The organism is Stenotrophomonas sp. I18B00994 (genome assembly GCF_014145825.1).
Lineage (GTDB): Bacteria > Pseudomonadota > Gammaproteobacteria > Xanthomonadales > Xanthomonadaceae > Stenotrophomonas > Stenotrophomonas maltophilia.
On the sequence record NZ_JACIUW010000020.1, the window covers coordinates 1 to 57,054 of the forward strand.

Sequence of the window (57,054 nt, forward strand, 5' to 3'; positions counted from 1 at the left end):
GAGCGCCCTCGGTGGTAGTGCCGGCCGCTGGCCGGCAACCCCATGACCCACGCGGAGATGCATAGCTGCCGGCCAGCGGCCGGCACTACCAGTCGATGTTCAGCACGGCCATTCGCTGTTCAGCGCCGCTTGCGCGCGCCTCGGCGATGGTCGGTCTGGTTGTGATGCCGGCCACCGGCCGGCACTACCACAGCAAAGCCGAAGCGCAGCGCAGATCGCGTTCCGGCGCGCAGAGCACCCTCGGTGGTAGTGCCGGCCGCTGGCCGGCAACCTCATGACCTGCGCGGAGTTGCATGGCTGCCGGCCAGCGGCCGGCACTACCAATTGGTGTTCAGCGCGGCTTGCGTGTCCGCTTCGGCTTCGCGGTATCTGCACCGCTGGCGGCGCCGTCCTGCAGCGCCTGCAGCCACGACAACGTATCCACATAGTCGATGAAGTGCCGCAGGTAGCCGGGACTGGTGGCCTGCATCGTGTCCAGCATGCGCTGCACCAGCACCGCCGAGTTCAGCGGGCCGCCGTCGGCCGGGGCCTCGGTGCGCAGTGAGCGGCGCACCTGCAGTTCGCTGCGCAGCTCCGACCACTCGCGCTGCACCTGCTGCAGCATCGGCACCTGCGGGTAATGCGGCAGCGAGCGCGACCCCGCATCGAGGTCGCGCACCAGTGCGCGCAGGCCTTCGAGCGCTGAAAGCTTACTTGGCATCCCGGGCCTTGGGCTTGGGAATCGGCGCGATCTCGACGCGGCGGTTGCGTGCGCGGCCTTCCTCATTGGCATTGGAACTGACCGGCTGCTCGCTGCCGAATGCGGCGGCGAACACGGCGTCGGCCGGTACGCCATCGGCGATGAGCGTACGCGTCACGGTCAGCGAGCGCTGCGCGGACAGCTCCCAGTTGTCGGCGAAACGCCGGTTGCCTTCGCGTACCGGCGCGTCATCGGTGAAGCCGCTGACCATGAGGATCTCTTCGCGGCTGCCCAGGTAGGCGGCCAGCGGTGCGGCCAGGCTGCGCAGCAGCTCCTGGCCTTCCGGCTGCAGCTGGTCGGAGTTCAGCGCGAACAGCACGCTGCCGCTGATGCCGATGCGTCCATCGACCAGGGTCACGCGACCGGCGGCCAGCGGGCCAGCCAGTGCCTGCTCGAGTGTCTGCAGGCGCTTTGCTTCGGCCTGGCGCTGCTTCACTTCCTGGTCCAGCCGCTGCGACAGCTCCAGCTGCACCGCGACCACACCGACCAGTATCAGCACGAACGCGCCCAGCAGCACCGACATCAGGTCGCCGAAGGCGGCCCAGATCGGGGCATGCGAGCCGCCATCGACCTCCAGCTCGTCGCTCATGCGCTGCCGGCCTTGCCGCGGCGCGCGGCCAGCTGCTGCAGTTCTTCCATCACCTGCTTCTGCGACAGCAGGCTGAGGTCGACCACCTCGCGCGCCTGCGCCACGTAGTAGGCCAGCTGCTCGTCGCTGCGGGCCAGCGAGGCGTCCAGTGCGCCGCCAATCTGTTCCAGGCGGCCGGACAGCTCGGTGGAGGCGCTGCCGAACTGCGCGACCGCTTCGCCGAAGCTGCTGGCCAGCTGTCCGACGTCGCCCGCGCTGCCGTGGAGCGCTGCGGCAATGCCATCCAGCTTGCCGGTCTCGGCGGCGATATGGTCGGTGAAGCGGTTGCCGACGCGTTCCAGTAGCTCGGCCGAGCCACCGACCAGTGCGTCCACAGCGGTGCGCTGTTCGTGCGAGGCGTGGTTGATCGCATCCAGCAGGGTCTGCACGGTGGCCAGCAGGCGTCCGCGTTCCTCCAGCATCGCGTTGTCACGCACCAGGCTCTCGGACAGCGTACTGCGCAGCTCGTTGATGACGTCGGCAGCGGCCTTGGGCGCGGCGGCGGCGGTCTGCAGCAGGGTGGACACTTCGGCCAGCGTGGCGCTGGCCTGTGCGCGACCGTTCTCGCCGATCTGCTGTGCGGTCTCCGCCAGCGTGTCGCAGACGCGCTGCTGCTGCGCGGCCAGGCGTTCGCCATTGGCCTGCAGGCGCTCGGCCAGCTCGGTGGAAACGTGCTGCAGAGCATCGCTCCAGCGCTGCAGGCGCTGTTCGTCGCCGGCCTGCAACTGCGCCTGCAGGGCGGCGTGGGCCTGCTGCAACTCGGCGCTGACCGCGTCCCAGCGCGCCTGGCGCTGCTGCTCGCGGCTGTCCAGGCTGGCCTGCAGTTCGGCGTGCGCGGTCGCGGCGGTGGCCTGCGCTGCCTGCCACTGCTGCGAACGCTGCAGTTCGTGGTCCTGCAGCAGCGACTGGCTGGCGCTGTGCTGCTGCTCCAGTGCCTGCAGCAGCGCCTGCGCACGCGCGTCCAGATGCTCGCTGGCGGCGATCAACGCCTGCTGCTGGCGCTCGACCAGCGCGCTGTTCAGGGCCTGCTGCTGTTCGGCGGCAGCACGCAAGGCCTCCGCATTGTCCTGTGCATCGGCCTGCAGGCGCTCGCCGATACGTGTGACCAGCGCTTCGGCATGCGTGGCCTGGCCATCGCTGAAGGCCTGCAGGTGCTGGCGCAGGTCGCTCACCAGTGCCTGCTGTGCCTGGGTCTGTTCACTCACCACCTTGGCCCAGCTGGCCTCGGTTGCGACGCGGCTGCGCTCGAAACCGTCGCTCAGGCCGGCCAGCTGCTGCTGCACGGCCTGCTCGACGCGGGCATGCAGTGCTTCGCCGTGATGGGCCAGGCCAGCCAGGGTGGTCTCGGCCATCGGCTGCAGCGCGCCACCGATGGCGGCGGCGCTGGCTTCAGCCCCTTCGCGCAGCGACTGCTGCAGCGAGACCGCCAGGCGTTCCTGCAGTGCCTGGCTCTGGGTCAGGAACTCGGCCTGGCCGGCCAGCAGGCGCTCATTGGCGGCCGCACTGTGCTGTTCAAAGGTGCTGGTCATCGCCTGCAGGCGGTCGACCAGCGCCGGCAGCGCCGCGGACTGTGCCTGCAGCAGGCGCAGCGACTCGGCGCGCTGCCAGGCCTGCGAGTACGGATGCAGGTCGCCGGAAATGGCGCGATCCAGCTGCTGCACGGCCTGCAGGCGGTCACGACGCAGCAGCGCCGCCAGCAGGCCGAGCATGGCCGAGCTGGCCACACCGGCGATCGAGGTGCCGAATGCCACCGCCAGGCCCTGCACCGGCGAAGCCAGCGAGCCGCGGATCGCGGCCATGTCGGTCGCGCTCTGCAGGGCCAGTCCGGTGCCACGCAGCGTGTCCATCATGCCCAGCAGGGTGCCGAGCATGCCCAGCAGCACCAGCAGGCCGACCAGGTAAGGGGTCAGCACCGGAGCGGGCAGGGCAGTGCGCTCGCCCTCCACGCGCAGGCGCACGGCATTGCGCAGGCCTGCGGGCACGCGCTCCAGCCAGGGAGTGAGGCTCTCCTTCGCGCTGGACAGGTCGTTCAGTGCACTGCGCAGGCCGTTGCTGGCCTGGCGGTAGCGGTACAGCTCCACGCCACCGGCGATGTAGCAGGCCGCGATGATCGCCGCCACCGCTGCACCCAGCGGATGCACCGAAACATAGCCAATGCCGATCCAGCACACGGCCAGCAGGCCGACAAGGAAAACAACGACATGGAAAGCAGTTCTGGACATGGTGTTCCGGTCAGTGGGAGCGCAGGGCGTCTTGCAGCCCTTCGATCGGGTGGAAGCGCAGCTGCAGCTCGGCGAGCAGCAGGGTGCGCATGTCATGGCGGAAGGCCGCGCGCCAGCCGGGCTGGCCGTGCACGCGTTCAAAACGGGCGCCGAGCACGGCCGGCGCAGTGGCCAGCAGGCTGTGCTCGCGCGGGGTGAGGGTCTGTTCCATCACCGCATCGACCTCGGCCAGCCGCGCCAGCTCGGGCGAAACCTGCACCAGCTGGTCGCGCAGGCGGCCGCGCAGGCGCCCGGTGGCGGTCTGGATGGCCTGCTGCAGTACCCGGTAGCGCTGGCGCAGCGAGGCGAAGTTGGATGCAGCGGCAGCTTCGGCCAGATCCAGCAGGCGCTCGGTCTCGGCGTCCTCACTGATCGAGGCCAGCAGGCTGGTGTGCGCCTGGACGCAGTCGGCCAGCACATCCTCGACGGCTTCGGCGGCTTCACCGGGCTCGGGCAGGCGTCCGCCGAGCGCCCCGGACAGGGCCACGGCACGGCTCCAGTCCACCCACTGGCCGAGGCGATCGGTCAGGGCGGGACTGCTGGCCGGCATCGCGCCGTCGCTGAGACGGGCGAGCAGGCGGAGGAATTCCGGTCCACCCAGGACCGGCTGCGCTGCTTTCGCCATCAAGGGGTGAGGGGCCAAAAACCGTTGATTTTACAACCAGATGACCCGGCCTGGATGAAGGCGGGGCCGGGCGGGGGCGCCCGCAGGCGCGACAAGGCTTAGAATGTCCGGCTGCACCCATCCGTTCGACCCCTGGAGTTCCCCAATGACCGTTGCGCAGTTCTACCCGATCGGCACCCCCGGACAGCCCTGGGGCGACGCGGAACGCGCACAGTGGCGGGCTCGCCAGCAGCGCCAGCGCAGCTACCACGATGACGTGGTGGCCGCGCTCGAGCGCCTGGACGACAGCTTCGATGTGATCCAGTACGGCCAGCTGGACTATGCGCCGGACCATTACCCGCTGTTCGCCGTGGTCAACCACGACTGGAACCCGGCGCTGCCGACCGCACTGATCACCGGTGGCGTGCATGGCTACGAAACCAGCGGCGTGCATGGCGCCCTGCAGTTCCTGGAACAGCAGGCTGAGCGTTACCTGGGCCGGCTGAACCTGATCGTGGCACCGTGCGTCAGCCCGTGGGGCTACGAGCGCATCCAGCGCTGGAACCCGGATGCCATCGACCCCAACCGCAGCTTCCGTGACGGCGGCCAGATCGAGGAAGCGGCCGCGCTGATGGCCTGGGTGGCCGAGCGCAAACCGAACCTGCTGGTGCACCTGGACCTGCACGAGACCACCGACAGCGACCTGCACGAGTTCGATCCGGCGCGCTGCGCCCGCGACGGCAAGCCGTTCGAGCGCGACACCATTCCGGATGGCTTCTACGTGATCGGCAACAGCGAAGACCCGCAGGCCGAGTTCCAGAAGGCCCTGATCGCTGCGGTCGCGCCAGTCACCCATATCGCCCCGGCCGACGCCGAGGGCAATCTGGTCGGCCTGCCGCTGCAGTCACCGGGCGTGGTGTGGGGTGAGTCGCGGTCGATCGGCGCCTGCGCCGGCTTCACCGACGCGCGCTTTGCCACCACCACCGAGGTCTACCCGGACAGCCCGCGCACCAACCCGCAGGAGTGCAACGACGCCCAGGTGGCGGCGGTGTGTGCGGGCCTGGATTTCGCCCTGGCGGCGCAGTAACGCGCCACGTTGCGGGCAGCGACCGGCATCAACCGGCGCCGTTCTTTGGCTGGCGAGGTGGCCACAGCCGGCGAAGCCGACGCGCGGCATCCGGCGAAGACATCCAGATCGGGCTGGTACACCGTGGTGTTGACCCCGAACAGGCCCAGCAGTGAGTGGAAGACATTGTCGTGGCTGTGCGCCCGGTGCAGGGCATTCCCGCGCAGGCAGGCCAGGTCCACGCCCGCGTTGCGGCTGAATTCCGGTGGGAACCACATCACCATCGGCACCTGGGTCTGCTCGCGCGGCGCGATGAAGTAAGGCGTGCCGTGAAGGTACATGCCACGTTCGCCGAGCGACTCGCCATGGTCGGACACATAGATCAGCGCGACATCACGCTGGTCCGAATAGCCCTGCAGCAGGTCGATGGTCCTGCCAAGCATGCGGTCGGTGTGGACCAGGGTGTTGTCATAGGTGTTGACCAGCGCCTCGTTGCTGCACTGCTGGATCTGGTTGCTGTCGCAGGTCGGACTGAATGCCCGCGACTGTGCCGGGTAGCGTTCGAAGTAGGTCGGGCCGTGGCTGCCAAGCTGGTGCAGCACGACCAGGGCGTCACCGTTCATGGCGTCAATGCGTGTACCGAGCTGATGCAGCAGCACCTCGTCATAGCAGGTGCCGTCGGCATTGACACATTGGCCGGCCACCTTCAGCGCGGGCATGTCCTCGGTCGGCACGCGTTCGCACACGCCTTTGCAGCCACCGTTGTTGTTGTTGCGCCAGAGCACGCTGATGCCGGTGCGCTGCAGGATGTCGAGCACGTTCTCCTCGGTCGCTGCGCGTACATCGTCATACTGGCGGCGGGTCATCTGCGAGAACATGCACGGCACCGAGATCGCCGTTGCGGTTCCGCATGAGGAAACATCACTGAAGCTGATGACGCCTTCCTTGCGCGAGAGCCGGGGATTGGTCGCGCGTGGGTAGCCGTTGAGCTGGAAGTTCTGTGATCGCGCGGTCTCGCCGACGACCATGACCACCAGCTTCGGACGCGGGCCCGGTACGCGCCGTGCGTCCATGCCGATCGGGCGCAAGGGTTGCTGGCGGGCGCTGTAGAGGCCTTTCAGATAACCGTGGGTATGGCGCACGACATTCAACGGCAGCACCTGGTCACGGAGATAGCGGTTGTTGCGCAGCAGCGAGGAGTAGTCCTTGTAGAACGCGAAGCCGATTGCCAGCAGTACCAGCAATGACGCCAGAGCGCTGGCCGGCCACACCAGCAGCGAACGTATCGAACCGGCCCCGCTGGTGGTGCGCACCAGGGCGAGCCCGGCAGCAGGTAGCACGCCCAGCGCCAGCAGGGTCAACAGTAGTGGCAGCGACAGATAGGCGTTCAGTTCGGCCTGGTTGGTCTCGAACACGTTCTGCACCATGCTGCGATCGATCAGCACGTTGTAGTGCAGCATGAAGTAGCTGCAGGCGGCGCTGACGACAACGAGCAGCACCAGCAGCGGCCTGCGCAGGAATGGCAGTGCCAGCAGTGGCGTCAGCAACAGGTTGAACAGGCAGAACAGCACCACCGGCAGGCTGGCCAGGAACAGCACGCTGCGCACGCTGTTGAGGTCGACCAGCCCCCACAGCGTCTTCCAGAGGGCGATGTTTCCAATCGTGGTGAAGAACAGTGCGACGGCCCAGACCAGAACGATCGGATGGGGCCGTGGAAAACGGCGGCATTGACGCACGAGCAGGTTCCGTGGAGCGGGAGTGCGCGCAGTATCGAAACCGCTTTATCAGGAAGTTGTCAGGTTGGGCGGACTAGCCCAGCAGGATGAGGCCCCACACAGCACCCACCATCAACAGTGCGGTGGTCTGCGCGGCGCTGCCCATATCCTTGGCGTTCTTTGACAGCGGATGCTGTTCAAGGGAGATGCGATCAACCACCGCTTCGATCGCCGAGTTGAGCAGTTCCACCAGCAGGCTGATGAAGCAGACCGCCAGCACTATCGCGCGCTCGACCGCGCTGATGTCCAGTACGAACGCTGCAATGATCAACAGCGCGTGCAGAAGCAGCAGCTGGCGAAAGGCAGCCTCGCCGCGGAAGGTGGCGACGAAGCCATCACGCGAATGGATGAGGGTGTGGAAGATGCGGCTCAGGCCGGTCTTCCCGTGCGGGTACTTGCCGCTGTCCTTGGGGTGCTGCATGCGGTTTCCGCCGTGAAGTGAGCAATCCCCAGCATGTGCACGCGTGCGTCAGGAAATCGTCAGAGGGGCCACTCCAGGCTGAACCGGCATCCCTGCTGCGATGAATGCACCGTCATCCTCCAACCCAGGTGCTCGACGATGCGCTGCACGATCGACAACCCCAGCCCCTCGCCGCTGTGCACGCTAGCGGGTACGAAGCGCTGGAACAGCTGTGGATCGATACTGGAGGGCAGGCCGGGCCCCGTGTCGGCGACGATGAGTGCGGCGTCGTGGAGGGAGATCCGGACTTCGCCGCTTTCGGTGTACTGGCAGGCGTTGCGCAGAAGGTTCCAGATCACGCTGCGCGCAAGATCCGCGTTGGTGTGCAGCACGGTGTCATGCAGGGCATCAAACGCAACGATCACCGGCTTGCCGGAAAGCCAGGGCTGGCAGCGATCCATGCAGCATTCAATCAGCGCACGCAGGGCCACCTCGTTGCGTGGCACGGTGCTGGGGGCGCGAGAGAGCAGCAGCAGGCAGGTCAGCTGGCGCTGCATCTCCTGGGTGGTGCGCAGGATGCGCTCGGCACTGGGAACCAGGTGGCTGTCGGCCGGAAGCTGGCAGGCCAGCGTCTCGGCAGCACCACCGATGATGGCCAAGGGCGTGCGCAGCTCGTGGCTGGCATCGCCGCTGAAGCACTGTTCGCGATGCAGGAACCGTTCGAGCTCGTCACTATGGCGGGCAAAGGCGCGCGCGAGCACGCCGATCTCATCGCGTGCGTCCTGGTAGGGAAAGGGCTTGTGGCCGTCCTGCACCGCATCGGCCAATCGTGTGATGGGCGCGATGACGTGGGTCGCTACCTTGCGACCGATCAGGAAGGCGCCAAGCACGCAGATCGAAATGACCAGTGCCGCAAAGGCATTGATCAGGTATTCCAGATAGCCATAGGGCGCTGCGTCCTGCAGCAGGTAGTAACGTTGGCCGGCACTGTCGAAGACGCGCAGGTGCCACTCGTTGGGTGCTGCTTCGCCGTGATATCCCGGGCCATATTGGCGCAGCACGACAGGCACGTCCTGGGCATCGAACAGTGCGCTGCCGGAGGGCAGGTCGGGACGCCGACCACGGGCGAGTTCGTCCTGCAGGCGGCGTACTTCATTGTCCTGGGTCCGCGCGACGACAGCGGCCCGGACCTGGTCGTAGTCCACCTGTTCGGCCAGTACGATGAAGCCCATGGCACCGGCCATCAACAGCACGAACGAGATCGTGATGCGGGTGCGCAGGCTCAGGCGGCGGTAGAGGGAGGCACGGGTCACGCCTGCATGCGCCAGCCGACGCTGTGCACCGTGGTGATCAGCGCGGTGTCGAAGCTGCGGTCCACCTGCAGGCGCAGCTCATGGATGTGGGTTCGCAGCGCGCCGCTGTCCGGTGGCTCGTCGCCCCAGACCAGGTATTCCATCTCCTGCTTGCGCACCACGGCCGGCGCCGCACGCACCAGGCACATCAGCAGCTTGTGCGACGTGGGCGTCAGCGCAATGCAGCGGCCTTGCCGCCAGGCTTGTGGCGAGCGCGTGTCTACCTGCAGGTCCTTCCACGCCAGCACGCTCTGGACCTGGCGACCCTGCGCCCGTCGTACCAGGGCCTTGATCCGCGCATCCAGTTCCGTCAGCGAGAACGGTTTGACCAGGTAGTCATCCGCGCCCAGGGCCAGGCCCTGCACGCGGTCTTCGACCGGATCGCGCGCGGTCAGCATCAGGATCGGCACCGGGTTCTGGAACTCCTGGCGCAGCTTCTGGCACAGCGTCATGCCGTCCAGCCGCGGCAGCATCAGGTCCAGCAGGATGGCGTCGTAGTCGTCTTGCGTGGCCCGGCGCAGTCCGCTGGCGCCGTCGCGGGCGTCGTCCAGGACGTAGCCCAGCGGTTCAAAGAAGGCATACAGGTTGGCAACCAGCTCGGGGTTGTCTTCGATGATCAGCAGGCGGGTCATGGCATGCGTCCTTGCGCGTGGCCGAACTCTGCCCGATCGCTCGCCGAATGCCAATGCCCTTGCTGAATGGATCGCGGGTGAGGGCGCCCGCATCAAGCCCTGCTCAATCGGCCGGGCTGCGTGAATCGCGGACCGAGTAGATCACCGAGAAGATCTTCCAGCCCTGTTCGGTGCGGATCAGCTGCCACATTTCCTTGCCCCAGTTGGTCTTCACCCCATCGTCGTGGAAGCTGTAGTCAAACGAGACCGAAGCCACATCACCATCCGTCTCGATCTTCGTGTTGGAGAACTTCTCCTCCTTCGGCTTCGGCGAGGCCACCGCCCCGTCGATCAGCGCGATGAAGTTGTTTGCAGGAATCTGCCGTGCCTTGATTGCATCGGGCTTGGCCTTGCGGATGTCCTGCAGGCGCACGTCCTCGGAAACGAACTGCCAGCCGATGTCTTCTGGTTTGTCCGAGAAGAACAGGCCCATGTAGGTCGGCTTGTCCTTGTTGATCAGCGAGGTGCGGAACGCTTCGACCACCTGTTCGATCGCTTTTACATCCGCCGCTGATGGCTGCTGGCTAGCGTGGGCCGGCTGGCCTGCGATGAGGCCAACAATGAGAAACGCGCTCTGGAATCCGGTGGTTCGCATCATTCATGTCGGCCGCAGTGTGGTGGGAGCGCGCCAGGGCCACGGCTACAGGGCCCCGGCGCGCTCCGCATTCAACGATGCAGCGCGTCAACAATCAAGCCGGTGGCGATCTCCACCAACAGGTACTCGTTATCGGACTGGCGCACCCAACGCCGGTCGCGGCCCGGCTCGCGCAGGTCATAGCGCGCGTAATCGTTCACCCAGTAGCGGCGGTCCACTTCAGCCCAAGGCAGGCGATCGCCACGACGCCAAGCCTTCTTCTGCCAGCCCGGCGGCGGCGCTTCGCGGTTGTGCGGGCCGCCTGCGTGCGGCGGCGGCCCGTTGCCGCGGGCGTGGTGCGGCGGATCGGCGAACGCGGGGGCCGCAGCGAAAGCGGTGGCGGTGGTCAAGGCGATGGCAAGCAAACGTGTGGTCTTCATGGGGATGCCTCCGTCATGGCCGCAGCATGCGGCGCTGTGGCGGGAATATAGGGCAATCCATGTGAATGAATGCGGGTGTAGGCGGTAATTTCCTGAACAGACGGCGCGGCCTGCAGTCGTTGCCAGACAACGGGTCATTGGAGCCCGCCCGGGGCCGAATCCGTTGCGGCCCAGCCTCCGCCCAACGACACGAAAAGATCCATCTGCCGGTCAATGCGCTCCGCGCGCGAGGCGGCCAATGCGGACTCCGCATCTGCCAGCTCGGCCTGGGCCGAAAGCACGTCGAGAAAATCGATCCTGCCGAAGCGGTAGAGGTGCTGTGCCTGTTCGGTGGCACGGGATGCGTCCCGACGCGCGTGCGCCAGGCTGCGCTCGCGTTCAAGCTCCTGCGTGCAGGCAGAAAGCGCGGTCTCGGTCTGGCGCAGTGCCTGCAGCACGACTCCGTCAAAGGAAGCGAGAGCGGTGTCCGCATTGGCACCGGCCGCCGCGATGCGGGCCTTGGCTACGCGGCGGTCGGGCCAGTGCCATGACAGCACGGGACCGATGCTCGCACCGAAGCCGTCGGCCGACAGCAGATGCGCCGGTGTGCCGGCCACGCCCGAAGAGGCGCCCAGGGTGATCTGCGGATAGAGACTCGCCGTCTCGACACCGATCATTGCAGTCGCGGCGGCCAGGCTGCGTTCGGCTGCGCGTACGTCAGGGCGCCGCTGGAGCAGCTGCCAGCCGTCACCGATCGGCAATGCTTGCTGCAGCTCAGGGGGCTGTGGGCACCCTTCTGCTTCCCTGGGATAGTCTGCCGGGACTTTGCCCATCAGTGCGGCCAGTTCGAACAGTGAGGCCTGCCGTTCCGCCAGCAGGTGCGGTATCGCCGCCGCGCTGCGATTGACGGCGGCACCGGCACGGCTGACATCGAAGTCCGTTCCGCGCCCGCCTGCAGCCAGCCGTCGGGTTGCCTCCAGCGTGGCGCGCTGTATCGCCAGCACCTGCCGGGTTGCAGCGAGCGTGTGATTGCTTGTGCACACCTGGAGATAGGCACGGGTGACGGCCGCAGCGACGACCACGCGAACCTGGTCGCGTGCCGCAGCAATCGCCTCCGTGTCCGCGTTGGCGGCTTCGATGCCGCGGCGGATGCCACCTGCGAGATCCAGCGGATAGGAGAGGTGGAGGCCCAGCGCGTACGACTGCGGCGCGGCCGACGCCTGGGTGTAGCCACCGGCATGGACGAGCGTGCCCGATGCATCCACGTCCCCTTGCACGGCACCGCGCGCGCGGTACTCCATCACGGTCGCGCTGGCGCGCCGGAGGTTGGCATCGGCGGCGCGCAGGTCGGTATTGGCCGCCAGAGCATCGCGTACGTAGGCGTCAAGCTGGGGGTCGCCATACAGTTGCCACCATCGATCCGGTGGCGCGTCGTGGCTGAACGATGCCTCCTGGCCCGAGACGAACGCCCGCGCCGCCCGTGGGGAGGCTGCGACAGCGCTCGCCGGCAAGTGATAGTCGGGGCCGGACACGCAGGCCGTCATCGGCAGCAGCAGGGCAAGCAGCCCGCCACGTACTGTCCGCACGCTCACTTGCAGGCTCTCTGCGCCGAGGGGGTGATGGTCACACTCGCAGTGCGACCTACGATCAGCCGGGTATCCGGCGGCGCATCATCGATACGGATGCGTACCGGGATGCGCTGTGCCAGCCTCACCCAGGTATAGGTCGGCGCCACGGCGGGCAGCAGGTTGTGGGTGCTTGAGCGCTGATCGTCGGCGATGCCGGCGGCGATGGTATCCACGTGTCCGCGGACGTCGTGGTCGTCGCCCATCAGCCGCGCCACGGCGGCATCGCCCTCGGTGATGCAGCCCAGTTTGGTTTCCTCGAAGTAGCCCTCGATACGCAGGCTGCGGGTGTCGATCAGCGCCAGTGCCTGCGCACCGGGTTGCAGGTAGTCGCCCGCGTGCAGGTCCAGGTTGGTGACGATGCCGTCGGTGGTTGCGCGCACCTCGGTGCGTTGCACGTTGAGCTGGGCGACGCGCTGTTCGGCCTGTGCCTGCGCCAGCGCTGCCAACTCGGTATCGACCTTGGCGGCATTGCGTTCGCGTGTCTCCGAGGCGACCAGGTTGCCAAGTGCGTTGTCCCGTGTCGATTCGCGGCGGGCCAGCGCCAGCGTGGCGCGAGCGCTGCTGACCGCTGCATCGGCCTTCTCAAGCGCGGCAGCGAAGCGCGGTTGATCCAGTACCAGCAGCAGCTGTCCGGCGCTGACCCGCTGGTTGTCGTGCACCAGCACCTGGGTGACCAGCCCCCCCATGTCCGATGCAACGCGCACCACATCGGCGCGCACCCGCCCATCCCGCGTCCACGGGCGCATTTCGTAACGCTTCCAGATGGACAGTGCGGCGACGACAGCAATCGCGAATACAACCAGCGTAGCGCTCCAGCGCCCGATGACAGCAAGCAGGTGTTTCATTTCATTTCTCGAGCAGGGGCGAGAGCCGGATCATCAGCTCCGCCAGGATCACGAACAGGGACAGGCCCACCAAGGGCCGCGCGGCGAACAACCGGTACAGGCCGAGGCTGGCGAGCAGGCGTGAGCTCAGCATCGACAGCACCAGCGCGGCGGCGGCCACGGCGAGCAGGCCGGGGATCAGCACGCCATCAATGGAATGGTCAGAAAACATGAGGTCAGTGCCGATGGGTAAGCGGGGATGCCAGCAGGTCACGGCGCAACCCGCAGAGCAGGTGCGACAGATACCTCTGATCAGCCTCGCTGCTGGCCGCCGCTGCCTCGCGCATGCGGTCCAGCAGCTCCAGAAGATGGGTGTCGACACTGCGTGGCGAGTGGGCGCGAACCCTGAAATGTGCAGCGATGCGTTCGACCAGCGCCGCATGAAGCGCCCGAACCTTCGGGTTGTGCAGCCGCCTTTCCAGCGCGCGGAGTTGGCTGGATGCACGTGCCGCACGAACGTCCGCAAACAATTCCCGCAGATCGTGTGCGGCACTGGAACGGCCCTGCAACCTGGGAGCGAGCAGCCCGATTCGATCCAGCATGCGGCTGAGCCAGGCGCGGGTCGCACCGCCTTGTCCGGCGGCGTGTCGCGCAATGTCCCGACGGATCGAACGCTCCAGCCGTGCGCGGTTGCGGCCCGCATCGGCGGTCTGGAACAGCTGCATGCTGCACAGTGCCACCGTCGTACCGATGAACAACGCAACGCCGTTGTTGAGTGCGCCGACGATGTTGGTCGAATTGGTCGCGCCCAGGCCGGCGATGAGCGGAAACGTCAGCACCACGCCCAGCGCAGCCATGATGAAGGGCGGCCGGGCCAGGAACGATCCGCACAGCAGCAGCGCAGGCGCCAGCGCTGCCATCAGGCCGACGAAATCGGAGAGCGCGGGGAAGATCAGCAGACCGTAGAGCAGGCCGACGGCAACGCCGATGCACGATCCCACCAGGTAGCGCATGACATGCGGTGCCGGCGCTTCGATCGTGCCGAACAGCACGCACGCTGTGCCGATGATGGACACCGCCGTAGCGCCGTCCGACCAGCCCGTGATGATCCACAGCACGCAGCTCAGCAGGATGCCGACGAACGCGCCCAGCGCGCTGCGCGCGGCGTTCCTGTGATCCCGGTGAATCACTGCGCCCTGCACATTCCGCGCAAGACGGTCAGGCACATGCAGGCGCCAGTCGGGGCGGGCAGTGTGCAGTTGTGCCTGCAGCACGCGGCAGTGGGAGTGGGCAAGGTCGAGCTCGGCCTGTTGCGCGGCGAGGCTGGCCTGCAGCAGATCGCGCCAGCCGCTTGCATCCATTGTGCCGGCCTGCGGTGAACGCAGCCGAGCGATGGAATCTTCCACCGCGCTGGACAGCATCAGCACGTCCAGCATCCGGTCATGCAGGGCACGCAGGATCTGCACTTGGGCCACGCCGTGGGCGCTGTCGAAGGGCAGGTGGATCGACAGCACATGCAGCTCGAGCAGGTCGGCCGCCACTTTCGAGCGGTCCGTCGCCAGTACCGTGTCCGATGCACTGGCGCGCATGTCGCGTGTCCATCGTTCCGCATCCTCCAGCACGGCAGCAACCCGTGCGTGCACGCGCATCGAGACCCGGCGCGGCAGCACCAACCCATGTACCAGCGTGGCGGCCAGGATGCCGATGGCGATTTCCTGCACCCGCGTGATGGCAATGGTGAACACCTCTCCCGGCACCATCACCGCAGGAAACCCGATCAGGCTGGTGGTATAGCCGGCCAGCAGGAACGCGTACGCACGTGGCGTGCGGTCGAGCATCGCCAGGTACAGGCACAGCGCCATCCAGGTGGCGAGTGTGGCGCTCAGCACCAAGGGTGCATTGGCGAAACGTGGCACCAGCGCGACGGTGGCGACGGCCCCGCCCACGGTACCCAGCAGGCGGAACAGGCCGCGGCTGAGTGTCGCCCCGGAAAGGGGCTGCGACACCAGATAGACCGTGCCGACCACCCAGAACGGGCGGTTCAGGCCGATCCGCAGAGAGACATACAGCCCCAACGACGCGGCGAGCAGGCATTTGAGCGAGAACAGCACCGCCTCCTGGTCGGTCCTGAGGGCAGGGCTTTTAAACCGGGCAAATGCCTGGAGCAGGTGGGGGCGGAGCGGGGTGGGGGAGTGCATGCAGCTCATGCTAGTGACCGGCCGCACTGGCGAATTTCGCTACAATGACAATCAATCGCTAAAACCGGTCAATGTGAGAATGGCTCGCATTTCGCTCCCCGGCTTTGACCTGGACCCGGACGAGACCGATCGCCCGGCGGTTGCCAGCCGCCTGCAGGTGGCCGAGCACGACGCGGAAATTCCGGTGCATGAGCATCGAAAGGGTCAGCTCATTCTTGCGCTGCATGGGGCGGTGACCTGCGAAGTGGCCAATGCGCTGTGGATCGTGCCGCCCCAGTGTGGCGTCTGGATTCCGGGCGGCATGCCGCACAGCAACCGCGCCACCGCCAACGCGCGCCTGTGCTACCTGTTCGTCGAGCCCGGCATCGTCGACCTGCCGGCGCAGTGCGTGACGCTGGCCATCTCGCCGATGCTGCGCGAGATGATCCTGCACCTGGCCGACGCGCCGCTGGACTATCCGCATGGCAGCCACACCGACCGGCTGGCGCGGGTGCTGCTGGACGAACTGGTGCAGACGCCGGCTGAGCATCTGTCGCTGCCGGTCAGCCATCACCCGAAGGTGCGCGCGCTGGCTGCGGCGCTGTCGGCGGATCCGGCAGACCGCAGCACCATCGGCCAGTGGGCCGTGCGCCTGGCCCTGGGCGAGCGCACGTTGACCCGCCTCATCGAACGGGAAACGGGACTGTCCTTCGGGCGCTGGCGGCAGCAACTGCACCTGCTCATCGCCATTCGGGAACTCGCCGCCGGTGCACCCGTACAACGCGTTTCCGAGACGCTGGGCTATGAGTCGGTGACGGCCTTCATCACGATGTTCAAGAAAGCGCTTGGCCTTTCCCCGGCGCGGTACTTTGCGGTGCGCCTGCGTGGGCAGTAGCCGGGGACAGCCCGGGAAGCCCCTGCCTGGAACAGCTACTTCGAGGTGCCGGAGACCGATTGAATCGCTGCCACCACCGCAGCGGGTTCCTCGCGCTGGAGGGTGTGGCCGGTTGCCAGGTAGCGGTGCGAGCCGCGCGTGAATCCCGAGAAGAGCAGGGCGTGCTGTGCTTTCCAGAGCGCCTTGCCCGCTGCGGTTTCCTCGAAGAACAGCGGTTCGGCAGCCAGCTGGGTTGCAGTCAGCAGCGCTACCGGCACGTCCGGCATCGTGCGCGGGGTTTCCGCACCGGGTGCATCCAGCTGTTCGGTCAGCACGGCGTAGTCGGCGGCCATGGCTGGCGGCAGCATCGCCCGCAGCTGGGCATCATCTGCCTGCACGCGGGCACTGTCGGCCTGCTTGAACGCATGGCGCTGCCCCATTGTGGCCGGGTCCACCAGCACCAGGCCCTGCAGGCGCTCCGGATGGCGGCGTGCAAACTCCGTGGCCAGCAGGCCGCCATAGGAGTGACCCACCAGCACAACGCGGCGACCGGGAGCGAGCGTATCGATCACGGCCGTGAGGTCGGCCAGATGCGCATCGATGCGCTTGGGATGACCGTCGCTGCCGGACTTGCCGAGTCCCGCACGGGCGTAGGTGATGCTGTGGTAGTCGCGCCCCAGACCGGCAACCACCTCCTTCCAGGCCCCCGCGCCCTGCCCGAAACCGGATTCAAAGACCACGGTGATCGGGCCGGCCCCCATCTCTTCGGCCTGCAGTGTGTAAGCGCCTCGATCCACCTGGATTTCCCCTGCGTGCGCGGTGCCCACTGCGGCCATCATGGCGGCCAGCGCCCACAACGTCACTCGGCTGATCTTCATTGCCATTCTCCTGGGCCGTGACGCGTGCCAGCCCTTCCGATGGGTCAGGTCTGCAGCGGAGTGCCACAGCCTGCCGACCTCGCGACAGGTCGTGTTGGTAATGTAGTGAGGTATAACACCGACTCCCTGTGCAGAAAGTCATGGGGACGGGGCGTAGACCGCTGAATGGCGTTGGATGCTTGAATCTGTGATCGGTTACGCGGCTCCACACTTGAACGTGCAAGCGTCCTCAACGATAAAGGCGGCATGTGGCACTGCCGCATTCCGGACCAGGGACGATCCGAAGCATGACGCGGGGCACAGCTCCGCGTTCTCGTTCCCGCCGGCGCTGTGTTCGTCCAGGAAGGAGAACAGGGATGTTGGAACGACTGAAGACCATTTTGTGTGCCGTGCTGGCGATCGTTGCCGTTGGCTGCATTGCGCCGGCTGTTGTACAGGCGCAGGAAAGCAAGATCACCTGGCGTATTTCGCAGCCCGGCGGCAATTCGACGCAGTACAAGACCCAGCAGCAGGCGGTGCAGGCGATCAAGAGCCTGCCCGCACCGAGTCCGTTCCCGCCGGAGTTCCAGTTCGGTTGGCAGTCTGTCGACAAGATCAAGTCGAAAGTCGTGGACTTGAACGGAAATACGTCGATCACCTACTGGATGGGGAAGGCACAACCCTCCGATCCAGACTGGACCTATCTGAGTACAGCGGAGTTTTCGACCGAAGAGGCGATGGTCGCGAGTTATCTCGCTGAAGTCCAGGCAAGTAACCCTGTGTGTCCGGGTGCTGCTGTTACACCACAGGGTGACTGGTTCTCCGGCGTGCCCGAAATGGAAGGCGTAGTCGAGTCCAGGTTCTATCAAATCACCGATATGATCGGGGAGAACACGGCCGAATCGCCCTGCGCTCCCTACGTGAGCCAGATGGCCTTCGGCCGCAAACGCCGGCTTGATTGCCCTGTTCCACTTACGCAGTGGTCCAACAAGCACAACGCCTGCGTCAACGAGGAATTCGTTGCGACCATCACCTCGAAGTCGCAGAAGTGCGACAAGGACGGCGGCAACGGTAGCTGCCCCATGCCCCGCAACGATACAGCGGCGAACATGAGTCCGATTCCCGACAAGGACCCGGCCTCCAACGGCGGTACCTGCGACGGCAATGTCGGCAACCCATGTGATGTTAAAACGGGCGAGAAGTATGAGATCGCGCAGGACTTTGATCTGGGCTGGATCGCGCTGACGCGCTTCTATCACTCCGGCATCTCCACCTCATCCGGTGGCTTCGGCTATGGCTGGACCCATTCGCTGGGCGCCCACCTGGCACTGGATGGCGTTGACAGTGTGGGCATCATTGAAAGCACCGGTTTCCAGCGTGCATTCAAGAAGATCGGCCAAGCCTATGAGGCGGACGACGACAGTGGTGACCGTCTGGTCCAGAACGGCAACTGGACACTGTACTCGGCGGATTCCATCTCTACCTTCGGCGCGGACGGGCGTCTTGCCGCCAAGCGCTTCCCGGATGGCACGTCGCTGGCCTACATCTACGACGACAGCGACCGCCTTGCGGCGGTCACCCACAGCAGTGGCCGCACACTGGAGTTCGTTTACCAGTCCAACGACTATGAGGCGTTGATCAGTTCGGTGCTGGTCGAAGGCGTTGCGCTCGCCACCTATACCTACACGCCGCAGAACCAGGTCGCCACGGTGACCTATGCGGGTGGTGGTGTGCGGACATATCACTACGAGAACCAGGACTTCCCCCAGCACCTGACCGGCATCACCGCTGAGGACGGTCGCCGCTACAGCACCTTTACCTACGATTCCATCGGTCGTGTGATCTCCAGTCAACATGCCGGCGGTGCCGATGGCGTGACACTGGCCTACAGCCCCAATGGTGGTGCGTTGGTGACCGACGCGCTGGGGCGGCAGACCGACTACACCCTGACACCCGGGGGCGACACCGCTCCGTCGCGCAAGGTGACCGGCCTGAGTGATTCGCAGGGAACCGTCAGCCGGACCTACTACGACCAGAGTGTCGACTTCCGTCGGCGCCTGGATACCTACACTGATCGTCGCGGTATCCAGACCAAGCACACCTATGCGCAGGGTACTGATGCGGTGAGCGGCCGTGCCGTCAGCATCCATACCGTGACCGAAGCGGTCGGCTTGCCCGAGCAGCGTGTGGTGACCACGGCGCGCGACGTTGAAACCAATGCGGTACTGACCACCCGGATCGGCAATCGTGAAACCCGAACGTCCTTCAATGGCCGGCGCCAGCCGACAACCAACACGGTGACCGACATCGCGTCCGGTCAGACGCGCATCACCAGCTATACGTACTGCGAAGCCGCTGATGTGGCAGTGGCAGGCAGCTGCCCGGTGGAGGGGCTGCTGAAGAGTGTGGATGGCCCGCGCACGGATGTGGCCGATGCCGTTACCTATGCCTATTACTCGGCGGATGATGCAGGGTGCGCGACCGGAGGTGCCTGCAGCTATCGCAAGGGCGACCTGCGCAGCGTGACCAATGCGCTGGGCCAGACGGCCGAGACTCTGGCTTACGACGCGTTCGGGCGGCCGTTGTCGGTCAAGGACGCCAACGGCGTGGTGACTGATTACACCTACCATCCCCGCGGCTGGCCGACCTCCATCACCGTGCGCGGCGCGACCACGGCCGAGGATCGGGTCACCCAGCTGAGCTACTGGCCAACCGGCCAGGTGCAGAAAATCACCGAGCCGAATGGCAGCAGCGTGTCCTACTTCTACGATGCTGCGCTGCGCTTGACCGACATCGAGGACAACGCGGGCAACACGATTCACTACATGCTGGACAACGCCGGCAATCGCCTCAAGGAAGACACGCTCGATGCAGGCGGCACGCTACGTCGCACCTTGGCGCGGACGTTCAACACGCTCGGCCAGCTGACCGCACTGAAGGACGCAGGCAATCACGCTACCGGCTTTGCCTACGATGCCAACGGCAACCCGCAGACCGTGACCGACGCCCTGCAGCGCGTGACCAGCCAGCAGTACGATCCGCTCAACCGACTGGCGCAGACCCTGCAGGATGTCGGCGGCGTGGCGGCGGAGATCCGCAGCCAGTACAACGCGCTGGACCAGGTCACCCAGGTCACCGACCCGAAGGGCCTGCATACCACCTACGCCTACAACGGTTTCGGTGATATGACCGGGCAAGTCAGCCCGGACAGTGGCGCCAGCAGCTTCGCCGTGGACGCCGCCGGCAATCGCAAGACGGCTACCGATGCGCGTGGCGTCACCGCCACCTATCACTACGATGCACTCAACCGCCTGATCGGTATCGCCTACCCGGACCCCAATCTGGACGTGGGCTACAGCTATGACGTGGCGCCTGCTGCGTGTACCGCCGACGAGCGTTTTGCCAAGGGGCGCCTGGGGCAGGTGCTGCACGCCAATGGAAGCGCCCAGTATTGCCATGACCGCTTCGGCCAGGTCACCCGTAAAGTGCAGACGATCAATGGTGTCGCCAGCACGCTGCGCTACGCCTATAGCAAGTCGGGCCGTCTGACTGCGTTGACCTACCCCGACGGCAGCGTGGCCGACTATGTACGCGATAGCCAGGGGCGCATCAGCCAGATCGGCCTGACCCGGCCCGGCCAGGCACGCCAGATCGTGGTGAACAACGTGACCTACGCGGCCTTCGGCCCGGCCACCGGCTGGGCCTATGGCAATGGGCGGCAGCTGCAGCGTCCGCTGGACTTGGACTATCGCCCGCAGGCGGTGCACGACCCGGCTGCGGGCGGTCTGTCGCTGGGCTACGGCTACGACCCGGTCGGTTCGATCACCGAGCTGAAGAACGGCGCAGGTTCGACGGTGCTGGCCAAGTACGCCTACGACACGCTGGGCCGCCTGACCCAGACCCAGGACGGCGCGACCGGCACGCCGATTGAAACCTATGCCTACGACGCCACCGGCAATCGCACCGCGCTGACCACCTCGGCAGGCACCGCCAGCTACACCTACCCCGCAACCAGCCACCGGCTGACCGCCGTGGACGGCGAAGCGCGCAACCATGACGCGGTGGGCAACACCACCAGCATCGGCGGCAAGACGTTCATCTACAACGATGCCAACCGCATGAACGCGGTGAAGCAGGGCAATGCCGTACTGGAAAGCTACGGTTACAACCACCGCGGTGAACGCGTTCTGCGTACCCCGGCTGGTGGCGCAGCGCAGATCACCTTGTACGACGAAGCAGGGCAGTGGCTGGGCAACTACTCGGCCACGGGGCTGGCGCAGCAGCAGGCCATCTGGCTGGACAACTACCCGGTGGCGCTGATTAATGTGCCGGCTACCGGCGTGCCGGAGCTGGCCTACGTCCAACCAGATCATCTGGGTACGCCGCGCGTGGTGATCGATCCGGTGCGGAATGTTGCAATCTGGGAGTGGAGCAACAAGAGCGAGGTGTTCGGCAACCAGATGCCGAGTGCCGACCCGGATGGGGATGGTGTGGCGTTCGAGCTGGCGCTGCGATTCCCAGGCCAGCAGGCCACGGATGCGAGTGGGCTGTTCTACAACTACCAGCGGGAGTATGACCCTGCGGTGGGGCGGTATTCGCAGAGTGATCGCATTGGACTCAGGGGCGGGATCAGCACATACGGATACGCAGGTGGCGTCCCGTCGTCTTTGATAGATCCACTTGGTTTGTGTCCCTGCGAGTGCGTCGACTACTTAGGCATGACGTTCGGTGTGGCAGACCTCACCTTTGGAGGCTTGGAAGCTGTGAATGGCGCAGGAGCCACCATTGCCGGTGTTTTGTCTCTGCAGCCCGAAGTTGCAATCCCCGGATTCCTGGTAATGGTGAATGGTGGAGCAACGGCGTACGATGGAGTGTCAGCGATACAAACCGCTCAAGATGGAAAGGAAAGAGAATCCATCTACGCCGAGGTGGGCGGGGAGTTGCTGGGGCCAGTTGGCGCGAAGACGGGAGAGCTGTTGTCGTTTGGCTTGACGTTCAGCGGTCACCTTAAGGCCACACGGAAACTGTTGCAACGCGTAGCCACTGACAAGGATGCACTGGATGCCATGAAGGCGGTGAGGGATGTTTCGGGTGGGTCCGGGTGCAATTGCAAATAATGGAGATGATATGCATATGCGCAAGAAAATATTTAATTGGCTTGGTTTGTTGTTCTTTGCGCTAATCTTCTTGAGGTCCTCGTCCTATCTTGTATTGAAGGCGTATGCGATTGGCCGCCTTGAGAGGGGCGATTATTTTGTAATGTTGCCTATGGCGCTGGGGTCGCTCCTGATCTGCGGCATGTTTATGGCAATTATTATTAAAGGAGTGAAAGCCAATCGGTAAGCTCCGCCTGGAGACTCGCGCGCGACGTATGGTTGCGGCAGATTGTATGGGTATCACTTCACGATTTGCAGCTAGCTGGAATTCGTCTTGATCCGGTGTCGGGTGTGAATGGTTCTCTGTTCGATTGCAGGATCTTGCGAGAGCGCTCAGCGAGAACCTGCTGGTCGACTCTCCGGTGATCCGCCGGATTATTAATGTGTGAGATATGAAACATGAAAACATGGAGCTCCTCAGCCCTCCAGGAAGGTCCGTGGCATAGCATGAGAGCGTTTGATCTGCGGTGTTTGAAAAAGGACGCCGAAGCGAAACCATAAGGCGTTATTGGAAAAGAGGGTGCCTAATGCCCTGCGTGGGTAGGCCTAAAGGTGCAAGCGCATTCCCATAGGACTGGGAATATGGTGGGATCGGGCATCGGCAGCTGGCCAATGAGCTTGAGTGTCGCGCATATCAAGAGCGGATGATCTGCGCAACTCGGCTGCGCGATGGAGGACTCGGAGGCGCCGCAGTAGACAAGGCCTACAGCAGGGCAGTAAAGGAAGGAGCAACACGCAATGCGATGCATTCGGATACTGGCCATCTTCTCGCTCGTTCTGGGCCAGCTGGGGTGCCGGGATGATGCTGAGAGTTCAACGTACCCCATGGGTCAGACTGGAAAGACTTGCACTGCCTTCAAAGGCTTTGATCGCCAGCCTCCCGAAGTGGTTGTTACCGAACTGGCTAGACGGGGGTTGGACAGTCGCAGGTTGATCCATAAAACAGTTTGCGGCTCGATCACCAGCTGGGAGATCCTTCCTGCAGGGGCGTCGATCAATCGGATACCTCCCCCAGATACCTACGTGAACGTCTGGCTGAGGGAAAACGGCTCTGTTTCCGTCAGTACGGACCTCCCTTGATGTCGGCGCTCTGATGCTCACGCATCGGGCCAGCGCGCCTGCGCAATAGGTCAGCTAAGGCGAAGTCGCGCTCACTTGATGTCATCCGGGTGGACCGCGCGTGGCAATCGCTCGGTCGCCCGATGTCCCGGCTTGGGCGCGGAGCAGAAAGAGCGAAGTGTTTGGCAACCAGATTCCGAGTGCCGACCCGGACGGGGATGGTGTGGCAGTCGAGCTGGCGCTGCGCTTCCCGGGGCAGCAGGCCACGGATGCGAGTGGGTTGTTCTACAACTATCAGCGCGAGTACGACCCGGCGGCGGGGCGGTACTCGCAGAGTGATGCTATTGGATTGAAGGGGGGGCATCAGCGCTTACGCTTATGTGGATTCGAATCCAATCATTGCTACCGATCCGAAGGGGCTGGCAAAGAAGAGAGCGTGTGTCGCGGCCTACACCGCTGGAGGTGCGGTTTGCGGCGGTGCGGCGGGCTACTACGGAGGAGGCACTGTGGGAGGCATCAGCGGCGCGGCGGCTTGCAGTCCATCAGGCCCAGGGGCAGCAGTCTGCGCCATCGGCGGCGCGGCTGGCGGGAGTGCTCTCGGCGGTGCCGCAGGTTCGGTGGTCGGCGGGTTTCTGGGCAATATCGCCGGTCAGGCGATGTGTTCGGACGAGGAGGGAGAAGATTGTGAGGCCCTGCTACGGACTGACACGGATACCTGCAATGGAATCACCAGGGTGCGTGGCGCAAGAGCTGGTGCGGTCTGTCATGCGTCGGCGACGCAGAGATATGCTGCGTGTCTTAGCGGAAGCCCTATTCCGCCATTGAATACATGGAACAATTGACAATGAATACGTATGACCATCTCGTCTGTGTTGATGAAGATGCAAAGGAATTGGTTGTTTTTCGGGTGGGGGCAGATGGGAAGAGGACCTTGTTCACCAGGGTGGCGCTTCCGCAGGTTGAGGGATGGTCTGCCGAGTTGCAGGATCTTGCGAAAGCGCTCGGCGAGAACCTGCTGATCGACTCTCCGGTGATCCGGCGGATTCTCAATGTGTGAGACATGAAACAGGGAGCTCCTCAGCCCTCCAGGAAGGTCCGTGGCATAGCATGAGAGCGTTTGATCTGCGGTGTTTGAAAAAGGACGCCGAGAAAAGCGGAATGCGGGCCGTTGGAAATTTCTTGATTGCCTTGTATGCGCGAGATGTGATCTCTGGGTATGCGATAGCGCCTGCACCGTCTGCTATCTACTTATGGACCTTCGTGATTCCCACATATGATGATTTTCCCTACCTGCACATATCTCTAGGTCAGAGGATTGCAGGTGCGGAAGTGGATAGAGTTTTTTCCGTGGAATGCGTGAGAGGATTTTGAAGTTGCCAATGTCCAATGCTATTCAAAATAGACTAGATGCGATTCATTCTGTACTGAAGAATGGTGGTGAACCGGGAGCGCAGCATCTTCTGGAGACGTGGTCTGTTCAGACGGCTCGATTGGTCGGCGGCAGCTCCTGGGGCAGCGGACGGTAGCGAATTGTCTCGCTGGGCGCAGCCCCAACGCAGCAGGGAATACCACGCTCTGGCAGCAGATCGTTTACCTGCAGCGACCCGGTGCGTGATGTCGCGATCTGGGATTGGAGCAACAAGAGCGAAGTGTTCGGCAACCAGATTCCGAGTGCCGATCCTGATGGGGATGGTGTGGCGTTCGAGCTTGCGTTGCGCTTCCCGGGCCAGCAGGCGACGGATGCGAGTGGGTTGTTCTACAACTATCAGCGGAATACGTCTCTGCAGTGGGGCGGTATTCGCAGAGTGATCGCATTGGACTACTTTGGGGGATTGCAAGCTTTGCGTATGTTGGTGGGAATCCTATTTCACAGTCCGATTCTCTGGGATTGTGCGAAGACGATAATGGTTCTGATGCGTCCATTCATCAAAAGACATATGGCAAGTACTTCAAGTCATGCATGTCTTACGTTCAGCCTCCGACATGGTTGACTTTGCCGGTGTCTAGTGCATCCGTTCTGATATTGTTTGTTGAAGTGCCCTTTGTTGCCGGTGTTGCAACAGTGGGAGGAGGAGCGCTGGCGAGCTATGAGGTTGGAGCAGCTATAGTCTGCGCTATGGCTGGAATTCAAACTCTGCAGTGAGCCCTATGAAACTGACACGCGGGTGGCTTCTTACATTTTCTGGGATTTGGCTAGCACTTTCGGCCTTGATGCTGTGGCTTGACCGAGTCTGGGATGCGTGTGGCGCGTTCCTGGCTGCGGCAGCCTTCTTTCTGGTTGCCTTGAGGAGAAAGCAGCATTTGGCTGGTAGATCACAAGAGTAGCGCGCCTTCTCGGCCCTCTCTTCGAGGAGGGGGCTTGAGAATTGTGACTCCACCGGTAATCGCACCCCGCTGACCACTTCGGCAGGCACCGCCAGCTACACCTTTCCCCCAACCAGCCATCGCTTGGCTGCGGTGGATGGCGAGGTACGCAGCCATGACGCAGCGGGCAACACCACCAGCGTCCAGGTGGAGAACGTGGAAGTCGTCGGATTCGGGGGCGTGGTGTTCCTGTCCAGCACGACCCAGGTTTTCGGAAGCGACATTGCCACGGCCATGCTTGCCGATGCCGACGGCGTACCGGTGAGGGTCACCTTGTGCCTGGACAATCACGATCAGCTCTTCGAGCTGGAGCTGTGCAAGGTGGACTTCTCGCCGATCATCGGCGTCGATCTGAGGAGCGCTTTCAGCGAGTACTGACGCCTGCTGAAAGCGATCCAAGCTGAAGGGCGTTGCGCATCGCCTTCACCCTTCGGGCTGCAAGCGCCCCACCGCCTGCGCGCACAACGACTGGCAGGCCATGACCAACCCCTCCATCACCCGGTCGCCCACGTACTCTTCGGGTTCGCCATTCTGCCGGGTGCGTTCGGCCGCCAGCAGCATTTCCAGCACCACCCGCAACCCGCTCAACGCGCAATCGGCATCGGCCAGGGCCAGGCAGCGCCCGGGCAGCTGATGCCGCTCCGGCCACGGCTGCCCATCAGCCGCCGCACCGGAGCCGATGCGGTGGAGATTGGCAATGAAGGTGTTCCTGTCCACTGTTGGCGCAGCCTGTGGCGAACCGTCGTCGCCGGCGGTGCTGCGGTAGGCGTGCAGATGCGGGAAGTCCGATTCGTTCATGGCAAGGCTCCGTGCAGGGCAATCGGTAGCCGCCACCCATAAAAGTGGCGGGCGGTACGTGGTTCGAATCCGGGTTGGTCCCAAGCCGGTGGGCGCGAACGCCCCCACGCACCGCCCGCCATAGCCGGCAGACGGATTGCCAGCCGGCGCCACGGAATGTGGACGCCGACTGGCAAGCGCAATCACTCAGGACCAACTCGGGATTCGAAACCCGGCCACCCTTTTCCGGTGGCACGCCATCTGAGCCCGTGGCGCTGTGCAATGCCAATCAGAAGAGTTGCAAACATCACTCGATTGGAGACGCTTTCGGCATTCTCCCACGCTGTTAAGCACCGCCAGCGCTAGCTGGCGCGGCGGTCCGCCCGCACCGTGCAATCTGCGACAGGTGTCGAGGTTGGGGGGCGTTAGGGAACAAGGGGGGAGGGGCGATGACGACAGGCTCTGAAGGGAAGGGCCTGAGTCGAGCATGGCCCGCCTCTACAAGCGTCAAAGCGTGACGTGCGACTCGGGTTGACGTTCCCAGCCACCAAGCGCAGGCTTGTTCAGCACGTTTCCTAAACAGAAGGAGACTTATGACCGCGACCGCTTCGCTGCACCCCACCCCCGACACCCAGGGCCGTTCCCGCCTGTGGAGTGTGTTCTGGCTGCAGGGCGTCATTCCCAGCAACATTCTGTGGGCGGTGGCCCTCTGGGCCCTGGCCAACCAGCGCACCACGCTGCTGCTGGGGGTATTTGCCGTGCTGCTGCTCTATACCGGCTGGATCATCCCGGCGGTCTGGCGGGCGGCGCCCACCGCGCACAACCCCAACCTGGGTGTGGCGGCGCGCGGGTTGACCGTCGCCTGGGGGCTGAACACCGTGCTGGTGATCTTCTTCCTGACCCTGCAGCTGGTGGCTCAATAGAACTGAACGGGCTCGCCGCCACGGTCGAAGGCGGCGAAGCGGCCGATCTGACCGTCATGGATGGCGTTGACCATCAGCTTCAGCGGGCGCGCGGCTTCGTCGCTGTTGGGTGCGAAACCGCCTCTGCCATCCAGCGCCGCCACGAACACCAGGTCCCAGTCGATGCCGGTGGTGGTCGATTCGGTCGCCAGCGCCTGGAAGCTGGGCACCTCGGCTGGCAGCTTGTCCACGCACAGCACCGGCGACAGGGTGCCGCCCTCGCGGCGGTCATGCCGGTCGCGCTGGTCACCGGTGGGCGATTCGGGCAGCTCGGCGCGCACGAATACGAACAGCAGGCGTTGCGGTTCAGCCTGCTCGCCGGCGGCATGCAGCAGTTGCTGGAAATCGTTCATCATCATGAGGGTTGTCACACGCCCGCTGCACGGAAAGCCGCATGCTGCCACAACGCCTGCCGCGCGGGGCCGAACGCGATTGATTTAAGTCATGCCCATGGAACTGAAGGCCGCGTACTCTGGCAATCGTTCCAGCAGGCGAGGGTATCCGGGCCGTTCCGGGCACAGGCAAGACGGTGGAGCAACAAGGTGGACCAGCCATGAGCCAACTCACCGACGGTTTCGGACGCAGCTTTCCGTACCTGCGCCTGTCGTTGACCGAAGCCTGCAACTTCCGTTGCAGCTACTGCCTGCCCGACGGTTACCAGGCCGATGGCCGCCCGCGCTTCCTGCAGGTGGATGAAATCGCGAGGCTGGTGCGTGCGTTTGCCGCGCTGGGTATGAGCAAGATCCGCCTGACCGGCGGCGAGCCCAGCCTGCGCAAGGATCTGGACGAGATCATCGCCACCGTGGCGGCGGTGCCGGGCATCCGCAAGGTGGCCATCACCACCAATGGCACGTTGCTGCCGCGGCGCCTGCCGGGGTGGCACCGGGCCGGCCTGACTGCGCTGAACGTGAGCATGGACAGCCTGCAGCGCGAACGCTTCAAGACCATCACCGGGCACGACCGCCTGCCGGAGATCGAACAGGGCCTGGCCCTGGCGCAGGCGTTGGGCCTGCCGGCGATCAAGCTCAACGCGGTGCTGCTGCGTGGCCTGAACGATGACGAGTTGCCGCAGTGGATGGACTACCTGCGTGGCCGCCCCTTCAGCGTGCGCTTCATCGAACTGATGCGCACCGGCGACAACGAAGCCTATTTCCAGCGCCACCACCTGCGCGCCGACGTGGTGATCGAGCAGCTGCTGGCCGCTGGCTGGCACGAGCGTCCGCGCGCCGCCGACGCCGGCCCGGCGCGCGAGTTCGGCCACCCCGACCATCGCGGCAGCATCGGCATCATTGCCCCGTATTCGCGTGACTTCTGCAAGGGCTGCAACCGCCTGCGGGTGACCGCCAAGGGCGACTTGCGGCTGTGCCTGTTCGGCGAGTTCGGCGTACCGCTGCGCCCGCTGCTGCAGCGCGATGAGGACCACGACGCGCTGCTGGCACGCATCACCACACAGCTTGGCCTGAAAGCGGCCGGGCATGGACTGCACCAGGGCCAGACCGGGCTGACCCCGCACCTGGCCTCCATCGGAGGATGAGCAACACGATGAGTGGGGAATTGAATGCGGCCTTCCACATGGCCGATGTCCGTAACAAGCGCATCAGCCGCCGCCGTGCGGTGGCGGTGGGCGAGCTGCATGCCGGTCCAGTGGCCTATCCGCTGATCGTCGAGCGCCGCCTGCCCAAAGGCGATGCGCTGGTGATGGCCGAGATTGCCGGCCTGCAGGGCGCCAAGATGGCGTCGATGCTGATGCCGCTGTGCCATCCGCTGCCGCTGGAACTGGTGCAGGTGTTCTGCGCACCGGTGCCGGAGCGGCAGGCGATCCGCGTGTGGTGCGAGTGCGCCAGCGAGGCACGCACCGGCGTCGAGATGGAGGCGCTGGCTGGTGTCAACGCGGCGTTGCTGACCCTGTACGACCTGAGCAAGCCAGTGGAACCGGCACTGCGCATCGAAGGCATCCGCCTGCTGTTCAAGGAAGGCGGCAAGCGCGGGGTCTGGCTGCACCCGGATGGCATGGACGAGGCCGAGCGCGTGCGTTTCAACCCACGTGCACCTAAGGGGTTGGAGGGTGCGGCCTGCGCGGTGATTACGCTGAGCGATCGCGCCAGCGAAGGCACTTATGAGGATGTGTCCGGCCCGACCCTGGTGACCGGCCTGAGAAAGCTGGGTGGCGACGTAGTGGCCGCCGAAGTGCTGCCCGATGGCATCGAGCCGTTGGCGGGCCGCCTGCAGGCCTTGGCTGCCGAGGGCGTGCGCCTGTGCCTGTGTACCGGTGGTACCGGGCTGGGCCCGCGTGACCTGACCCCGGAGGCGCTGCGTTCCTTGAACGCGCGGCCCGTGCATGGCCTGGCGCAGATGGTGCGGGCCCTGAGTGCGCAGCACACGCCGATGGCCTGGCTGAGCCGCGCCGAGGTGGTACAGCTGGGCAACATGCTGGTGTTCGCATTGCCCGGCAGCCCGAAGGCGGCGGCGCAGTGCCTGGATATCCTGGCGCCGGTACTGGGCCATGCCCTGGCGATGGTCGAGGGGGATGGCCACTGATGATTGCCTACAGCGATGCCTTGCAGCACCTGCTGGACGCGGCCAAGCCGCTGCCGGCCGAGCATCTGCCGCTGCATGAGGCCGCGGGCCGCACGCTGGCCCGTGACATCCACAGCGCGCAGTCGCTGCCGCCGTTCGACAATTCGGCGATGGACGGCTTCGCGCTGCGCGCCAACGGCACGGCGTTCGAGGCCGGTACCGAATTTGCCGTGCAGGGTTGGCAGGCGGCCGGCGATGCTGGCGCCGAAGGCGGCGAGGGTGCCTGGGAAATCATGACCGGTGCGCGCATGCCGGTTGGGCTGGATACGGTGGTGCCGGTCGAGAATGTGGAGATCCTCGCCAGCGAGGACGGCCGCCCGGCCCGCATCGCCCTGAAGACATCGGTGAAGCCGGGCCAGAACGTGCGCCTGCGCGGCGAGGATGTGAGCGACGGCGAGCGCGTGCTGCGGGCCGGGCAGTTGCTGGACATCAACGCGCGCACCCTGCTGCATGCCATCGGCGTGGGCGAGGTGGCGGTGGTGGCACGGCCGAAGGCGGCGGTGATCGCCACCGGCAAGGAACTGGTGACCGAGGCGGCGCAGACGCTGGAATCCGGTCAGATCCGTGACAGCAACCGGCCGTACCTGGTCGGCCGCCTGCAGGCCGCCGGTGCCGAGGTGGTCTGGCAGGGCACGGTGGGCGATGAGGTGGCCGCGTTCAACGCGGTACTGGATGCAGCGCTGGACGCGGGTGCGCAGCTGTTGATCAGCACCGGCGCGGTGTCGACCGGCCGCTACGATTTCATTCCCGACGCGCTGCGCGGCCGGGGTGCGCGCATCGTGTTCCACAAGGTGGCGATCCGCCCCGGCAAGCCGCTGCTGTTTGCGGTGCTGCCCAATGGCGCGCTGTATTTCGGCCTGCCCGGCAACCCGGTGTCGGCTGCGGTGGGCCAGCGCTTCTTCGTTGAGCCGGTACTGCGCCGCCTGCTGGGGCTGGCGCCGGAGCTCATGTTGCAGCTGCCGCTGCAGGCCGACGTGCGCACGCCGCCGGGCCTGCGCTTCCACGCGCGGGCCCGGGTGGAAGTGGACGCGCAGGGTCGGCTGAGTGCGCGCGTGCTGGCCGGGCAGGAGTCGTTCCGTTTGATGTCCATGCTGCAGGCCAATGCCTGGGTGGTGCTGGAAGGCGAGGGCGGCGTGGCCACTGCCGGCACGCCGGTGCGTGTGCAGGGCTGGGGTCACCACGAACCGGTGCAGCTGGTGAGCCAGGAGTCATGATGAAACAGGTGAATCTGCAGTTGTTCGGTGCGTTTTCCGATCTGGATGCCAGCCGCGAGATTGCCGTGGACGTGGCCGGTGGCACCGTGGCCGATCTGCGCCAGGCGCTGCGCGAGCTGCTGCCGCTGCGTTGGCCGGGTTTCCGTGCCGGCCTGCTGGACTACTCGGCGTTCGCCGACCAGCAACGCGTGCTGCGCGACCACGAGGCGCTGCCCGACGATGGCCGCGTGGCGATCCTGCCACCAGTGAGCGGGGGCTGAGCGATGAGCGAGAAGATCATCGCGAAGGTGGTGGACCGCGCGCAGGCGGCGATCGATCCAGCCGAGGGCATTGCTGCGGTCTCTGATCCGGGCTTCGGCGGCATCGACGTGTTCATCGGCAAGGTGCGCGACGTCAACATCGGCCGGCTGGTGACCGGGATCACCTACGACCTGTTCGAGCCGCTGGTGCTGAACGAGTTCAAGCGCCTGGCCGCCGAGGTCGAGGCGGCGTTCGGTCCGAAGCTGAAGCTGTATGTGGCCCACGCCAAGGGCCGGTTGGGCATCGGCGATGTGGCGGTGGTGGTGGCCGCGGGCAGCCCGCACCGCGACGAAGCGTTCCGCGCGTGCCGGCAGTTGATCGAGGTGGTCAAGCACCAGTGCCCGATCTGGAAGCAGGAGCACTACGAGGACGGCGACAGCGAGTGGAGCGAGGGTTGCAGCCTGTGCCATGCGGACAGCGAACCCGCCCATGCCCATGATCATGCGCACGACCACGGGCATTGACCCCACCCTTCAGGGCGGCGCGGGGTTCAGTAGATCCACGCCATGCGTGGATGAGGCCTTTCCCGAGCACCCGGCCGGCGCAGCCACGCATGGCGTGGCTCTACGGCGATGAGCGTCAACGGCATCGTGCTGGCCGGCGGCCTGTCCACCCGGATGGGCCGCGACAAGGCGCTGCTGCCGTGGCAGGGGCGGACCTTGCTGGAACACATGCGGGGCCTGTTGATGCAGGCTGGCGCACGCGAGGTCTGGGTCAGCGGAAATTACCCGGCGTTCGGCGGCGTGCCGGACCGCGTGGCACGTTGCGGGCCGCTGGGCGGGCTCTACAGCGTGGCGATGCGCATGCCCGATGGCCCGGCCTGGGTGGTGCCGGTGGATACGCCGCTGCTGCCGCCGCGATTGCTGCAGCAATTGCGTGACGGCCATCGCGGTCCATGCACGATCTTTGCCGGCCATCCCCTGCCCATGCTGGTGGATATAGACGATGCTTGTCGCAACGTACTTGAATCGATGCTGGGCGACCCGGACGGTCCGCGCTCGCTGCAGGCCCTGCAGCGTCGTCTTGGCGTGAATTCCGTGGCGCTGGCGCCGGTTGACGAGGCCGGGCTGGTCAACTGCAATACCCCCGAACAATGGGAGGATGTTGCGTCATGAAAGTGCAGTTGCAGGACCAATCGGTACGGCTTCGCCTGGACGAGGCCGAGCTGGCGCGCCTGCTGGCCGGTGAAACGGTCGAGAACATGACCCGCTTCGGCGGTATCGAAGGCTGGGGCATGGCGGTGTCGCTGCATGGCGGCGATCAACCGGTACTGCTCGACGGAGGCACCTTCTGCCGCCTGGTACTGCCGCGCTCGGCCGTCGAGGCCTTGGCGGCGCGGCTGCCGTGCCGCGATGGCCTGCCATTCGACATTGCCCTGGAAGATGGAAGCCAGCTTCAGCTGCAGTTCGATGTGGACGTGCGCGACAGCGTGCGCCAGCGCGGGGTGACCCGCCGCAGCACCGCTTCATCGGTTTGACATTTGTCAGGGGCAGGGTGGAAACCGGCCCTTGATTGATCCAGATCAACCCCGTCGTCCGTGCTGCACGGCCTAATGGCTGCATGACGACGGGTTACAACTTGAAACGCAGTACCCACGTCATTCCACAGCCTTGGAGCCATGTATGACCGTCGGTAGCGATCCTGTTGTCCGCAGCACTGCCAGTCCCGGTCGCGTCATCAGCGACTGGACGCCGGAGGATCCCGGCTATTGGGAGCGCACCGGCAAGCGGGTCGCCACCCGCAACCTGGTCATCTCGATCCCTTCGCTGCTGCTGGCCTTCTCGGTCTGGGTGCTGTTCTCGGCGGTGTCGATCAGCCTGCCGAAGATCGGCTTCAACTTCAGCACCGACCAGCTGTTCTGGCTGGTGGCACTGCCCAGCCTGTCCGGCGCGACCCTGCGCATCTTCTATTCGTTCGTGATCCCGATCTTCGGCGGCCGCCGCTGGACCGCGCTGTCCACCGCGTCGCTGCTGGCGCCGACGCTCTGGCTCGGCTTTGCGGTGCAGAACCCGGCCACGCCGTACTGGGTGTTCGTGGCCATCGCGATCCTGTGTGGTTTCGGCGGCGCGAACTTCTCGTCGTCGATGTCCAACATCTCCTTCTTCTACCCCAAGCAGAAGCAGGGCCTGGCGCTGGGCCTGAACGCCGGCCTGGGCAATGTGGGCGTGTCGGTGGCGCAGGCGGTGATTCCGCTGGTCATCACCGTGGGCGTATTCGGTGCGCTGGGTGGTGCACCGCAGCCCGCGGTGGAGGGTGGGGCACCGCTGTTCCTGCAGAACGCCGGTTTCATCTGGGTGCCGGCCATCGCGCTGTGCGCCATCGCGGCCTGGTTCGGCATGAACGACCTGACCAGCGCCCGCTCGTCGTTCTCCGAGCAGGCGGTGATCTTCCGCCGCAAGCACAACTGGCTGATGTGCTGGCTGTACATCGGCACCTTCGGTTCCTACATCGGTTTCTCGGCCGGCTTCCCGATGCTGGTGAAGAGCCAGTTCCCGGACGTGAACCCGCTGGCCTACGCCTTCATCGGCCCGCTGCTGGGCGCGCTGATGCGCTCGGTGGGTGGCAGCATGGCCGACCGCTGGGGTGGTGCACGCCTGACCTTCTGGGTGTTCGCGCTGATGATCGCGGCAGTGTTCGGCGTGCTGCACTTCCTGCCCAGCGATGGCCAGGGCGGCAACTTCTACGGCTTCCTGCTCAGCTTCATGGCGCTGTTCGTGCTCAGTGGCATCGGCAACGGCACCACCTTCCGCATGATCCCGGTGATTTTCCGCACCCTGCATGAGCGCTGGTCGGCCAACGACAACGCCGAGGGCAAGGCCACGGCCGCACACCAGGCCAGCATCGAGTCGGCCGCAGTGGTCGGTTTCTCCGGTGCGATCGGTGCCTACGGCGGTTTCTTCATTCCCAAGAGCTACGGCTCGTCCATTACGTTGACCGGCAGCCCCGACATGGCGCTGTACGGATTCGTTGTTTTCTATGTCACCTGCCTGGCCGTGACCTGGTGGTGGTACTACCGGCGCGGTGCCGAGACACCCTGCTGACGACATGAAAACGCACCGCAGCCAGATGACACACACAGCCACGATGCCGATGTCCGCAAAGGGAGATCCCCGATGAGTTATTTCCTCGATCGCTTGCAGTTCTTCAAGCGTGACCCCCAGACCTTTGCCGATGGCCATGGTTTTGCCAAGAGCGAGGGCCGCGACTGGGAAAACAGTTACCGCGCCCGCTGGCAGTACGACAAGATCGTACGATCCACCCACGGCGTGAACTGCACCGGCTCCTGCAGCTGGAAGATCTACGTCAAGAACGGCCTGGTCACCTGGGAAACCCAGCAGACCGACTACCCGCGCACACGCCCGGACCTGCCCAACCATGAACCGCGTGGCTGCCCGCGTGGCGCCAGCTATTCCTGGTACCTGTACAGCGCCAACCGGCTGAAGTACCCGCTGATCCGCGGCACGCTGCTGCGCCTGTGGCGCGAAGCACGCAAGAGCAAGGCCCCGGTCGATGCCTGGGCCAGCATCGTGGAGGACAAGGAGAAGGCGCGTTCGTACAAGACCCGCCGCGGCATGGGTGGCTTCGTGCGCCTGCAGTGGGAAGAGGCCAACGAGATCATCGCCGCCTCCAACCTGTATACGGTGAAGCAGTACGGCCCGGACCGCGTGGTCGGGTTCTCGCCGATTCCGGCGATGTCGATGGTGTCCTACGCCGCCGGTGCGCGATATTTGTCGCTGCTGGGTGGCGCCTGCCTGTCCTTCTACGACTGGTACTGCGACCTGCCGCCGGCCTCGCCGCAGATCTGGGGCGAGCAGACCGACGTGCCCGAATCGGCCGACTGGTACAACAGTCGCTACATCATCGCCTGGGGCTCGAACGTGCCGCAGACGCGTACGCCCGATGCACATTTCTTCACCGAGGCGCGCTACAACGGCACCAAGACGGTGGCGATCTGCCCGGACTATTCCGAGCTGGCCAAGCTGACCGACCACTGGCTGCACCCCAAGCAGGGCACCGACGCGGCGCTGGCCTTTGCCTTCGGCCATGTGATCCTGCGCGAGTTCCATGTTGATTGGCCCTCGCAGTATTTCCAGGACTACTGCCGCCAGTACTCGGACATGCCGATGCTGGTGCGTCTGGAGCGTCGCGACGATGGCCGCCTGGTGGCGGGCCGCTTCCTGCGTGCCAGTGAGCTGGGCGGGCTGGGTGAAGCCAACAACCCGGACTGGAAGACCCTGGCCTACGACGAGAACAGCGGCCAGATCGTGGTGCCCAACGGCTCGATCGGTTTCCGCTGGGGCGAGAAGGGTCGTTGGAACATCGAAGAGAAGGCCAGCAATGGCGCCGATACGCGCCTGCGCCTGAGCTTGTCCGAGGCCAACGACGGCATCGAGGCAGTGAGCTTCCCGTACTTCGGTGGCATTGAAAGCGATGGCTGGACCGCTGCACCGGCCGAAGAAGTACTGGACCGCAACATTCCGGTGCGCCGACTGGCCACGGCCGATGGCGGCGAGACGCTGGTGGCCACGGTCTACGACCTGCTGCTGGCCCAGTACGGCGTGGACCGTGGCTTTGGCGGCGGCAACGTGGCATCGAGCTTCGATGACATGGTGCCGGGCACGCCGGCGTGGCAGGAACGCATCACCGGCGTGTCGCGCGCCGAGGTGATCGAGATCGCCCGCGAGTTCGCGCGTACCGCCGACAAGACCCACGGCCGATCGATGATCATCGTCGGCGCGGGCATGAACCACTGGTTCCACAACGACATGAACTACCGCGGCCTGATCAACATGCTGATCATGTGCGGCTGCGTGGGCCAGACCGGTGGCGGCTGGGCGCATTACGTGGGCCAGGAAAAGCTGCGCCCGCAGACCGGCTGGCAGCCGCTCGCATTCGGCCTGGACTGGAGCAAGCCGCCGCGCCACATGAACGGCACTTCGTTCTTCTACTTCAACACCGGGCAGTGGCGCTACGAGAAGCTGCAGGTGGACGAGCTGCTGTCGCCGCTGGCCGATGCGAGCAAGTACGGCGGCAGCCTGGCCGACCTGAACCTGCGCGCGGTGCGCATGGGCTGGCTGCCGAGCACCCCGCAGCTGGACCGCAACCCGCTGCAGCTGGTACGCGAGGCCGAAGCGGCCGGCGTGGCCCCGGCGGACTATGCGCTGGGCAAGTTCAAGGACGGCTCGCTGGACTTCGCCTTCGCCGACCCGGACGCCAGCCAGAACCACCCGCGCATGATGTTCATCTGGCGCTCGAACCTGCTGGGTTCCTCGGGCAAGGGCCACGAGTACATGCTGCGGCACCTGCTGGGTACGCGCCACGGGCTGCAGGGCAAGGACCTGGGCGAAATGGGCGCAGTGAAGCCGCAGGAGGTGAAGTGGCGCGACGAGGCGCCGGAAGGCAAGCTGGACCTGCTGGTCACGCTCGACTTCCGCATGTGCACCACCGCGCTGTACTCGGACATCGTGCTGCCGACGGCAACCTGGTACGAGAAGGACGACCTCAACACCTCGGACATGCACCCGTTCATCCACCCGCTGTCGAAGGCGGTGGACCCGGCCTGGGAATCGCGCAGTGACTGGGACATCTTCAAGGAGGTGGCCCGCACCGTGAGCGAGATGGCGCCGGGCGTGCTGGGTGTGGAGAAGGACCTGGTGCTGGTGCCGACCCTGCACGACACCCCCAACGAGCTGGGCATGCCGTTCGGCGTAGCCGACTGGAAGAAGGGCGAGTGCGAGGCCATTCCGGGCCAGACCATGCCGTCGATGACGGTGGTTGAGCGTGACTACCCGAACCTGTACCGCAAGTTCACCTCGCTCGGCCCACTGCTGGACAAGCAGGGCAATGGCGGCAAGGGCATGAGCTGGGACACGAAGCACGAGGTCGAGTTCCTCGGCAAGTTGAACCACACCGTGCACGAAGAAGGCGTAAGCCAGGGGCGCCCGGCCATCTCGACCGCGATCGACGCGGCCGAAGTGATCCTGCACCTGGCGCCGGAAACCAACGGCCACGTGGCGGTGAAGGCCTGGGAATCGCTGGGCACCTTCACCGGCCGCGAGCACACCCACCTGGCCGTGGGCAAGGAGCACGAGGCGATCCGCTTCCGTGACATCCAGGCACAGCCGCGCAAGATCATTTCCTCGCCGATCTGGTCGGGCCTGGAAGACGACAACGTCAGCTACAACGCCGGCTATACCAACGTGCACGAGCTGATTCCGTGGCGCACGGTGACCGGTCGCCAGCAGTTCTACCAGGACCACGAGTGGATGATCGACTTTGGCGAGGCCTTCATGAGCTACCGGCCGCCGGTCAACACGCGCACGGTGGAGCCGCTGCTGAACCAGCGCCCGAACGGCAACAAGGAGATCGTGCTGAACTGGATCACCCCGCACCAGAAGTGGGGCATCCACAGCACCTACAGCGACAACCTGATCATGCAGACACTGTCGCGCGGTGGCCCGATCGTGTGGATCAGCGAGGACGACGCGCGCAGCGCCGGCATCGTCGACAACGACTGGATCGAGCTGTTCAACGTCAACGGTGCGATTGCTGCGCGCGCGGTGGTCAGCCAGCGCGTGATGCCGGGCATGGCGATGATGTACCACGCCCAGGAACGCATCATCAACGTGCCGGGCTCGGAGATTTCCGGCACCCGCGGCGGCATCCACAACTCGGTGACCCGCATCGTGCTCAAGCCGACCCACATGATCGGCGGCTACGCGCAGCTGGCCTATGGCTTCAACTACTACGGCACCTGCGGTACCAACCGCGACGAGTTCGTGATCGTACGCAAGATGGACAAGATTGATTGGTTGGACGATGAACAAGGAAGTTCGAGTGTCGCGGGCGCAGGACGCGCAGGAGCGACCGATGAGCAGCCCGCTGGTGCTTCGGCATCGGCCAGCAAGGAGGTGGTGTGATGAAGGTCCGTGCACAGATCGCGATGGTGCTGAACCTGGACAAGTGCATCGGCTGCCATACCTGCTCGATCACCTGCAAGAACGTCTGGACTTCGCGCGAGGGCGTCGAGTACGCCTGGTTCAACAACGTGGAAACCAAGCCGGGCATCGGCTACCCGAAGGAATGGGAAAACCAGGAGAAGTGGAACGGTGGCTGGGTGCGCACCGGCAGCGGCAAGCTGGTGCCACGCGCGGGTGGCCGCTGGCGCATGCTGGCCAAGATCTTCGCCAACCCGGACCTGCCGCAGATCGACGACTACTACGAGCCGTTCGATTTCGACTACCAGAACCTGCACACCGCCAAGGATAGCCAGCACCAGCCCACCGCGCGGCCGCGTTCGCTGATCAGTGGCGAGCGCATGCAGAAGATCGAGTGGGGCCCGAACTGGGAGGAGATCCTCGGTTCGGAGTTCAGCAAGCGATCGCGCGACTACAACTTCGACCAGGTGCAGAAGGAGATCTACGGCGCCTTCGAGAAGACTTTCATGATGTACCTGCCGCGCCTGTGCGAGCACTGCCTGAACCCGGCGTGCGTGTCGGCGTGCCCCTCGGGCGCGATCTACAAGCGCGAGGAAGATGGCATCGTGCTGATCGACCAGGACAAGTGCCGCGGCTGGCGCATGTGCGTGTCGGCCTGCCCGTACAAGAAGATCTACTACAACTGGAAGAGCGGCAAGTCGGAGAAGTGCATCTTCTGCTACCCGCGCATCGAGATGGGTGAGCCGACCGTGTGCTCGGAAACCTGCGTGGGCCGCATCCGCTACCTGGGCGTGATGCTGTACGACGCCGACCGCATCGCCGAGGCCGCTTCGGTGGCCGCCGAGAAGGACCTGTACCAGGCCCACCTGGATATCTTCCTGGACCCGAACGATCCGGCGGTGATCGCCGCCGCGCGCAAGGAGGGCATCCCGGACAGCTGGCTGGAGTCTGCCAAGCAGTCGCCGGTGTACAAGCTGGCGATCGACTGGAAGCTGGCGCTGCCGCTGCACCCGGAATACCGCACGCTGCCGATGGTCTGGTACGTGCCGCCGCTGTCGCCGATCCAGTCTGCCGCCGAGCGTGGCCGCGTGGGCATGAGCGGGGAACTGCCGGACGTGGCGTCGCTGCGCATTCCGATGCGCTACCTGGCCAACCTGCTGACGGCCGGTGACGAGGCGCCGGTGGTACGCGCGCTGGAGCGGCTGATGGCGATGCGTGCCTGGCGCCGGGCCAGGAACGTGGACGGCGTGGAAGACACCTCGGTGCTGGAACAGACCGGGCTGAGCATCGCCCAGGTGGAGGAGATGTACCGCTACCTGGCCATCGCCAACTACGAGGACCGTTTCGTGATTCCGACCGGCCACCGCGAGTATGCCAACGACGCCTTCGGCGAGCGCGGCGGCTGCGGCTTCACCTTCGGCAACGGCTGCAATGGTGACAGCCCGGCCGACCTGTTCGGCCAGCGCAAGACCACCACCTTCGTGGTGGACAAGGGCCCGAACCACCGCCGCAAGGAGGTGGTGTGATGAGCGTGCTCAAGCTGGTCGGGGTGTTGCTGGACTACCCCCGCGAAGAACTGTGGGAGCACGGCGAGGAACTGCTCGCCGCCTGTGACGACCCGGCGCTGAACGCCACCCGCCGCCAGCAGCTGCGCAGCTTCGTGCAGCAGCTGCTGGCCACCGATGCGCTGGATGCGCAGGCGGCGTGGCTGGCCAGTTTCGACCGCGGCCGCTCGATGAGCCTGCTGCTGTTCGAGCACATCCATGGCGAGTCGCGCGACCGCGGCCAGGCCATGGTCGATCTGGTCGAAACCTACCGCCGCAACGGCTTCGAACTGGATGCACGCGAGCTGCCGGATTACCTGCCGCTGCTGCTGGAGTTCCTGGCCCATCGCCCAGGCAGCGAGGCCCGCGAGTGGCTGCACCACATCGGCCATATCGCCGGGATGCTGGCGGCGCGTGCCGCCGAGCGGGAGCTGCCGCACCGGGTGCTGTTCGAGATCCTGGTCGAAGCCGGTGACGGCAAGGCCGATCTGCAGGCGCTGCGCCAGCGTGCCAGCGAGGAAGTCCGCGACGATACCGCCGAGGCCATGGACCGTTTGTGGGAGGAGGAGGCGGTGCGCTTCGGCGCCGAAGCTCCTGCCGAAGACTGCAAGCCGCCCGTGCGTTCGCCGGCCCGTCCTTCGCATCGAGAGGTCCAGCCATGAGTTACTCCCTGCATCAATTCGCCTTCCAGTACTACCCGTACATCGCCGTGGCGGTGCTGCTGATCGGCAGCTGGGCCCGCTATGACAGGGCCATGTATACCTGGCGCACCGGCTCCAGCCAGATGCTGTCGGACAAGGGCATGCGGATCGGCAGCAACTGCTTCCACATCGGCATCCTGGCCATCCTCGGTGGCCACCTGGTCGGCCTGCTGACCCCGCACGCGGTGTACGAGCACTTCATCACCTCCTCGCAGAAGCAGATGCTGGCGATGGTGGTCGGTGGTGTGTTCGGCGCACTGTGCTTCATCGGCATCAGCATCCTGCTGGTGCGCCGCCTGTTCAACGCGCGCGTGCGGGCCACCGGCAGCTTCGGTGACACCCTGGTGCTGGTGTTGCTGTTCGCCCAGCTGTGCCTGGGCCTGTACAGCATCCGCATCTCGTCCGGCCACCTGGACGGCGGGGTGATGGTGCAGCTGGCCGAGTGGGCACAGCACATCGTGACCTTCCGTGCCGGTGCCGCCGACTACATCGAGGGCGTCAGCTGGGTCTACAAGATGCATATCTTCCTGGGCCTGACCCTGTTCCTGATCGCGCCGTTCACGCGCCTGGTGCACGTGTGGAGCATTCCGATCAGCTACCTGTGGAGGCCGTACCAGGTGGTGCGCCGCCGCCAGGCCACGCTGCGCTACGGTCCGCGGGAGTAAGTCATGGGCAGCCTGCCGAAATTCCTGCCGATCACCGTGATCGACTCCGCTGCGCCGGTTCCCGCCGAGGCGCATTCGCACCACCATGACGCGGCAGCGCAGGGGCCGCGCTCGCTCGGGCAGCCGGCACCGTGCCGGCTGTTCGTGGACGAGACCGCGATCAGCGAGGCCGACATCGCCCGCGAGATGCAGCACCACCGGGCGATGCGCCCGGAGCAGTCTCGTGCCGAAGCGGCACGTGCACTGGTGGTGCGCGAGCTGCTGCGCCTGGAAGCGCAGCGGCTTGGGCTGCAGGCGCCGGAGGGCAACCGAGTAAGCGACGAGGAAGTGCTGATCCAACAGCTGCTGGAAGATGCGATCAAAGACCGCGTACCGAGTGATGAAGACTGCCGCCGGTACTTCGAGCAGAACCCGGAGCGCTTCCGCTCCCCCGACCGCGTGCGTCTGCGCCATATCCTGCTGGCCGCGCCGGCCGACGACGTGGCTGGGCGCTTCGCCGCACGTACCGAGGGCGAGCGGCTGGTCGGGCTGCTGAAAGAGTCGCCGCACCTGTTCGCCGATTTCGCCCTGCGCCATTCGCGTTGCCCATCCAGCAGCGAGGGCGGCGACCTGGGCTGGCTGCAGCGTGGGCAGACCACGCCGGAGTTCGACCGCCAGGTGTTCCGCCTGCGCGAGGGCCTGGCCGGTTTCCCGGTGGAATCGCGCTGGGGCTACCACGTGGTCTGCGTCGATGCACGCGAGGAAGGCCAGCCGCAGCCGTTCGAGGCGGTGCTGCCGCAGCTGCGTGACTACCTGGAGCTGCAGGTACGCCAGCGTGAAGTGCAGGCCTACCTGCTGCAGCTGCAGGAACGCTACCCGGTGCGCGGGCTGGATGAGATCGAAGCCGAAGCGGATATCGGCTGAACCCCCTTGAACGAGGAGAATTCATGAACCAGGCCCTTGCCCCCGCCAGTGCCGGGCAGCAGCAACGTGCGCTGTGGCTGAGCACGTTCGCCTTCACCGTGTGCTTTGCGGTGTGGATGATCTTTTCGATCATCGGCATCCAGATCAGTCAACAGCTCGGCTTGAATGACACCCAGTTCGGCCTGTTGATCGCCACGCCGGTGCTGACCGGTTCGGTCAGCCGGGTCTTCCTCGGCATATGGTCCGACCAGTTCGGTGGCCGCAAGGTGATGGTGCTGGTGATGCTGTGTGGCGCAGTGGCCACCTGGATGCTGACCTATGCCCAGACCTACACCCAGTTCCTGATTGCCGCGCTGTGCGTGGGTATCGCCGGCGGCAACTTCTCGGTGGGCGTGGCCTACGTCTCGAAGTGGTTCCCGGCCAGCAAGCAGGGCACCGCACTGGGCATCTTCGGTGCTGGCAACATCGGCTCGGCGGTGACCAAGCTGCTGGCGCCGCTGGTGATGGTGGCGGCCGGCTGGACCATGGTCGCCAAGGTCTGGGCCGTCGCGCTGGCCGTCACGGCGGTGCTGTTCTTCCTCTTCAGCAAGGAAGATCCGTCGCTGGAGCAGCGCCGTCGCGAAGGCGTGAAGCCGGTGCCGTTCGCCGAGCAGATGGCGCCACTGAAGAACCTGCAGGTGTGGCGGTTCTCGCTGTACTACTTCTTCGTGTTCGGTGGCTTCGTGGCGCTGGCGCTGTGGCTGCCGCACTACCTGGTGGGCGCCTATGGCATGGACGTGGGCCACGCCGGCATGCTGGCGGCGTGCTATTCGATCCCGGCCAGCCTGTTCCGCGTGGTCGGTGGCTGGATGTCGGACCGGATGGGGGCGCGCCGGGTGATGTACTGGACCTTCGGCGTGTCGGCCATCTGCACCTTCCTGCTGGCCTACCCGGATACCGAGTATGTGGTGAAGGGCATCCATGGCCCGATCCACTTCCATCTGGCCATCGGCGTGGTGATGTTCACCGTGCTGGTGTTCGTGCTGGGCTTCTTCATGTCGCTGGGCAAGGCCGCGGTCTACAAGCACATCCCGGTGTACTACCCCAAGCACGTGGGTGCCGTGGGCGGCGTGGTCGGCATGATCGGTGGCCTGGGTGGCTTCATCCTGCCGATCGTGTTCGGTGCATTGAACGATGCGGTGGGCATCTGGAGCAGCTGCTTCATGCTGCTGTTCGTGCTGGTGGCCGCTGCACTGGCCTGGATGCACTTCGCGATCCGCCGTATGGAACGCCGCCACTTCCCGCAGATCGACCGCGAAACCGACCTGCCCGAAGCCATCGATGCGGCCGCCGCCGAGCGGGTGCGCGGTGGGTGAAGGTGTTTGCCGGCCAGCGGCCGGCACTACCAGAACGGTGCGCGATGGGTGGAGGGTGCTGCCGGCCAGCGGCCGGCACTACCAAATGGTGGGTGAAGGGGTAGTGCCGGACGCTGGCCGGCAGCAACCGCCAGATGCGCCACGCTTGATTTCAATCAGGGCCACGCGAAGAGGAACGCCCGAAGATGTCTGCCATGAGCTTCCACGTTGACGAGAGCGAGGACACTGCGCTGCAGGCTGCATTGCTGCGGCAACCGCGGCACGTGCTGTTTCCGCCGGCTGACCAGTTCAGTACTGGTTTTGGCGAAAGCGGCTGGCGCGCTGCCATGCGCGCCAGCAATGAGCACCTGATCCCACGCGGCTTGACGCTCGGCTTCCAGGTCGGTCGTGGCGGGCGCGGTGTGCCGCCGCAGGCCTATCTGGACACCTTGCTGCTGGCGCTGCGGCTGCAGGCCGACGTGCTGGCCGAGGACCGTGAAGTGGTGGCGATGGTACTGCAGCTGGGGCTGGCCGAGACGTTGCCGCCGCCGCAGCTCGGCCAGCTGCTGGATGCGGTGCCGCAGCACCTGCGCACCGTGGCGCGGCCCCAGGTGGAGGTGCGGCTGGACGCAGGCAGCGCGCTGGCGCCGGCGCAGCTGCGTGCGGTGGGCTGCACCCGTTTGAACGTGATCGATCGCGCCGATGCACCGGGGCCGACCCTGCTGGCACAGGCGCGACAGGTGGGCTTCACCGCGCGCTACTACCAGTTGCGGGTACCCGGCAGCGAGGACGCTGGCTTCATTGAACGGCTGCACGAGGTGCTGGCCGAGGCACCGGAGCGCATCCTGCTGCCGGCGCCGTGTGCGCTGCCAGAATACCCCTCGGCCGTCCATTGGCTGCAGGCCTGGCGCCTGCTGCGCGCTGCGGGTTACGAACCGATTGGTGGCGATCACTATCAGCGCGGCGATCTGCCGAACCCGCACGGTCCGGGCGATGGCCAGCGCCATTGCGATCTTGCCAGCGTGCCACGCCGCGACCGCAGTGATTTCATCGGGCTTGGCCTGTCTGCCTGCAGCCAGATCGGCGAGGTGTTCTACCGGCTGGAGGACGAACTGGGCGAATGGCGTGCGCGGCTGCTGGCGGGTCACATGGGAGTCTCCGCCGGGCTGATCCTGTCCGAGGACGAGCGGTTGGTGGCCGAAGTGGCGCAGAGCATCGCCTGTGACCACGCCCTCGATGCGGCTGCCTTCGAGTGGCGCAACGATGAACCGTTCGAGGAATGTTTCGCCGAACAGCTGCCCGCGTTGTCGCCGCTGCTGGCACGCGGCTGGGCGCAGTGGGATGCGCGCGTGCTGCGCCTGGCCGAAGAAGGGCGCCTGCTGTGGCGTATGATGGCCGCATGCTTCCGGCCGGCGGCCGCCATCGCTTGAGTCTTGCCCCGATGTCTTCAATTCCGCCTTCGCAGGGCCGTCTCGGCCGGGCCACACCCAACCCCGCCGCCGCCGATGATGGCGACGCACTGCACTTCTGCAGCACCTGCGCGTTCTCCGACGCATGCATGTCGCAGGGTTACGACAAGACCGCACTGGGCGACCTGCACGTGCTGGTCGACCATGTCGGTCCGTTCCATGCAGGTGACTACATCTTCCGCGCCGGCGAATCGTTCGATTCGATTGCTGCGGTGCGCGCGGGCATGGTCAAGACCTTCGTCGATGACAGCCAGGGCAACGAGCAGGTGCTGGGCTTCAGCCTGCCGGGCGAAGTGATCGGCCTCAACGCGATCCACGGTTCGCGCTTCCCCTGCAATGCGGTGGCGCTGGACACCGTGCACCTGTGCCGCATCTCGTTCCCCAAGCTCAGCCTGTTGGCGACCCGCATGCCGGGGCTGCAGGCCAAGCTGTTCAGCCTGCTCAGTGCGGAGATCGGCAAGGTCGCGACCCTGGCCGCCAACCACCGTACCGAAGAACGCATGGCCGCGTTCCTGCTGGACATGTCCGAGCGCTACGCGCGGCGCGGTTTCTCCGCCACGCGCTTCAACCTGACGATGGCGCGTACCGAGATCGCCAATTACCTGCGGATGGCGCCGGAAACCGCCAGCCGCGTGCTGCGCCGCCTGAGCGATGATGGGATCATTGCGGTGAAGCAGCGCGAGATCCTGTTGCTGCAGCCCGAGCGCCTGGCAGCGCTGGCGGTGGCCGACGAATCCGATCCGAACTGAACCTGGCCGGGAGCCGACGATGAAGCGAGCTGGACTGTTGTTGCTGGGACTGCTGGCTACGGTGCCGGCCTGGGCGGCCGAGCTGACGGTGTCTGCGGCATCGAGCCTGACCGAGAGCTTCCGCGAGCTGGGCGCGGCGTATGAGAGGGCGCACCCGGGAACCAAGGTCGATTTCAACTTCGCCGCATCCGGCGTGCTGCTGCAGCAGATCAGCCGTGGCGCACCGGTGGATGTGTTCGCGTCGGCCGATGAAACCACGATGGACCAGGCCCAGCAGCAGGACCTGCTGGCGGCCGGTACCCGCGAGGTGTTCGCGGTGAACGCACTATGGGTGGTGGTGCCGCCGCAGGCCAAGGCTGCGCCGCGTACCTTGAAGGACCTGGCCGGTGCCGGTGTGCAGCGCGTTGCGCTGGGCAACCCGGACAGCGTGCCGGTTGGCCGCTATGCCAAGGGCGCGCTGGAAGCGGCGGGCCTGTGGCCGTCGGTGCAGGGCAGGATCATCACGACGCAGAACGTGCGCCAGTCGCTGGATTACGTGGCGCGCGGTGAAGTGGATGCGGGCTTCGTCTATGCCACAGATGCACAGGCGATGCCCGACCGGGTGCGCCGCGCCTTCGCGGTTCCGGTGGCGGGGCGCATTGCCTATCCGCTGGCGGTGACCAAGGCCAGCGCGCAGTCGGCCGAAGCCAGGCGCTTCACCGCCTTCGTGCGTTCGGCGCCGGGCCAGGCGATCCTGGCCAAGCACGGGTTCGGCAAGCCCTGACGCATGGATCTCGACTGGAGCGCACTGGGGTTGTCGCTGAAGGTGGCCGGCTGGGCCACCGCGATCAATCTGGTGCTGGGCGTGGCACTGGGCGCGCTGCTGGCGCGGCGGCGCTTTCCCGGCCGCGAGCTGCTGGATTCGCTGCTGACCCTGCCGATGGTGCTGCCACCGACGGTGCTGGGCTATTACCTGCTGGTGCTGATCGGCCGCAACGGCCCGATCGGCGCGTGGCTGCAGTCGTGGTTCGGCATCAACCTGGTGTTCACCTGGCAGGCCGCGGTGATCGCCGCGGCGGTGGCTTCGCTGCCGCTGGTGTTCAAGCCGGCACGCGCGGCGTTCGAAGAAGTGGACGGGCAGCTGGAGCAGGCCGCGCGCACGCTTGGAGTGTCCGAAGCAGCGGTGTTCTTCCGCGTCACGCTGCCGCTGGCGTGGCGCGGCATTCTTGCCGGCCTGCTGCTGGCCTTCGCACGCGCGATGGGTGAGTTTGGCGCGACATTGATGGTGGCCGGCAGCATTCCGGGACGCACGCAGACGCTGTCGATCGCCATCTACGAGGCGGTGCAGGCCGGCCAGGATGGCAAGGCCAATGCGCTGGTGATCCTGACTTCGGTGGTGTGCATCGTGATCCTGTTGCTGGCAGCGCGGCTGGTGGGCGGGCGTCGCCGGGAGCTGCGCGATGTGGCTTGACCTGCAGGTGCGGCGCCGCCTGCAGGCGGCCGGCCAGGATTTCGTGTTGGACGTATCGCTGCAGTGCACGCAGCGCCAGGTGGTGCTGTTCGGACCTTCAGGCGCCGGCAAGAGCCTGACCCTGAAGGCGGTGGCCGGGCTGCTGCGGCCGGGCCAGGGCCATGTGCGCCTGCAGGGGCAGACCCTGTTCGACGCGGCCACCGCTGTGGATCTGCCGCCGCAGCGCCGCCGGCTGGGCTACGTGTTCCAGGATTACGCGTTGTTCCCGCACCTGAGCGTGCGCCAGAACGTGGCGTTCGGGCTGCAGAAGGGCTGGTTGAATCCGCGGGTCGGCCAGCGTTTCGATGCGGTGGAGCAGTGGCTGCACGCATTCCGCATCGACACGGTGGGCGATCTGCTGCCGTCGCAGGTCTCCGGTGGCCAGCGCCAGCGCACTGCATTGGCGCGCGCCCTGGTGACGCAGCCGCAGGCGCTGCTGCTGGATGAGCCGTTCTCCGCACTGGACCATGACCTGCGCCAGCATCTGCGCCAGGAGCTGGAGACCGTGCTGGACAAGACCGGCATTCCGCTGCTGTTGATCAGCCACGATCCACAGGACGTGGCCATGTTCGGCCAGCAGGTGGCGCGCGTGGTGGACGGCCGCATTGTCGGCAATTGACCCGTGATGGACGCACCGGCGACGGTGGGTCACATCTGATGGTAGTGCCGGCCGCTGGCCGGCAACCAAGGGATACTGGGCAGCCGGCCAGCGGCCGGCTCTACCGTGATGCACGGGCGATGGTTGGCTACATATTCTGGTAATGCCGGCCAGCGGCCGGCTCTACCGGTCCAGGATTCGTGCAGTCCAGTGGTACCGATCAATACAGCTCACAGTGCGTGCGGCCTTCACCGCGCAGCGCGTCCCAGCGCCCCTCGCCACCAATGGCATCGATGGCCTCGCGCACCGCGCCTTCCAGATGGCGCTTGTTGCCGCACAGGTAAAGATGCCCACCGCGGGCCAGGACGTCGCGCACTTCGCTGGCGCGCTGCTGCAGCACGTGCTGCACATAGATCTTTTCAGCGCCATCGCGCGAGAACGCGGTATGCAGGCCGGCCAGCACGCCACGCGCGTGCCAGTCCTGCAGCTGGTCTCGATACAGGTAATCGTGCTGGCGGTGCTTCTCGCCAAACACCAGGTGCACCTCGCGTTCGCAGCCGTTGGCCTGCAGCTCCTGCATCAGGCCCATCAGCGGTGCGATGCCGGTGCCGGTGCCGACCAGCAGCAGCGGCGCCTGGCCGGTATCGGGCAGGTGGAAGCCAGGGTTGGAGCGGCAGTACACACGGGCGTGCTCGCCGCCATGCAGCAGGCTGCCGGTGGCGGTGCCGAAGCGCTCGCGGCCGCGCAGGGGGTAGCGCACTTCGCGCACGCACAGGCTCAGCTGGTCGTCGCACGGGTGTGAGGCGATCGAATAGGCGCGCGGCAGCCGCGGTGAAAGCAGTTCGCGCAGCCGGGCCAGCGGCACGCTGTCCGGCGTGGCGTGGTCCTGCAGCACGTCCAGCAGGTCCAGGCCGTGCAGGTAGGCTTCCAGCTCGCGCTTCTGGCTGACCTTCAACAGGCCCTTCAGTACCTCGCTGCCGCCGAGCTTGGCCAGTTCGCGCAGCACGCCCTTGCTCAGCAGGCGCAGCTCGCGGTCGTGCAGGGCGGCCACGGCGGCGGTGTCGCCGTACCAGGTAGCCAATGCCTGCAGCAAGGCAGGGTCGTTCTCGGGTACCACGTGCAGGGTGTCCCCCGCGCGGTAGGCCATGCCACTGCCGGCAATGTCCAGTTGCAGGTGCCAGGCGGCCGGGTCGCTGCTGTTCAAGCGGCGGCGTTCGAGGATAGGAGCGGCAAACGCATTGTCTTCGCCATAGGCGGTGACCTGCAGGTGCAGGTGCTGGCCAGCGCTGAGGTCGCCATCCAACACCTGGCCGAGCACCGGCTGCCATTGCTGGAAGAACTGCTCGTAGCCCAGGTCGGCGTCCACCCGATGCAGCAGCGGCTGCGCCTGGCGCTCGCTCAGCGCGGCATCCAGCGCCTTGGTGAAGCCGCAGAAGCTCGGGTAGCCGGTATCACCGAGCCCGAACACTGCATAGCGCAGGCCGCTCAGCGTCGGGACCTGGCGCAGCGTTTCGAAGAACTGCTCGCCATTGGCTGGCGGCTCACCGTCACCGAAGGAACTGGAGATCGCCAGCAGCACATCGCCTTGGCCGAGACTGGCTACGTCGATGTCGTTGAACGGGAGCACCTGCGGCCCGTGCGGCTGCAGTTCCGCGCCCAGGCGCTGGGCCAGGGCGCGGGCGTTGCCCGACTCGGACGCGAAACCCACCAGCAGACGGCTGAAGGGCGTACTGGTCGGGAGAGCGTTCACGCGGCCTCGTAGAAGTCGTCGAACTTTTCCTTGCTGAACTCGACCAGGTCGTAGTTCTGCATCAGGTCGTTCACCACGCGGCGGATGCTGATGTAGGAGGTGATGTTGCCGTCTGCGTCGAACAGCGGCTGCACGGTGGTGTCGACCACGTAGAGCACGCCGCCCTTGCCGAGGTTGGGCACGATGCCGGTCCAGGTCTTGCCGGCCTTGATGGTGTCCCACATGTCCTTGTATACGGCCTTGGGCACGTCCGGGTGGCGCACGATGCTGTGCGGCTGGCCGATCAGCTCTTCGCGGGCGAAGCCGGTGAGCGTGCAGAACAGGTCATTGGCGTAGGTGATGTTGCCCTGCAGGTCGGTGGTGGAGATCACCATGACGTTCTGCATGGCGTTCAGCAGCTGGGCGTTGTCGGGGGTGTAGCTCATCGCAGGGTCCTTGTGGATGCCGGCCGCGCCGGCGTGTTCGGGTCCTGCATAGGAATACGCCCGCGCGGCGGCGGGCGGTTTGACATTGGTCAAGCGCGTAGCGCGAAGGCCTGCGACCGGGTGTCGCAGGGTGAGTCTCTTAAAGACCAATCCAGCTCGGCTCAGGCGGCACGTGGGATTGCCAACAGCCGGGCGTGGGCTCGGCCCCATCGCAGGAGACACGGGCAGGAGGCGGGCGCATGTCATGTGTACTGAGCTCATGACGTGTTGTCACAAAGAAATCGCCATGGCTTCACGGTTGATTGATCGCATGCAGGGCTATTGTCGTCCTGAGCCTCTCGCTGACGTCCCCCACGTCCTGCGTCGACTTCCTTCCCACCATCAGCGCCCGTCCGGGCGCCGCTGGCGTCCGTCTGCCTGAAATACCCGAGAGACCCTCCCATGGCCCGCGCTGTCCAGTCCGCTTCATCTGTTGCGACCTCTCCCGGTTCGCTCGTGCCGATCGGCACCCGGCGTGGCCACTCGCAGCCACTGCAGCTGCCGGAGCTGGTACAGCGTGTGTTGTTCGTCGCGACCGAGATGGCCGACTTCATCAAGGCCGGGGGCCTGGGCGACGTGGCCGCAGCCCTGCCGCGTGCGGTACGCGGCGCCTGTGATTCGCGCGTGCTGCTGCCCGGCTACCCGGAGGTACTGCAGCGCCTGCCACAGCTGCAGCGGGTGGGACAGGTCAGCGCGAGGGCGGGCCTGCCTGCGTGCGGGATCGGCATGGCAGTGCAGGCAGACGGCCTTCCGATCTACGTGCTGCTCTCGCCAGAACTGTACGAGCGCGAAGGTTCGCCATACGTCGATGGGCAGGGCCAGGAGTGGAAGGACAACGCGGTTCGCTTCGCCACGCTCTCACACGCGGCGGCGGAGATTGCGGCCGGGCGTGCCGGGCTGGACTGGTCGCCGCAGCTGCTGCACCTGAATGACTGGCCTGTGGCCATGGCCGCAGCCTACGTGCGTTGGGACCGGACCACCGTGCCGACCCTGCTGACCATCCACAACCTGGCTTACCAGGGGCTGTTTCCGTATGCGCTTGCACCTGTGCTGGGCGTGCCGGTCGAACACCTGGATGAACTGCACTTCCATGGGCAGATGTCGTTCCTGCAGGGTGGCATCACCAATGCCACGCGGCTGAACACGGTCAGCCTGCGCTACGCGCAGCAGATCACCGCCCCGGATGACGGCTGCGGGCTGCATGACCTGTTGGCGCGCCGGGCGGCCGGCGGACACCTGAGTGGCATCGTCAACGGCATCGACGCCAGTTGGGATCCACGCCGCGACATCCACCTCAAGGCCCATTTCGGCATCGGCGAATGGACCGGGCGCGCCACCAATGCGCACGCGGTGCGCAGTGCATTCGGCCTGGCGCCCTCGGCCGGCCCGCTGTTCGCGGTGGTCTCCCGCCTGGTGCACCAGAAAGGCCTGGACATCACATGCGACGTGGCGCCGCAGATCGTGGCGGCCGGCGGCCAGCTGGTCATCATCGGTGGCGGCGAGCCGCAGGTGGAAGCGCAGGTGCAGGCGCTGGCCCGGCGCTACCCCGGACGGGTGGGCGCATTCATCGGCTTCGAAGAGGCGCTGGCCCGCCAGATGTTTGCCGGCGCCGACTTCCTGCTGATGCCTTCGCGTTTCGAACCCTGTGGGTTGAGCCAGATGTACGCGCAGCGCTTCGGCTGCCTGCCCATCGCACACGCGACCGGCGGGCTGGTCGATACCGTCGAGGATGGCGTGACCGGATTCCTGTTCCACGGCGCCAATGCCGATGGCCTGCGCCGCTGCGTGGAACGGGCGATGCGCACCTTCCGCCTGCCCGGCCTGCTGCAGGCCATGCGCCGCGCCGCCATGCTGCGGCCGGGTGGCTGGGACGCGGCCGGACGCGCGTATCTGGCCCTGTACCAGCAGACCTGCCAGGTGGCCGCATGAGCCACGACAGCCTGCAGCCGGTCGCCCTCGAGGACGACTCCATGGCAACTGCCGGACGGGAGGAGGGCGTGGTGGCTCCGGTCCTGGACGACCTGGTTCATGCACGGCCGGCCGATGCGTTTGCCTGGCTCGGGCCGCACCAACAGCCCGATGGCCAGCGCCAGCTGCGCGTTCTGGTGCCCCACGCGCGTCGCGTGGAGGTGATTGCGGGCCCGGAGCGGCGCTGGGATCTGCAACCGGGCCCCTTGCCCGGCCTGTTCGAAGGTGCAGCGGGTGAAGCGCCCGTGCCGCTGCTCGCCCTGCATTTCGAGCAGGGTGTGGAGCAGGTGCACGATGCCTATTCCTTCGGTCCGCTGCTGGATGAGGCGCTGCTGCAGCATTTCCATGCCGGTGATGCTGATGCAGCGCGGCAGTTGGGCGCGGTAGCGATGCAGGTACAGGGTATCGACGGCGTGCGCTTCGCGGTGTGGGCCCCCAACGCACGAAGGGTTGCCGTGGTCGGCGATTTCAACGGGTGGGATGGCCGGCGCCATCCGATGCGGCTGCGCCACACCGCTGGCGTGTGGGAGCTGTTCCTGCCTGGCGTGCAGGCCGGTGCCCGTTACAAGTTCCGCATTGTCGGCGCCGACGGCCGGGTGATGCCCGACAAGTTCGATCCGATGGCGCGCTGGGCCGAGCTGCCACCGGCCACCGCCTCGCGGGTGCCTTCGGCCGCGCCGATGCAGTGGCACGATGATGCATGGTTGGCGGCGCGGCGGCAGGCCGGAACCTGCACGCCGCTGTCCATCTATGAAGTGCATGCGGGCTCCTGGCAGCGCAGCGACGATGGTTCGCCGCTGGACTGGGATGTCTTGGCCGACCGGTTGATTCCGTACGTGGCAGGGCTTGGTTTCACCCACATCGAGCTGCTGCCGGTCAGCGAGCATCCCTTTGGCGGTTCCTGGGGCTATCAGCCACTGGGGATCTACGCGCCAACGGCGCGCCATGGCACGCCACAGGCGTTCGCGCGCTTCGTGGACCGCTGCCATCAGGCCGGCATCGGGGTGATCGTGGACTGGGTGAGCGCGCACTTCCCCAACGACGCGCATGGCCTGGCCGGGTTCGATGGGACCGCGCTGTACGAGCATGCCGACCCGCGTGAAGGGGTGCACGCCGACTGGGACACGCTGATCTACAACTATGGCCGCAACGAAGTGGCCGCCTACCTGATCGGCAGTGCATTGGAGTGGGTGGAGCGGTTCCACATCGACGGTCTGCGCGTGGATGCCGTGGCGTCCATGCTGTACCGGGATTACAGCCGTGCCGAGGGCCAGTGGATACCCAACGAGCAGGGCGGGCGCGAGAACCTGCAGGCGGTCGCGTTCCTGCGGCGGATGAACCAGACGCTGCGCGAGCGCTTTCCGGACGTGCTGGTGATCGCCGAGGAATCCACTGCATGGCCGGGGGTGACCGCGCCGGTGGAGCAGGGCGGGCTTGGTTTCACCCACAAATGGAACATGGGCTGGATGCACGACACCCTGCAGTACCTGGGGCGCGATCCGGTTCATCGCCAGCATCACCATAGTGAGATCAGCTTCGGCCTGGTCTACGCCTTCTCCGAACGGTTCGTGCTTCCGCTTTCGCATGACGAGGTGGTGCACGGCAAGGGAGCGCTGCTGGCCAAGATGGCGGGTGAGCCGGTGCAGCGGCTGGCCCAGCTCCGCGCGTACTACGGTTTCATGTGGGCGCACCCGGGCAGCAAACTGCTGTTCATGGGCGGCGAGTTCGGCCAGGGACAGGAGTGGTCGCACGATGCGGCACTGGACTGGGTACAGGCGGCCAGCAACGAGGGCCAGGGCCTGTCGCGCCTGGTGGGCGACCTCAATGCCGTGCTCCGCGCCGAACCTGCGTTGCACCGCGACGAACGCGACGAACGCGGTTTCGACTGGAGCGTGGCCGACGACAGCCGCAACAGCGTCTACGCCTTCATCCGCCGGGATCCGGCCGGTAGCGGCCGCACCCTTCTGGTAGTGAGCAACTTCACTCCGGTACGTCGCGACGGCTACCGGGTCGGCGTGCCGCAACCGGGGTGTTGGACCGAACGGCTCAACACCGACAGCGGTTACTACGGTGGCGGCAACGCGGGAAACCTCGGCGCAGTGCATACCGAGCCGCGGCCGATGCATGGTCACGCGCAGTCGCTGCGGCTGACCCTGCCGCCGCTGTCCACGCTGTATCTGCAGGTTGATGCATGACCGCAGTGGCGCCGCGCCTGGGCGCATGGCCGGTGGCCGGTGAAGGTGTCGAGTTCCGCGTGTGGGCACCGGACGCAGGCACCGTGGCGCTGTGCCTGCAGGGCGTGCTGCGGCCGATGCACCGCGACCCGGACGGCTGCCACTGGCTGCGGACACAGGCGTCGCATGGTGACCGCTACCGGTTCCGCCTGCCGTCCGGCCAGGACGTGCCCGACCCGGCCTCGCGCTGGCAACCGGACGGCGTCAATGGTGACAGCGCGGTGGTGCTTGGCACGGATGGAGCACATCCCACGTGGCAGGGGCATGCCTGGCAGGACCTGGTGATCTATGAAGTGCACATCGAGGCCGGCGGCGGGTTCGCGGCGTTGACCGCGCAGCTGCCGATGCTGGCGGCCTTGGGCATCACCGCCATTGAACTGATGCCGGTCGCGCAGTTTCCCGGTGGCCGCAACTGGGGCTACGACGGCGTGTTCCCGTATGCACCCGCGCTGGCCTATGGCGGTCCGTCCGCGCTGAAGGCCTTTGTCGACGCGGCGCACGATGCAGGGCTCTCGGTGCTGCTGGATGTGGTCTACAACCACTTCGGGCCGCAGGGGAACCGTCTGCGCGACTACGCGTGCGGGTTCTTCCGTGACGATCGCAGCACGCCGTGGGGCGAGGCCATCGACTTCCGCCAGCCCTGGGTGCGGCGCTTCTTCATCGACAATGCGCTGATGTGGCTGCGCGACTATGGCGTCGACGGACTGCGCCTGGATGCTGTGCACGCCATTGACGATGACCGGTTCCTGCAGCAGCTGGCCGATGAGGTACGCGCTGCGGTGCCGCAGGCGCACCTGGTGCTGGAGAACGAACGCAACCAGGCGCGTTGGCTGCGCGGCGCCTATCAGGGGCAGTGGAACGACGACTTCCACAACGCGCTGCATGTGATGCTGACCGGCGAGCAGGAAGGCTATTACGCGGCCTATGCCGGGCGCGCCGAAGCACTCCTGGCGCGCTGCCTGGCCGAGGGATTCGCCTGGCAGGGCGAACCGGACCTGCGCGGCGATCCCCGCGGCGAACCCAGCGCCGACCTGTCGCCCGCGCGTTTTGTGGTATTCGCGCAGAACCATGACCAGGTGGGCAACCGCGCTTTCGGCGAGCGCCTGTCGATGCTGACCGATCCTGCGCCGCTGCGCGCGGCGCTGGCCCTGACCCTGCTGACGCCGATGATCCCGCTGCTGTTCATGGGCGAACCGTGGCAGGCGCAATCGCCCTTCCTGTTCTTCACCGACTATGCGCCGCCGCTGGACGAGGCGGTGCGTGAAGGGCGTCGCCGTGAGTTCTCCGGTTTCAGTGCCTTTGCCGACGCCGCCGCGCGCGCGCGTATTCCGGACCCGAACGATGCGGCGACCCTGCAGGCGTCGTACACGCCGCCCGGCGATGATCCCTGGTCGCAGCACTGGCTGCGCTGCACGGGTGAGTTCCTCGGCCTGCGCAGGCGCTATCTGCAGCCTGGCCTGCTGCAGGCGCGGTCGCTGGGCGCGCGCGTGCTGGGCCAGGGCGCGGTGCAGGCGGGCTGGCAGTTGCCATCGGGCCAGTGGTGGATCGCGATCAACGTGGGTCCGTCGCCGGTGGCCCACGCGATGCCGGCCGGCGAGTGCGTCGTGGGGCCGGATGCGGCCGCGATGCTGCCGGCAGGCGGCGGTGCGCTTGCGCGCTGGATCGCCGCATGAATACGGATGCGGCGGTGCGGGAGGCGGCTCGCCGTGCGGGCCTGCTGGTCCGCTGGACCGACGTGGCCGGAGCAGAGCGCGAGGTTGCGCCCGACGTGCTGCGCGCCGTGCTGTCGGAGTTCGCGTGCGACGGTGCGCCGGTGGTCCACCCGTTGCTCACCGCCTGCTGTGGTCAGCTCCTGGCCATGCCTGAGGCAACGGGCGCGGCGTGCTGGGTGGACGAGCAGGGCACAGCGTTGCCTGCACGTGCGGATGCGCAAGGGCGCTGGCGGGTTCCGGATCAGCCAGGCTATTGGCAGCGGCGCCAGGGCGGGCAGCAACAGGCGGTTGCGGTGGCACCGCAGCGTGCCTGGTGGCCGCAGGGCCTGCTGCGCGGTTGGGGTCTGTCGGCGCAGGTCTACAGCCTGCGCGCGCCCGATGATGCCGGCATCGGTGACAGCGCCGGCTGTGCGCGGTGGCGCGAGCTGCTGCACCGTCACGGCGGCGATGCACTGGCGTTGAGTCCGCTGCACGCCGGCCTGCCACCGGGTCCGGGCTACAGTCCTTACTCGCCCAGCGACCGGCGCTGGCTTGACCCGCTGCAGGTGTCGCTGCCGCAGGTTTTGCCGGAGGCCGCCAGCAGCGTGTTGCGCGAGGACGAAGCACTGGCGATGGCCGTTGAAGCGGCTACCGCAGCACGCCGCATCGACTGGCCGCACTCGTCGGCAGTGAAGTGGCGCTGGCTGCGCCAAGGGCGCCAATGGCTGCGGCAGCAGGCGCCGGCACAGTACGAACAGTTGCAGACGTGGTGCGATGCGCAGGGCGAACCCCTGCTGCGGTATTGCGAGCACGCCGCTGACCGCTTCACTGGAAGCGCCGACGACCATGCGTTTGCGCAGTGGTTGGCGCGGCAAGGCTGGGCGCAGGTGCAGGCGGGACTGCGCAGCGACGGCGCGTCGATCGGACTGATCGCGGATCTGGCAGTGGGTTGTGCACCGCAGGGCGTCGAGGCCCGGACCGGCGGCGACCGTCTGCTGCAGAGCCTCGAGCTGGGCGCGCCGCCGGATGCGTTCAATCCGCTGGGCCAGGCCTGGGGTATCACCAGCTGGTCACCCTCTGCGTTGCAGCGCGAAGGGTTTGAACCGTTCATCCGCGTGTTGCGCGCCGTGATGGCGGGTCGCGGTGGATTGCGCATCGACCACATCCTGGGCCTGCAGCGGCTGTGGGTGCTGCCTCGTGGCGCAGGCGCCGGGCAGGGGGTGTACCTGCGCTATCCGTTCGATGATCTGATCAACCTGCTGGTGCTGGAATCGTGGCGCCATCGCTGCGTGCTGATTG

General features: G+C 66.1%; 51 protein-coding genes (1 of these 51 only partly in view). 32 read left to right on the forward strand and 19 right to left on the reverse strand.

Features of this window, described 5'->3' with window-relative positions:
* Window positions 1–331: 331 nt before the first annotated feature.
* The 4 genes from H4O10_RS17820 to H4O10_RS17835 are packed head-to-tail and all read right to left on the reverse strand — an operon-like array spanning window position 332 to window position 4,253.
* Window positions 332–772, reverse strand: coding sequence for a DUF2894 domain-containing protein (locus tag H4O10_RS17820; protein ID WP_306766112.1), 441 nt, complete (start codon window positions 770–772; stop codon window positions 332–334).
* A complete protein-coding gene (locus H4O10_RS17825) occupies window positions 690–1,328 on the reverse strand; it encodes an OmpA family protein (RefSeq protein WP_012480503.1) in 639 nt (212 codons plus the stop codon). The genes H4O10_RS17820 and H4O10_RS17825 overlap by 83 nt, the downstream gene beginning before the upstream one ends.
* The gene (locus tag H4O10_RS17830; RefSeq protein ID WP_012480502.1) at window positions 1,325–3,589 is read right to left on the reverse strand and encodes a DUF802 domain-containing protein; all 2,265 of its coding nucleotides are present in this window, start codon (window positions 3,587–3,589) and stop codon (window positions 1,325–1,327) included. Before H4O10_RS17830 ends, H4O10_RS17825 begins: the two co-directional genes overlap by 4 nt.
* 10 nt (window positions 3,590–3,599) lie before the next feature.
* Window positions 3,600–4,253 carry a DUF3348 family protein gene (locus H4O10_RS17835; protein ID WP_099596124.1) on the reverse strand — a complete coding sequence of 218 codons (654 nt, stop codon included), beginning with the start codon at window positions 4,251–4,253 and terminating at the stop codon, window positions 3,600–3,602.
* Window positions 4,254–4,398: 145 nt separating this feature from the next.
* Here H4O10_RS17835 and H4O10_RS17840 point away from each other — a divergent pair, with 145 nt between their 5' ends.
* A complete protein-coding gene (locus H4O10_RS17840; RefSeq protein ID WP_005409936.1) occupies window positions 4,399–5,319 on the forward strand; it encodes a M14 family metallocarboxypeptidase in 921 nt (306 codons plus the stop codon).
* Here H4O10_RS17840 and eptA read toward each other — a convergent pair.
* The 10 genes from eptA to H4O10_RS17890 all read right to left on the reverse strand — a co-directional run bounded on the left by eptA (window position 5,223) and on the right by H4O10_RS17890 (window position 15,052).
* Window positions 5,223–7,034 (reverse strand): phosphoethanolamine transferase EptA, encoded by a 1,812-nt coding sequence (eptA, locus tag H4O10_RS17845; RefSeq protein WP_012480500.1) that lies wholly within the window; start codon window positions 7,032–7,034, stop codon window positions 5,223–5,225. The genes H4O10_RS17840 and eptA overlap by 97 nt on opposite strands.
* A gap of 73 nt (window positions 7,035–7,107) precedes the next feature.
* Window positions 7,108–7,494, reverse strand: a complete 387-nt coding sequence (locus H4O10_RS17850; protein ID WP_012480499.1) for a diacylglycerol kinase — start codon at window positions 7,492–7,494, stop codon at window positions 7,108–7,110.
* 59 nt (window positions 7,495–7,553) lie between these two features.
* Window positions 7,554–8,786 carry a HAMP domain-containing sensor histidine kinase gene (locus tag H4O10_RS17855; RefSeq protein WP_049397968.1) on the reverse strand — a complete coding sequence of 411 codons (1,233 nt, stop codon included), beginning with the start codon at window positions 8,784–8,786 and terminating at the stop codon, window positions 7,554–7,556.
* Entirely contained in the window at window positions 8,783–9,457 is a 675-nt protein-coding gene (locus H4O10_RS17860; RefSeq protein ID WP_012480497.1) for a response regulator transcription factor, read from the reverse strand. Before H4O10_RS17860 ends, H4O10_RS17855 begins: the two co-directional genes overlap by 4 nt.
* Before the next feature lie 103 nt (window positions 9,458–9,560).
* The gene (locus H4O10_RS17865; RefSeq protein ID WP_012480496.1) at window positions 9,561–10,091 is read right to left on the reverse strand and encodes a nuclear transport factor 2 family protein; all 531 of its coding nucleotides are present in this window, start codon (window positions 10,089–10,091) and stop codon (window positions 9,561–9,563) included.
* 71 nt (window positions 10,092–10,162) lie between these two features.
* Entirely contained in the window at window positions 10,163–10,510 is a 348-nt protein-coding gene (locus tag H4O10_RS17870; protein WP_049397970.1) for an RcnB family protein, read from the reverse strand.
* 134 nt (window positions 10,511–10,644) lie between these two features.
* Window positions 10,645–12,081 (reverse strand): efflux transporter outer membrane subunit, encoded by a 1,437-nt coding sequence (locus H4O10_RS17875; RefSeq protein ID WP_012480494.1) that lies wholly within the window; start codon window positions 12,079–12,081, stop codon window positions 10,645–10,647.
* Window positions 12,078–12,962 (reverse strand): biotin/lipoyl-binding protein, encoded by an 885-nt coding sequence (locus tag H4O10_RS17880; protein WP_012480493.1) that lies wholly within the window; start codon window positions 12,960–12,962, stop codon window positions 12,078–12,080. Before H4O10_RS17880 ends, H4O10_RS17875 begins: the two co-directional genes overlap by 4 nt.
* Before the next feature lies 1 nt (window position 12,963).
* Entirely contained in the window at window positions 12,964–13,173 is a 210-nt protein-coding gene (locus H4O10_RS17885; protein ID WP_044570365.1) for a DUF1656 domain-containing protein, read from the reverse strand.
* Window positions 13,174–13,177: 4 nt separating this feature from the next.
* Complete coding sequence (locus tag H4O10_RS17890) at window positions 13,178–15,052, reverse strand: FUSC family protein (protein ID WP_080047703.1); 1,875 nt, start codon at window positions 15,050–15,052, stop codon at window positions 13,178–13,180.
* A gap of 166 nt (window positions 15,053–15,218) precedes the next feature.
* Between H4O10_RS17890 and H4O10_RS17895 the strand changes: the two genes are divergently transcribed.
* Window positions 15,219–16,013, forward strand: a complete 795-nt coding sequence (locus H4O10_RS17895; RefSeq protein ID WP_012480491.1) for a helix-turn-helix transcriptional regulator — start codon at window positions 15,219–15,221, stop codon at window positions 16,011–16,013.
* Between the two features lie 35 nt (window positions 16,014–16,048).
* Here the strand turns inward: H4O10_RS17895 and H4O10_RS17900 are convergent, their stop codons facing one another.
* The gene (locus H4O10_RS17900) at window positions 16,049–16,870 is read right to left on the reverse strand and encodes an alpha/beta hydrolase (RefSeq protein ID WP_012480490.1); all 822 of its coding nucleotides are present in this window, start codon (window positions 16,868–16,870) and stop codon (window positions 16,049–16,051) included.
* A 356-nt stretch (window positions 16,871–17,226) separates the two neighbouring features.
* Between H4O10_RS17900 and H4O10_RS17905 the strand changes: the two genes are divergently transcribed.
* From H4O10_RS17905 to H4O10_RS17930, 6 genes are all read left to right on the forward strand, one after another.
* The gene (locus tag H4O10_RS17905) at window positions 17,227–21,966 is read left to right on the forward strand and encodes an RHS repeat-associated core domain-containing protein (RefSeq protein WP_229302664.1); all 4,740 of its coding nucleotides are present in this window, start codon (window positions 17,227–17,229) and stop codon (window positions 21,964–21,966) included.
* 10 nt (window positions 21,967–21,976) lie between these two features.
* A complete protein-coding gene (locus H4O10_RS17910; protein WP_044570362.1) occupies window positions 21,977–22,192 on the forward strand; it encodes a hypothetical protein in 216 nt (71 codons plus the stop codon).
* A 1,095-nt stretch (window positions 22,193–23,287) separates the two neighbouring features.
* Window positions 23,288–23,752, forward strand: a complete 465-nt coding sequence (locus H4O10_RS22430; protein ID WP_261728499.1) for an RHS repeat-associated core domain-containing protein — start codon at window positions 23,288–23,290, stop codon at window positions 23,750–23,752.
* 156 nt (window positions 23,753–23,908) lie between these two features.
* Window positions 23,909–24,121 carry a hypothetical protein gene (locus H4O10_RS17920; protein WP_005409921.1) on the forward strand — a complete coding sequence of 71 codons (213 nt, stop codon included), beginning with the start codon at window positions 23,909–23,911 and terminating at the stop codon, window positions 24,119–24,121.
* Between the two features lie 550 nt (window positions 24,122–24,671).
* Entirely contained in the window at window positions 24,672–25,055 is a 384-nt protein-coding gene (locus H4O10_RS17925; RefSeq protein WP_012480483.1) for a hypothetical protein, read from the forward strand.
* A 466-nt stretch (window positions 25,056–25,521) separates the two neighbouring features.
* A complete protein-coding gene (locus H4O10_RS17930) occupies window positions 25,522–25,806 on the forward strand; it encodes a hypothetical protein (RefSeq protein WP_044571399.1) in 285 nt (94 codons plus the stop codon).
* Window positions 25,807–25,851: 45 nt separating this feature from the next.
* On the opposite strand, the gene H4O10_RS17935 is transcribed toward H4O10_RS17930, so the two are convergent.
* Window positions 25,852–26,226: a hypothetical protein gene (locus H4O10_RS17935; RefSeq protein ID WP_044570359.1), complete on the reverse strand. Its 375-nt coding sequence runs from the start codon at window positions 26,224–26,226 to the stop codon at window positions 25,852–25,854.
* Between the two features lie 572 nt (window positions 26,227–26,798).
* On the opposite strand from H4O10_RS17935, the gene H4O10_RS17940 reads away from it, so the two are divergent.
* Window positions 26,799–27,128 carry a hypothetical protein gene (locus H4O10_RS17940; protein ID WP_005416862.1) on the forward strand — a complete coding sequence of 110 codons (330 nt, stop codon included), beginning with the start codon at window positions 26,799–26,801 and terminating at the stop codon, window positions 27,126–27,128.
* Here the strand turns inward: H4O10_RS17940 and H4O10_RS17945 are convergent.
* Complete coding sequence (locus tag H4O10_RS17945; protein WP_012480480.1) at window positions 27,122–27,526, reverse strand: hypothetical protein; 405 nt, start codon at window positions 27,524–27,526, stop codon at window positions 27,122–27,124. The genes H4O10_RS17940 and H4O10_RS17945 overlap by 7 nt on opposite strands.
* 194 nt (window positions 27,527–27,720) lie before the next feature.
* Between H4O10_RS17945 and moaA the strand changes: the two genes are divergently transcribed.
* The 19 genes from moaA to H4O10_RS18040 all read left to right on the forward strand — a co-directional run bounded on the left by moaA (window position 27,721) and on the right by H4O10_RS18040 (window position 47,669).
* Window positions 27,721–28,701 carry a GTP 3',8-cyclase MoaA gene (gene moaA, locus H4O10_RS17950; protein ID WP_012480479.1) on the forward strand — a complete coding sequence of 327 codons (981 nt, stop codon included), beginning with the start codon at window positions 27,721–27,723 and terminating at the stop codon, window positions 28,699–28,701.
* Between the two features lie 8 nt (window positions 28,702–28,709).
* Window positions 28,710–29,705 (forward strand): bifunctional molybdenum cofactor biosynthesis protein MoaC/MoaB, encoded by a 996-nt coding sequence (moaCB, locus tag H4O10_RS17955; protein ID WP_043033279.1) that lies wholly within the window; start codon window positions 28,710–28,712, stop codon window positions 29,703–29,705.
* Window positions 29,705–30,958, forward strand: a complete 1,254-nt coding sequence (glp, locus tag H4O10_RS17960) for a gephyrin-like molybdotransferase Glp (protein ID WP_012480477.1) — start codon at window positions 29,705–29,707, stop codon at window positions 30,956–30,958. The genes moaCB and glp overlap by 1 nt, the downstream gene beginning before the upstream one ends.
* A complete protein-coding gene (locus tag H4O10_RS17965) occupies window positions 30,958–31,218 on the forward strand; it encodes a MoaD/ThiS family protein (protein WP_019337814.1) in 261 nt (86 codons plus the stop codon). Before glp ends, H4O10_RS17965 begins: the two co-directional genes overlap by 1 nt.
* Before the next feature lie 3 nt (window positions 31,219–31,221).
* Window positions 31,222–31,722, forward strand: a complete 501-nt coding sequence (locus H4O10_RS17970) for a molybdenum cofactor biosynthesis protein MoaE (RefSeq protein ID WP_012480475.1) — start codon at window positions 31,222–31,224, stop codon at window positions 31,720–31,722.
* A gap of 108 nt (window positions 31,723–31,830) precedes the next feature.
* Window positions 31,831–32,373 (forward strand): molybdenum cofactor guanylyltransferase, encoded by a 543-nt coding sequence (locus H4O10_RS17975; RefSeq protein WP_012480474.1) that lies wholly within the window; start codon window positions 31,831–31,833, stop codon window positions 32,371–32,373.
* Entirely contained in the window at window positions 32,370–32,735 is a 366-nt protein-coding gene (locus H4O10_RS17980; RefSeq protein WP_012480473.1) for a hypothetical protein, read from the forward strand. Before H4O10_RS17975 ends, H4O10_RS17980 begins: the two co-directional genes overlap by 4 nt.
* Before the next feature lie 145 nt (window positions 32,736–32,880).
* Window positions 32,881–34,299 carry a NarK family nitrate/nitrite MFS transporter gene (locus H4O10_RS17985; RefSeq protein WP_012480472.1) on the forward strand — a complete coding sequence of 473 codons (1,419 nt, stop codon included), beginning with the start codon at window positions 32,881–32,883 and terminating at the stop codon, window positions 34,297–34,299.
* A 72-nt stretch (window positions 34,300–34,371) separates the two neighbouring features.
* On the forward strand, window positions 34,372–38,178 hold the full coding sequence (locus H4O10_RS17990) for a nitrate reductase subunit alpha (protein ID WP_012480471.1): 3,807 nt from the start codon (window positions 34,372–34,374) through the stop codon (window positions 38,176–38,178).
* On the forward strand, window positions 38,178–39,722 hold the full coding sequence (gene narH, locus H4O10_RS17995) for a nitrate reductase subunit beta (protein WP_012480470.1): 1,545 nt from the start codon (window positions 38,178–38,180) through the stop codon (window positions 39,720–39,722). Before H4O10_RS17990 ends, narH begins: the two co-directional genes overlap by 1 nt.
* Window positions 39,722–40,402, forward strand: coding sequence for a nitrate reductase molybdenum cofactor assembly chaperone (gene narJ, locus H4O10_RS18000; protein ID WP_043396264.1), 681 nt, complete (start codon window positions 39,722–39,724; stop codon window positions 40,400–40,402). Before narH ends, narJ begins: the two co-directional genes overlap by 1 nt.
* Window positions 40,399–41,106 carry a respiratory nitrate reductase subunit gamma gene (narI, locus tag H4O10_RS18005; RefSeq protein WP_012480468.1) on the forward strand — a complete coding sequence of 236 codons (708 nt, stop codon included), beginning with the start codon at window positions 40,399–40,401 and terminating at the stop codon, window positions 41,104–41,106. Before narJ ends, narI begins: the two co-directional genes overlap by 4 nt.
* A 3-nt stretch (window positions 41,107–41,109) precedes the next feature.
* On the forward strand, window positions 41,110–42,009 hold the full coding sequence (locus H4O10_RS18010) for a peptidylprolyl isomerase (RefSeq protein WP_012480467.1): 900 nt from the start codon (window positions 41,110–41,112) through the stop codon (window positions 42,007–42,009).
* A gap of 23 nt (window positions 42,010–42,032) precedes the next feature.
* Entirely contained in the window at window positions 42,033–43,364 is a 1,332-nt protein-coding gene (locus tag H4O10_RS18015) for a nitrate/nitrite transporter (protein ID WP_012480466.1), read from the forward strand.
* 194 nt (window positions 43,365–43,558) lie between these two features.
* A complete protein-coding gene (locus H4O10_RS18020) occupies window positions 43,559–44,773 on the forward strand; it encodes a coproporphyrinogen III oxidase (protein WP_044570336.1) in 1,215 nt (404 codons plus the stop codon).
* Window positions 44,774–44,784: 11 nt separating this feature from the next.
* Window positions 44,785–45,561 carry a helix-turn-helix domain-containing protein gene (locus tag H4O10_RS18025; RefSeq protein WP_010485317.1) on the forward strand — a complete coding sequence of 259 codons (777 nt, stop codon included), beginning with the start codon at window positions 44,785–44,787 and terminating at the stop codon, window positions 45,559–45,561.
* Between the two features lie 19 nt (window positions 45,562–45,580).
* Window positions 45,581–46,324 carry a molybdate ABC transporter substrate-binding protein gene (modA, locus tag H4O10_RS18030; RefSeq protein ID WP_012480464.1) on the forward strand — a complete coding sequence of 248 codons (744 nt, stop codon included), beginning with the start codon at window positions 45,581–45,583 and terminating at the stop codon, window positions 46,322–46,324.
* Between the two features lie 3 nt (window positions 46,325–46,327).
* Window positions 46,328–47,011: a molybdate ABC transporter permease subunit gene (gene modB, locus H4O10_RS18035; RefSeq protein WP_005409908.1), complete on the forward strand. Its 684-nt coding sequence runs from the start codon at window positions 46,328–46,330 to the stop codon at window positions 47,009–47,011.
* Window positions 47,001–47,669 carry an ATP-binding cassette domain-containing protein gene (locus H4O10_RS18040; RefSeq protein ID WP_012480463.1) on the forward strand — a complete coding sequence of 223 codons (669 nt, stop codon included), beginning with the start codon at window positions 47,001–47,003 and terminating at the stop codon, window positions 47,667–47,669. The genes modB and H4O10_RS18040 overlap by 11 nt, the downstream gene beginning before the upstream one ends.
* 199 nt (window positions 47,670–47,868) lie before the next feature.
* On the opposite strand, the gene H4O10_RS18045 is transcribed toward H4O10_RS18040, so the two are convergent.
* Both H4O10_RS18045 and H4O10_RS18050 read right to left on the reverse strand, forming a co-directional pair.
* Entirely contained in the window at window positions 47,869–49,398 is a 1,530-nt protein-coding gene (locus H4O10_RS18045; RefSeq protein ID WP_012480462.1) for a sulfite reductase flavoprotein subunit alpha, read from the reverse strand.
* Window positions 49,395–49,823: a PAS sensor domain-containing protein gene (locus tag H4O10_RS18050; protein WP_005409905.1), complete on the reverse strand. Its 429-nt coding sequence runs from the start codon at window positions 49,821–49,823 to the stop codon at window positions 49,395–49,397. The genes H4O10_RS18045 and H4O10_RS18050 overlap by 4 nt, the downstream gene beginning before the upstream one ends.
* Window positions 49,824–50,264: 441 nt before the next feature.
* On the opposite strand from H4O10_RS18050, the gene glgA reads away from it, so the two are divergent.
* The 4 genes in view from glgA to H4O10_RS18070 are tightly spaced (each overlapping or abutting the next) and all read left to right on the forward strand, a layout consistent with a single transcriptional unit that may run on beyond the window.
* Window positions 50,265–51,791, forward strand: coding sequence for a glycogen synthase GlgA (glgA, locus tag H4O10_RS18055; RefSeq protein ID WP_012480461.1), 1,527 nt, complete (start codon window positions 50,265–50,267; stop codon window positions 51,789–51,791).
* On the forward strand, window positions 51,788–54,025 hold the full coding sequence (locus tag H4O10_RS18060) for a 1,4-alpha-glucan branching enzyme (RefSeq protein ID WP_012480460.1): 2,238 nt from the start codon (window positions 51,788–51,790) through the stop codon (window positions 54,023–54,025). The genes glgA and H4O10_RS18060 overlap by 4 nt, the downstream gene beginning before the upstream one ends.
* Window positions 54,022–55,737 carry a malto-oligosyltrehalose trehalohydrolase gene (gene treZ, locus H4O10_RS18065; protein WP_012480459.1) on the forward strand — a complete coding sequence of 572 codons (1,716 nt, stop codon included), beginning with the start codon at window positions 54,022–54,024 and terminating at the stop codon, window positions 55,735–55,737. The genes H4O10_RS18060 and treZ overlap by 4 nt, the downstream gene beginning before the upstream one ends.
* Window positions 55,734–57,054: the 5' portion of a 4-alpha-glucanotransferase gene (locus tag H4O10_RS18070; RefSeq protein WP_012480458.1), read on the forward strand. Its footprint extends 524 nt past the window's final position; the window shows 1,321 of its 1,845 coding nt (coding positions 1–1,321); its start codon is at window positions 55,734–55,736; the stop codon falls past the right edge of the window. Before treZ ends, H4O10_RS18070 begins: the two co-directional genes overlap by 4 nt.

What these genes read in the sequence shown, in the direction of transcription:
- H4O10_RS17820 (WP_306766112.1), bottom strand. Translation starts at nt 772, where the DNA reads ATGCCAATGAGGAAGGCCGCGCACGCAACCGCCGCGTCGAGATCGCGC.
- H4O10_RS17825 (WP_012480503.1), bottom strand. Translation starts at nt 1,328, where the DNA reads ATGAGCGACGAGCTGGAGGTCGATGGCGGCTCGCATGCCCCGATCTGG.
- H4O10_RS17830 (WP_012480502.1), bottom strand. Translation starts at nt 3,589, where the DNA reads ATGTCCAGAACTGCTTTCCATGTCGTTGTTTTCCTTGTCGGCCTGCTG.
- H4O10_RS17835 (WP_099596124.1), bottom strand. Translation starts at nt 4,253, where the DNA reads ATGGCGAAAGCAGCGCAGCCGGTCCTGGGTGGACCGGAATTCCTCCGC.
- H4O10_RS17840 (WP_005409936.1), top strand. Translation starts at nt 4,399, where the DNA reads ATGACCGTTGCGCAGTTCTACCCGATCGGCACCCCCGGACAGCCCTGG.
- H4O10_RS17850 (WP_012480499.1), bottom strand. Translation starts at nt 7,494, where the DNA reads ATGCAGCACCCCAAGGACAGCGGCAAGTACCCGCACGGGAAGACCGGC.
- H4O10_RS17860 (WP_012480497.1), bottom strand. Translation starts at nt 9,457, where the DNA reads ATGACCCGCCTGCTGATCATCGAAGACAACCCCGAGCTGGTTGCCAAC.
- H4O10_RS17865 (WP_012480496.1), bottom strand. Translation starts at nt 10,091, where the DNA reads ATGCGAACCACCGGATTCCAGAGCGCGTTTCTCATTGTTGGCCTCATC.
- H4O10_RS17870 (WP_049397970.1), bottom strand. Translation starts at nt 10,510, where the DNA reads ATGAAGACCACACGTTTGCTTGCCATCGCCTTGACCACCGCCACCGCT.
- H4O10_RS17880 (WP_012480493.1), bottom strand. Translation starts at nt 12,962, where the DNA reads ATGAAACACCTGCTTGCTGTCATCGGGCGCTGGAGCGCTACGCTGGTT.
- H4O10_RS17885 (WP_044570365.1), bottom strand. Translation starts at nt 13,173, where the DNA reads ATGTTTTCTGACCATTCCATTGATGGCGTGCTGATCCCCGGCCTGCTC.
- H4O10_RS17895 (WP_012480491.1), top strand. Translation starts at nt 15,219, where the DNA reads ATGGCTCGCATTTCGCTCCCCGGCTTTGACCTGGACCCGGACGAGACC.
- H4O10_RS17900 (WP_012480490.1), bottom strand. Translation starts at nt 16,870, where the DNA reads ATGAAGATCAGCCGAGTGACGTTGTGGGCGCTGGCCGCCATGATGGCC.
- H4O10_RS17905 (WP_229302664.1), top strand. Translation starts at nt 17,227, where the DNA reads ATGTTGGAACGACTGAAGACCATTTTGTGTGCCGTGCTGGCGATCGTT.
- H4O10_RS17910 (WP_044570362.1), top strand. Translation starts at nt 21,977, where the DNA reads ATGCATATGCGCAAGAAAATATTTAATTGGCTTGGTTTGTTGTTCTTT.
- H4O10_RS17920 (WP_005409921.1), top strand. Translation starts at nt 23,909, where the DNA reads ATGAATACGTATGACCATCTCGTCTGTGTTGATGAAGATGCAAAGGAA.
- H4O10_RS17935 (WP_044570359.1), bottom strand. Translation starts at nt 26,226, where the DNA reads ATGAACGAATCGGACTTCCCGCATCTGCACGCCTACCGCAGCACCGCC.
- H4O10_RS17940 (WP_005416862.1), top strand. Translation starts at nt 26,799, where the DNA reads ATGACCGCGACCGCTTCGCTGCACCCCACCCCCGACACCCAGGGCCGT.
- H4O10_RS17945 (WP_012480480.1), bottom strand. Translation starts at nt 27,526, where the DNA reads ATGATGATGAACGATTTCCAGCAACTGCTGCATGCCGCCGGCGAGCAG.
- moaA (WP_012480479.1), top strand. Translation starts at nt 27,721, where the DNA reads ATGAGCCAACTCACCGACGGTTTCGGACGCAGCTTTCCGTACCTGCGC.
- moaCB (WP_043033279.1), top strand. Translation starts at nt 28,710, where the DNA reads ATGAGTGGGGAATTGAATGCGGCCTTCCACATGGCCGATGTCCGTAAC.
- glp (WP_012480477.1), top strand. Translation starts at nt 29,705, where the DNA reads ATGATTGCCTACAGCGATGCCTTGCAGCACCTGCTGGACGCGGCCAAG.
- H4O10_RS17965 (WP_019337814.1), top strand. Translation starts at nt 30,958, where the DNA reads ATGAAACAGGTGAATCTGCAGTTGTTCGGTGCGTTTTCCGATCTGGAT.
- H4O10_RS17970 (WP_012480475.1), top strand. Translation starts at nt 31,222, where the DNA reads ATGAGCGAGAAGATCATCGCGAAGGTGGTGGACCGCGCGCAGGCGGCG.
- H4O10_RS17975 (WP_012480474.1), top strand. Translation starts at nt 31,831, where the DNA reads ATGAGCGTCAACGGCATCGTGCTGGCCGGCGGCCTGTCCACCCGGATG.
- H4O10_RS17980 (WP_012480473.1), top strand. Translation starts at nt 32,370, where the DNA reads ATGAAAGTGCAGTTGCAGGACCAATCGGTACGGCTTCGCCTGGACGAG.
- H4O10_RS17985 (WP_012480472.1), top strand. Translation starts at nt 32,881, where the DNA reads ATGACCGTCGGTAGCGATCCTGTTGTCCGCAGCACTGCCAGTCCCGGT.
- H4O10_RS17990 (WP_012480471.1), top strand. Translation starts at nt 34,372, where the DNA reads ATGAGTTATTTCCTCGATCGCTTGCAGTTCTTCAAGCGTGACCCCCAG.
- narH (WP_012480470.1), top strand. Translation starts at nt 38,178, where the DNA reads ATGAAGGTCCGTGCACAGATCGCGATGGTGCTGAACCTGGACAAGTGC.
- narJ (WP_043396264.1), top strand. Translation starts at nt 39,722, where the DNA reads ATGAGCGTGCTCAAGCTGGTCGGGGTGTTGCTGGACTACCCCCGCGAA.
- narI (WP_012480468.1), top strand. Translation starts at nt 40,399, where the DNA reads ATGAGTTACTCCCTGCATCAATTCGCCTTCCAGTACTACCCGTACATC.
- H4O10_RS18010 (WP_012480467.1), top strand. Translation starts at nt 41,110, where the DNA reads ATGGGCAGCCTGCCGAAATTCCTGCCGATCACCGTGATCGACTCCGCT.
- H4O10_RS18015 (WP_012480466.1), top strand. Translation starts at nt 42,033, where the DNA reads ATGAACCAGGCCCTTGCCCCCGCCAGTGCCGGGCAGCAGCAACGTGCG.
- H4O10_RS18020 (WP_044570336.1), top strand. Translation starts at nt 43,559, where the DNA reads ATGAGCTTCCACGTTGACGAGAGCGAGGACACTGCGCTGCAGGCTGCA.
- H4O10_RS18025 (WP_010485317.1), top strand. Translation starts at nt 44,785, where the DNA reads ATGTCTTCAATTCCGCCTTCGCAGGGCCGTCTCGGCCGGGCCACACCC.
- modA (WP_012480464.1), top strand. Translation starts at nt 45,581, where the DNA reads ATGAAGCGAGCTGGACTGTTGTTGCTGGGACTGCTGGCTACGGTGCCG.
- modB (WP_005409908.1), top strand. Translation starts at nt 46,328, where the DNA reads ATGGATCTCGACTGGAGCGCACTGGGGTTGTCGCTGAAGGTGGCCGGC.
- H4O10_RS18040 (WP_012480463.1), top strand. Translation starts at nt 47,001, where the DNA reads ATGTGGCTTGACCTGCAGGTGCGGCGCCGCCTGCAGGCGGCCGGCCAG.
- H4O10_RS18050 (WP_005409905.1), bottom strand. Translation starts at nt 49,823, where the DNA reads ATGAGCTACACCCCCGACAACGCCCAGCTGCTGAACGCCATGCAGAAC.
- glgA (WP_012480461.1), top strand. Translation starts at nt 50,265, where the DNA reads ATGGCCCGCGCTGTCCAGTCCGCTTCATCTGTTGCGACCTCTCCCGGT.
- H4O10_RS18060 (WP_012480460.1), top strand. Translation starts at nt 51,788, where the DNA reads ATGAGCCACGACAGCCTGCAGCCGGTCGCCCTCGAGGACGACTCCATG.
- treZ (WP_012480459.1), top strand. Translation starts at nt 54,022, where the DNA reads ATGACCGCAGTGGCGCCGCGCCTGGGCGCATGGCCGGTGGCCGGTGAA.